This window comes from Streptomyces sp. NPDC060049, from assembly GCF_042736715.1.
GTDB lineage: Bacteria > Actinomycetota > Actinomycetes > Streptomycetales > Streptomycetaceae > Streptomyces.
The window spans coordinates 426657-482885 of sequence record NZ_JBHWVV010000004.1; the positions used below are offsets into that span (position 1 = coordinate 426657).

Below are 56229 nucleotides of genomic sequence, written 5' to 3' on the forward strand. Positions count from 1 at the left end.
TCCCGCGCCCCGATGTGCGGCCGCGTCCCCGCCCGGCCCGCGCACCACGCTCCGCCGCGTCCGCGCCCCGCATGCCCCCCGCCCCTGGAAGCCCCGCCCCCCGCGAGCCCCCAAGCCCCCGCTAGCCCCGTCCCCGCGCGAGCCCCCGAGTCCCCGCTAGCCCTGCTGGTGCGCCTGCGTGATCAGGTCCGTCGCGACCTGCAAGGCGGCTTGGCGGGTCTCCTCCGGGTCGCCCTCGACGTGCTGGAGGAACATCATTCCCGCGTGCAGCGTGAAGAGGGCGCTCACGCAGCGGACCTGGTCGGCCAGGGGGGCGTCCTCCTGGCCCGTTCGGAGCAGCTCCACCAGGGTGAAGAGGCGCTTCTTGACCTTGTCGCCGATGCTCAGGTCCCGCAGCGAGGCCTGGTTCTCCTGCATGAAGCGGTACAGCGAGGCGCCGCCCGTCATGGCCTCGCTGTAGCGCCGCAGGATCTCCCGCTTCGTCTCCAGGGTCCGCGGCTGCTGTTCCGCCCATTCGATCAGCTCGTCGATCGGCCGGCTCTGGTCCTCGAAGAGGCTGATGATGATGTCTTCCTTGGTCTTGAAGTGGTAGTACAGCGCCGCCTTCGTGACCTCCAGCCGCTCCGCGATCTCGCGCAGCGACGTCTTCTCGTACCCCTGCTCGGCGAAGAGCTCCAGCGCGACGTCCTGGATGCGCTGCCGCGTGTTGCCGCGGCGCTGCTGCGGACTGCTGCTGGACATGGCTCTCCCCAATTACTTACTTGACGCCCGGCTAGTTACGGGTCTACCTTCCCCAGTGTAGTGAACTAGCCGGTCGGCAAGTAAGTGCCCAGGACCGGTGCACGTGCACAGGGGAGTGGAACATGGCGGATATGACGAAGAACGCGGGCGCCTCGGAGGAGGTGAAGCCGCGCAGCGTACGGGTCGTCCTGATGGCCCTCATGATCGCGATGCTGCTGGCCATGCTCGACAATATGATCATCGGCACCGCGATGCCCACCATCGTCGGCGAGCTCGGCGGCTTGGAGCACCTGTCATGGGTGGTCACCGCATACACGCTTGCCACCGCGGCCTCGACCCCCATCTGGGGCAAGATCGGCGACATGTACGGGAGGAAGGGCTCCTTCCTCACCTCGATCGTCATCTTCCTCATCGGCTCGGTGCTCAGCGGCATGGCCCAGGACATGGGCCAGCTCATCGGCTTCCGCGCCATCCAGGGCCTCGGCGCCGGCGGCCTCATGGTCGGCGTGATGGCGATCATCGGCGACCTGATCCCGCCCCGCGAGCGCGGCAAGTACCAGGGCATGATGGCCGGCGTGATGGCCCTCGCCATGATCGGCGGACCGCTGGTCGGCGGCACCATCACCGACCACATGGGCTGGCGCTGGTCCTTCTACATCAACCTGCCCCTCGGCGCCGTGGCCCTCGCCATGGTCACCGCGGTACTGCACCTTCCCAAGAAGACGGGGCAAGGGGAGCGTCGAAGCATCGACTACCTCGGCGCGGCACTGCTGACCATCGCGATCACCTCAACCGTCCTCGTCACCACCTGGGGCGGCACCGAGTACGCATGGGGCTCCGCCGAGATCATCGGCCTGATCGCCGTGGGCGTCCTGTCCACCGCCGCGTTCCTCTTCGTCGAGACCAAGGCCGCCGAGCCGATCATGCCGCTGCACATCTTCCGTAGCCGCAACTTCGCGCTCATGTCCGTGATCGGCTTCCTGGTCGGTTTCGCCATGTTCGGCGGCGTGCTCTACCTCCCGCTCTTCCAGCAGTCGGTGCAGGGCGCCTCGGCCACCAACTCCGGCCTGCTGCTCCTGCCGATGCTGCTCTCGATGATGGCCGTCTCGCTGATCGCGGGCCGGATCACCACGAACAGCGGCAAGTACAAGATGTTCCCGATCATCGGCGGCGCGCTCATGGTCGTCGGGCTCTTCCTGCTCGCCACGATGGACACGGGCACCACCCGACTGCTGTCGGGCGTGTACATGGCCATCCTCGGTGCCGGCCTGGGCTTCCTGATGCAGATCACGATGCTGGTCGCGCAGAACAGCGTCGAGATGAAGGACATGGGCGTCGCGTCCTCCTCGGCCACCCTGTTCCGCACGCTCGGCGGCTCCTTCGGCGTGGCGCTGATGGGCTCCCTCTTCACCAGCCAGGTCACCTCCACGATGAGCGAGCGCCTCGGCCCGCAGGCGGCGACGGCAGCGGGCTCCGCCCAGCTCGACGCCGCCAGCCTGGCGAAGCTCCCCGAGGCCGTCCGCGACGCCTACCAGCACGCGGTGGCCGCCGGTACCCACTCGGCGTTCCTGCTCGGCGCGGGCATCGCGGTACTGGGCTTCGCGGCCGCCTGGTTCGTCAAGGAGGTCCCGCTGCGGGGCGCGGGCCCGGCCGGCGCCCCCGGCGGCGACACGGACAAGGAGGCGCCCGCCGCGCAGGCGGCCTCCGTCGCCCACTGAGACGGCGCGGGCGAGGCGCCCGCGGTCGAATCACCCCGACGCGCACGACGGGCCCGGCCCGGTGGATGCACCCATCCACCGGGCCGGGCCCGCGTCGTGCGCGGGCAGGCCCGGCCCGGTCGCGGCGCGGAGCTTGCACCACCCGCCCCTCTCCGCGCCCTGGCTCTGCCCGGAGCTGCGACTCGAGCACCGGCGGCGCCGTGGAGCAGCTCGCCGCCTTCCGGGAGCAGGTCGCGCCGACCGTCCGTTCGCGTGCCGCGGATTGAACTGCCGCGCGGACCCCGTGACTTCGGCCCGGATGTCCGGCAGTTGGTCTCCGGTCGTCCGTGGTTCCAAGCGTGACGGAATTCGGGACGATCAAGGAACAAAGTCATCCAACAAGGAATTTATGGGCCATTCGGCTGGAACTTCTCATCCCCGCCCGACGTCCTGACCAGTGCGAGCTCACAAGGCGGACGTCGGATGGGGAGTTGAGACAACACATGGGGTTCATGGCGCGCGCGCACATGGAGGGCATTCGGGCACGGGTGGCCGTCGGCGGGGCGGCAGTGGCGGTGGCGGCGACGGTGTGGGCGGTGACGGCCATCGCCGACCCGGGCCACGACGCGAAGCAGGGGAACGTCGCCCGGCCGACGGATGACCCCGCGCAGGGAGGCGGCGCCACCGACCCGCGGGCGCCCGGGGATCCGGGGCGTCAGGTCCCGGACGGCATAGCCCACGCGTCGGAGAGCGGCGCGGACGCGGTCAACATCACCATCGACGACGGGCCCGACCCCCAGTGGACCCCGGAGGTGCTGGAGGTCCTCGCGCAGTACGACGTGAAGGCGACCTTCTGCATGATCGGCCCGCAGGCCAAGGCCCACCCCGACCTGGTCAAGAGGGTCGTCGCGGGCGGCCACCGGCTCTGCGACCACGCCATGGACCACGACACGGCGATGGACAAGAAGCCCCTCGACTACCAGCGGCAGCAGATCCTCGACGCGAAGAAGATGATAGAGGACGCGGCGGGCGGCGGGGCCAAGGTGGAGTACTACCGGGCCCCCGGCGGGGCGTTCACCCCCGAGAGCCGGGCTCTGGCCGCCGCCGAGGGCATGCGGCCGCTGGGCTGGAACATCGACAGCAAGGACTTCCAGAAGCCCGGTGCCGCCGCGATCGTCGACACGGTCAAGCGCGAGATGAAGAACGGCCCCACCGTCCTCTTCCACGACGGCGGCGGCAACCGAGCCCAGACCGTCGAGGCCCTCGACCAGGTCCTGGCCTGGCTGAAGGAGCAGGGCCGGCCCACCGGGTTCCCGGTCGTCACCGGCCCCAGCTCCTGAGCCGACGTCAGCACGGGGGAGGTCGGGACGGCGTCCGGGCGTCGGCCGACGCGAGGCCCCGAGCCGGTGTCAGCACAGCCGGCCGGCCGCCCTCGGCCCGGCCACCCTCGGCCCCTGCCCACCCGGCTCCAGCCACTCGGCCCCGGCCCGGCCCGCCCCCCGAGCCCCTGGCCACCCTCAGCCCCTGGCCACCTTCAGGACCGCCGCCGTCAGGGGGTCGTTCTCCGCGGCGCGTCCGCCGGGGAAGGCGAAACGGCGGCGGGTGTAGCCGTACGCGACGCCCGTCACCGGGTCGGCGAAGCCCTGCGCGCCCGCCGCGCCCGAGTGCCCGAAGGCCTCGGGGCCGACCGCCGGCTGGCGCTCGAAGCCCAGGCCGAAGTGGTCGGCCTCACCCGTCACCAGGTCCGGTCCCATTCCCGCCCCGTGCGAGCGGGCCACATCGGCCGCCGTCCGCGGGGTCAGCAGCGCGGGCCGGCCGTCCAGGACGCCGATCGCGGCCGCGTACATCCCCGCGACGGCCCGCGCGGAGCCGATGCCTCCGGTCGAGGCCGGGCCGAGGGCCCGTACCCGCGGGTGGTTGGCGAAGGCGACGAGGTCCGCGGGCGGGTCGCGGTGCAGGTTGAAGGCCACCGGCAGCAGTTCCGAAGCGGCCGCCGCGAGCTCCGCGCCCTCGGCTTCCTGCTCCGGCGTCGGCGCCATCTCCAGGACCGGCCGCCGGCGCGCCTCGTGCTCCTCGGGCAGTCCCATGTACAGGTCCAGCCCGAACGGCGCGCGGATCCGCTCCTCGTACGTCTCCTGGAGCGAGCGTCCCGTCGCCCGGCGCACGACCTCGCCGGTCAGCGCGCCGATGACGTAGGCGTGGTAGCCGTACGCCGTCCCCGGCTCCCAGTACGGCCGTTGTCCGGCCAGCCGCGCCGCGATCAGCGCGTCGTCCGCGAGCTCCTCGTAGTCGAAGCCGTCCGCGGTGTTGACCAGTCCGGACTGGTGCGCGACCAGCTGCCGCACCGTCAGCCGCTCCTTGCCGTGTCCTGTGAACTCCGGCCAGTACGCCGAAACGGGCCGGTCCAGCTCCAGTTCGCCGTCCTGCGCGAGCAGTGCCACCACCAGGTGGGCCGCGCCCTTGGTGATCGAGAAGACACCGCTCAGGGTGTCCGCGCCGGTGTCCTCGCCGGCCCACAGGTCGACCACGCGCCGACCCCGGTGGTGCACCGCGAGCTGGGCCTCCGGGGAGATCCGCTCTGCGGCCACGAAGGCCTCGAACTCCTCGCGCACCGGCTCCCAGCCCGCCGCCACCGTGCCGTTCACATCCGCGGTCATCGTCTGCATCCCCCTGGTCGGGCCGGCGCCGGGACCGGCTCCCGCACACCCCAACACGCGCTCGATCAACGGATATTCCGGCCCGCGCCGCGGTGGCCGCGCCGCGAACCACGTACGGGTGAAAGCGCGCCCGGCGTCGTTCCGGGCCGCCGCAGGGCCCGTTGGTCCGGACATGAAGCGCACCCGCACCGCCGCTCTCGCCCTCGCCACCGCCGCGGCGGCCCTCGCCCCCGCCCTCTGCCAGGGCGCCGCCACGGCCGCCGAGGCCGCGGCGTACCTCCAGGACCCGAGCGGAGGGGAGAAGGCGATGAAGTCGATGTGGACCAAGGACGACATGCACAAGCTGGAGGCGCAGTTCCGCTTCCACCCCGGCATCCGGTACAAGACGGTGACCCGGCCCGGACCCAAGGGCGCCGAGCACTACGAGCGCCAGGTCCCCGACCCGAAGACCCTGGCCTGGGAGCCCGGCTACGAGTTCGCGTGGTCGGTCGCGGACTCGCAGGGGGTGAAGAAGGTGCTCACGACCAAGGACGCCAAGCACCCGATCGTCGTGCGCGCGGTGCTGCGGAGCGCGAACCGCGCCAAGGCCGGCGAGGTGCGCCAGGAGCTGACGGACCGGCCGGCGACGGGCCGTACGAAGGTGCCCGGCGGCAAGCGCATCGCCTGTGACACCGGGAAGTACACGGTGGAGTGGTCGGTGACCCGCACCGGCTACGGCACGCTGACGGGCTCCCTGCCCTGGGACTCCGACTGCGAGCAGTACCGCACCGCCTTCAGCCCGCAGAACCAGGGCGCGAGCTAGGCCGGTGGTGGGCCGGCCGCCCCGCGCGCCTCGTGGGTGCGCGGAGGGCGACGGGTCCGCGGCCTCGGAAGTGGAGGGCAACGGACGGCCCTCGGTGCCGGCTCAGTGCTTCTTGGAGGCCTCGCTCGCCTTCGAGGCGATCTCCTCCAGGACCGCCTTCGGGTCGCCGCCCGGGTCCACGGACCTCCCGATGTTGCGCTTGAGGGTGTCGCTGACCGTCACCCAGGACGGGTCGTTGACCGGGTAGAGCTGGGCGCCGCGCAGCGCCGTCAGGAACTCGGTGTCGGTCTTGTCCATGCCGCCGCTGCCGGCCAGCGTGCGGGAGGCGGAGACGGTCGAGGGCAGCAGGTGGTAGCGGCCCGCGAAGTCCGAGAGGTTCTTGTCCTGGTAGACGAAGTCCAGGAACCTGCCGATCTCGGCGCGGTGGCCGTGCTGCTTGAACGCCATCATCCAGTCGGCCACGCCGACGGTCGGCGTGCTCTCACCGGCGCCGAGCGAGTCCGAGGTGGGCATCGCGACGGGTCGCACCTCGATGCCCTTGGAGCGCGCCTCGTGGGCGAGCGAGGGATAGCCGTTGAGCATGCCGACCTCGCCGCGCGTGAAGGCGGCGAAGGCGTCGGCGCGGTTGAGCTGGGACGGCGGGGTGGGCCCGAGCAGGCCGGGGGCGACCAGGTTCTCCTTGATCCACTTGAAGGTCTGGATGTTCTGGTCGGAGGCCAGGCTGTAGTTCCCGCTGCTGTCGGCGTAGCCGCCGCCATTGCTGAGCTCCCAGATCATCGCCTCGGCATGCGCCTCCTCCGGGCCCAGGGGCATGGCGTACGGGTACTTCACGCCCTTGTCCTTGAGCGCCTTGGCGGCGGTCTTGAGGTCCGACCAGGTCTTGGGGGACTCCTTGAGTCCCGCCTGCTTGAACAGGGCCTCGTTGAGGAAGAGCAGGCGGCTGCTCGCGACGAAGGGCAGGCCGTAGAGGGTGTTGCCGACGGATCCGGCCTCGGCGAGCGGCTGGAGGAAGTTGGCCTCGGCCGTGATCGAGAGGAGTTCGTCGGCGGAATAGAGCTTGCCCTGTGCCGCGAAGTCCGAGTAAGCGCCCATGAGGGCCATGTCCGGTGCGTTGCCGGCCTTGACCATACGGGAGACTTCGCGGTCGATGTCGGCCCAGGGAAGCAGCTGGACCTGGACCTTGATCCCCGGGTTGGCGGCACTGAAATCGGCCGTCACCTTGTCCCAGAACTCCTTGGAACTGTGGGCGGGGCCGTCGCCGTATTCGGCGGCGACGAGGCGGAGCGTACTGCCGTCACCTGCGTCGCTTCCGTCCGAGCCGCATCCGGCCAGCGGCGTCAGCAGACCGAGCACGACCGTCGTGGCGGCCGTGCCGAAGATTCTTCGTCGCACGGGTGTATTCCCCCGATTTTCTTTTGAGGCGCGTTATTACTTATGAGTTACTCCGGGCTGCGGTGTCCCTCCATGGCCCGTTGGCCGGAATTCTCTCCCGGGTCGGGGCGATTGGTTCCATTGGGTGGGAACTTGTGTTCAATGCTCCAAGTTCGGCATTTCCGAATGGTGTTTTCCGATATGAGCTCAATAATTCGGACGCGCGTAGACATGCCGAAACGCCCGTTTCCGGCCGCGGAACGGGTTGAGGGGGGAGTTCTGGGGGAGCGGGGGCGGAGGAGCGGGTGGGTGCGGGCGCGGCCGGCGTCAGTCGGCGAAGTCGCCCGCGTACGGGTCGGGCTCCCCCGTTTCGGGGTTGCGGCCCTCCTGCCAGCGCCGCTGGGCCTTTTGCCAGTGCACGAAGCTGAGGTGGCCGCCGTCCCAGAAGGTGATGCCGACGGGGCTCACGTCGAACTCGTCGGAGCACAGCCGGTAGAGGAACTCGCCCATGCCGTACGGGTACACCGCGAAGGAGTCGGCGGTGTGGCGGCCGACCACCAGGACGGGCCACTTGTCCGGGTCCGGATCGGCCGTCAGCCAGCACAGGATGTCGGAGCCGGCCGTGACGCCCCAGGCGAGGATCGACTCCGGGTCCACGTCGAAGGCGGCCCGGCCGCCCTCGGCCTCCCAGACCTGACGGGCGTTCGCGGTCTCCTCCGCCATCTGCGCCGGGTCCCACTGGAGCCCGGGCTTCGGCAGCGGCAGCAGCACGCTCGCCTCGCCGTTGATCGATCCGGCGCCGAACCGGCCCATGAAGGCGATGAAGTCGGCGGGGAAACGGCTGCCCCAGACGGCCTCCGCCGCCTGCCAGTCGATGTCCTCGTCGGCGCCGTGAGTCGCCGGCATGATCTGCTCCAGCGCCTTGATGTGCGCGTTCTCCGTCATGCCGCTCCCCTGCCACCCCAGCTCAACCGCCCCAACCTACCCCCGGGCCGGAACCCGGCCTAGCGCGCGTCGGGACGGATCCGGAGGGTGGACCCTACGCGCAGCCCCCAGGCGGCCATCGCCCCGGCCTCGGCTTCCAGGACGTGGCGCGAGCGCAGTCGGGGCAGTCCCAGCCGGCCGGGGGGCATGGTGGTCAGCGCGATGACCCTGAGCCGGCGGTCCAGATGGGCCACGTCGATGGCGAAGCGCATCCGGAAGGTGTGCACGCTCGATGCGGGGGTGAGGAGCATCGCCCCCTCTATCCCGTCCCGCCCGAGCAGCCCCCGCGTCCGGGCCGCGTAGGAGGCGGCCACCTCCACGGGCACCTTCATCGGCACTTTCATCGGCACCTCCACGGCAGCCTGCGACGGTGGTCCCGCCACAGCTGGCGCCCCCGGCTCCGGGTCGATGTCGAGCGTGGCCCGGCCGTCGCGCCAGTGCCCCCTGATCCGCATGCGGGTCAGCGTAGGGCGTCAAGCCGGCGCCCGGACCGGGTTCCCCTCACGGGGGACGGCCGCGCGGGGCCCCGTACCGGCTGTGGCCGGGCCCCGCACGCCCCGTGGGGCCCTTCGGGCCCACCGGAGCGCCGCCGGTCGGCTCCGGAGCGTAATCGTGGCGCGGCAATGCACGCAGCGGGCTTTACGAAGGGTTATGGTGGAACCCCCCCCTCGGGCCGGTCCGTATCCCCCCCACGGACCGGCCCGTTTTTTGTGCTCCGGAGCTGACGGGCAAAGCCGCAGGTCAGTCCTGCTGGGCCCAGATGTTGGCGCCGGGGGTCGACACCGCGAAGGAATCGATCTCCTTCAGCTCCTGATCCGACAGCGGTGCGCCGGACAGGGAAGCCACGTTCTCCTCGAGCTGCCGCACGCTCGACGCGCCGATCAGCGCCGACGTCATCCGCTCGTCCCGCAGTACCCAGTTCAGCGCCAGCTGCGCCAGTGTCTGGCCGCGCCGCGCCGCGATGTCGTTCAGCCCGTTCAGCCGGCGCACGACGTCCTGCGACAGCAGGGCCGGGTTCAGGGACTTGCCCTGCGTGGCCCGCGAGCCCTCCGGGATGCCCTTGAGGTACTTGCCGGTCAGCAGGCCCTGCGCGAGCGGCACGAAGGAGATGCAGCCCATGCCGGCCTCCTCCAGGGTGTCCAGCAGGCCGTCCTCCTCCGTCCAGCGGTTGATCATGGAGTAGGAGGGCTGGTGGATGAGGGGGCGGACGCCCATCTCCCGCAGCAGCCGGGCCGCCTGCGCCGTCTGCTCCGCGGTGTACGAGGACACGCCGACGTACAGCGCCTTGCCCTGCTGGACCGCGGACGCGAGAGCGCCCATGGTCTCCTCCAGCGGTGTGTCCGGGTCGAAGCGGTGCGAGTAGAAGACGTCGACGTAGTCGACGCCCATCCGCTTCAGCGACGCGTCCAGCGAACCGAGCAGGTACTTGCGGCTGCCCCACTCGCCGTAGGGCCCCGGGTGCATCAGGTAGCCGGCCTTGGTGGAGAGCACCAGCTCGTCGCGGTGGGACGCGAAGTCCTGCGCGAAGATCTTGCCGAAGTTGAGCTCGGCCGAGCCGGGGGGCGGGCCGTAGTTGTTCGCGAGGTCGAAGTGGGTGATGCCGAGGTCGAAGGCCCGGCGCAGGATCGACCGCTGGGAGGCCAGCGAGGCGTCGTCGCCGAAGTTGTGCCAGAGGCCGAGGGAGATCGCGGGGAGCTTGAGGCCGCTGCGGCCGGTGCGCCGGTACTCCATGGAGTCGTAGCGCGCGGGCTCTGCCCGATAGGGATTGTTTTCAGTCACGTTGTCCTCCCTATCACGGACTTGTGACATGACCGAGTTGGGTACCCGATCCCGCCGCGCAGTAATGTGGCGGACTCGGGGGTACCGCATTTCGCACGGGGGCATTGGCACGGAGGGGCTGGAAGATCGTGAAGCTGCGCGACCTGGTGTACAGGCTCTACGCACGCCGGGTGGAAGGCCGCCTCGACCATGACGCGGCGCCCAAGCACATCGGCGTCATTCTGGACGGGAACCGCCGCTGGGCGAAGGCGTCCGGGGGCACCACGGAACAGGGCCACCAGGCCGGGGCCGACAAGATCTCCGAGATGCTGGGCTGGTGCACCGAGACGGACGTCGAGGTCGTCACCCTGTGGATGCTCTCCACGGACAACCTGGACCGGCCCGAGGTCGAGCTCCGCCCGCTGCTCAACATCATCGAGAACACGGTGCGCGGCCTCGCCGCCGACGGACGCTGGCGCGTCCACCACGTGGGCAACCTCGACATCCTGCCCGCCGGGACGCAGAACGTCCTGAAGGAGGCCGAGGAGGTCACCCGGGGCGTCGACGGGATACTCGTCAACGTCGCCGTGGGCTACGGCGGCCGCCAGGAGATCGCCGACGCGGTCCGCTCGCTCCTGCTGGAGCACGCCTCGAAGGGCACCTCCTTCGAGGAGCTCGCCGAGATCCTCGACATCGACCACATCGCGGAGCACCTCTACACGCGCGGCCAGCCCGACCCGGACCTCGTGATCCGCACCAGCGGCGAACAGCGGCTGTCCGGATTCATGCTGTGGCAGAGCGCGCACTCGGAGTACTACTTCTGCGAAGTCTTCTGGCCCGCCTTCCGCAAGGTCGACTTCCTCCGCGCCCTGCGCGACTACGCCGCCCGCCACCGGCGCTACGGCGCCTGAGTCACCCGCGCGGCCCCTCGTACGACACCTGACCTGCGGGTGTCTGACGCCCCTTCGGCACCTCACGGCGCGCCCGGATCCTTCCGCGGCGCGCCGTCCGCGTGCTCCCGCACGCCCCCCGCCCGCTTTCGGGGCCGCCGCGCGAGGCCTTCACCAGGGATTCACCGAGCGTCCGTCATATGCCATGGCATGGCTGGACCCATACGGGGAATACCCCTTGCAGGTCGACGCCCGATCCACGGGTGTCGAGTCTCAGCGGACGGCATGGGGTCGTCCGCCCGGGAGGCCCTTTGCACCAGGACGCACGTGCGGTTCGCACGGACGGAGTGGAGGGCCGGAAATCGGCCCGCGCATGGGTGCCGATGACCGGTCCGGTCTTCATGGCCCGACCTCTTCCGAGGGGGTACGTCCTTCCGTGGTGACCAGCACAAAGCGCCGCCTGCCCGACAGGCGGACCTACGTCCTCGACACCAGCGTCCTGCTGGCAGACCCCAACGCGATCTCCCGCTTCGACGAGCACGAGGTCGTGCTCCCGATCGTGGTGATCACCGAGCTGGAGGCAAAGAGGCACCATCCCGAACTCGGCTACTTCGCACGTCAGGCCCTGCGCCTGCTCGACGACTTCCGGGTTCGGTACGGTCGCCTCGACGCACCCATCCCGCTGGGCGATCTCGGCGGCACCTTGCGTGTCGAGCTCAACCACTCCGACCCGGGCGTGCTCCCGGCAGGCTTCCGACTGGGGGACAACGACTCGCGCATCCTCGCGGTCGCCCGCAATCTCCAGGCCGAGGGATACGACGTCACGGTCGTCTCGAAGGATCTCCCGCTGCGCATCAAGGCCTCCTCCGTGGGGCTGATCGCCGAGGAGTACCGCGCGGAGCTCGCGATCACCGATGCCGGCTGGACCGGCATGAGCGAGCTGGCGCTCTCCGGCGAACAGGTGGACCTCCTCTACACCGAGGAGCGGCTCCACGTGCCGGAGGCCGCGGAACTTCCCGTGCACACCGGCCTGGTCCTGCAGTCCGAGCGAGGCAAGGCGCTCGGCCGCGTCACCGCCGACGGCAACGTGAAGCTCGTACGGGGCGACCGCGAGGCCTTCGGGCTGCACGGCCGCAGCGCCGAGCAGCGGATCGCGCTCGATCTCCTCCTCGACCCCGAGATCGGGATCATCTCGATGGGCGGCCGGGCCGGCACCGGAAAGTCGGCGCTGGCGCTGTGCGCGGGCCTGGAGGCCGTGCTGGAGCGGAGGCAGCATCAGAAGGTGATGGTCTTCCGGCCGCTGTACGCGGTCGGCGGCCAGGACCTCGGCTACCTGCCCGGGGACGCCGCCGAGAAGATGAGCCCCTGGGCGCAGGCGGTCTTCGACACCCTCTCGGCGGTCGCCGGGCGCGAGGTCATCGAGGAGGTGCTGAACCGCGGGATGCTGGAAGTCCTCCCGCTGACGCACATCCGGGGCCGCTCGCTGCACGACGCCTTCGTGATCGTGGACGAGGCGCAGTCGCTGGAGCGCAATGTCCTGCTGACCGTTCTGTCCCGGATCGGGGCCAATTCGCGGGTCGTTCTGACCCACGACGTGGCCCAGCGGGACAACCTGCGGGTCGGCCGCTACGACGGAGTCGTCGCCGTGGTCGAGAAGTTGAAGGGGCATCCGCTCTTCGCGCACGTCACGCTGACCCGCTCCGAGCGCTCCCCGATCGCCGCACTGGTCACCGAGATGCTGGAGACCCTGTAAGTCGAAACAGGACGAAAACCCCAGTAAGAACCCCATAGCGGGAAGGCGAGTTGGCGCCGTCCGGCAAAGGCCCGAGAGCCTAGCCGGACGGCGCCTTCGTGCACAGGGCTTCGGCGAAAACAATGGCGACGCACCAGGTGTGACCTTTCCCACGCAACGGATAATTGCCCTGCGGTGTCGCGGTCCGGCAGAGTCTGTTTTCCGTCAGGCCCCGCATACGGCACACCTGTATCTCCCGTGAGATGCGCGCAGTACCACTAACTTCACAACCGACCGCCGTATGCCGCCCGGAGCATCACGGGGCACTCCCGCGAGGGAGTTGCCCACGGGCCCGCGTCTCCAGTGACCGCACCACCATGGAGGCCAGTGTCGAGGGGCACTCTTGCGCCCGCGCGGTCACTGCGGACGCTGCTGGAAGGACACCGTGTGAGCCGGATCTCGGTTCGGGGTTTCGCTGTGGCTTCGGCCACGGCGGTCACCACCGTCGGCGCAGTCGTGGGCGTTGCCACCGGCGACCCCGCCTCGAACGATCTCGAGACGACCGCGTCCGGGACGACTCTCCTCACCGACATCCCTGTCGGCGAGCAGGCTCAGGTCCAGAACGCCTCCCTGACCCAGCAGGCCGACGCCATCGCGCTCGCCGCCGACTCCGACGCCAAGCGCTCGGCCGAGGAGGCGGCCCGCATCCAGGCGGCCCAGGACGCCAAGTCCAAGAAGGCCGACGCCCAGAAGGCCGCGGACGAGAAGGCGAAGAAGGAGCGCGACGAGAAGGAGCAGGCTGCCAGCCGTTCCGCCTCCCGCGACGGAGCCGACTTCGCGCTCCAGCCCTCCTACACCGTCGCGCAGGTCAAGGCGATCGCCCAGCAGATGGTCCCGTCGGGGCAGTTCCAGTGCTTCTCCAAGATCATCAACCAGGAATCCACCTGGAACTACCTGGCCGTGAACAAGTCCTCGGGCGCCTACGGTCTCGTCCAGGCCCTGCCCGGTTCGAAGATGGCCTCGGCCGGCGCCGACTGGCGCACCAACCCCGCCACCCAGATCGAGTGGGGTCTGAACTACATGAACGTCCGCTACGGGAGCCCGTGCGCGGCCTGGAACTTCCACCAGGCCAACGGCTGGTACTAGTCCACCGGGCACCAGAGGCGCCCCCGCCTCAACCTCGAGGAGCCCCGCACCGTCCTACGGTGCGGGGCTCCTCGCGTGTACGGTCTTCGAGGTGTGTCCGGGCATACGGGTGCGGAGCGGGGGGAAGGGAACGACATGGCGAAGACGGCAGGCTGGCTCGGCCGGCTCGGGAGCAAGCTGAGCCGCGTGGAGGCGCGGCTCGCGGAGCGGCGCGCCGAAGTCGAGGCCGAGACCTCCGGTGATCTGCTGCTGCGTCCCCCCGGCCACGTGCCCGTCGGGACCGCCGCGTCCGCCGGGGCGCCCGGCGGGGCCACGGCCTCCGCCGCGTCCGCGCCCCCCGGCGCCGAGCACCCCGCCGGGGGCTTCGCCGTCCCGCAGCGCCCCGACCCGGTGAGCGTCATCCCGTGGGGCGTGCGCGTCGCCGCCGAGGCCAGCTGGCGGCTGCTGCTCCTCGCCGGGATGCTCTGGGTCGTGATGAGGGTGATCAGCGAAGTCCGCCTGGTCGTCCTCGCCTTCGCCGCCGCCCTCCTGGTCACCGCCCTGCTCCAGCCCTTCGTGGTGAGGCTTCGCCGGCTCGGCATGCCGCGGGGGCCGGCCACCGCCGTCACCGCGATCCTCGGCTTCGTGGTCATCGGGCTGGTCGGCTGGTTCGTGGTCTGGCAGGTCATGGACAACCTGGACCAGCTCTCCGACCGCGTCCGGGACGGCATCAACGAGCTCAAACTCTGGGCACTGGACAGTCCGTTCCACGTGACCGAGAAGCAGATCAACGACATCGCGAAGAACCTCAGCGAGACGATCGGCACCAACACCGAGCAGATCACCTCCGCCGGCCTGCAAGGCGTCACGGTCCTCGTCGAAGTGCTGACCGGCATGCTGCTCGCGATGTTCTCCACGCTCTTCCTGCTCTACGACGGCAAGCGCATCTGGATCTGGACGATGGGCCTGCTCCCGGCGGCCGCCCGCCCCGGCGTGGCCGGCGCCGGCCCGCGCGCCTGGCGCACCCTGACCGCGTACGTGCGCGGTACCGTCCTCGTCGCCCTCATCGACGCCATCTTCATCGGCCTCGGGCTCTACTTCCTCGACGTGACGATGGCCGTGCCCCTCGCCGTCTTCATCTTCCTGTTCGCGTTCATCCCGCTCGTCGGCGCCGTGGTCTCCGGAGCCCTCGCGGTGGTCGTCGCGCTGGTGACCCAGGGGCCGTTCACCGCCCTGATGGTGCTGCTGGTGGTCCTGGCGGTGCAGCAGATCGAGGGCCACGTGCTCCAGCCCTTCATCCTGGGACGGGCCGTACGGGTCCACCCGCTCGCGGTGGTGCTGTCGGTGGCGGCGGGCGGCATGATCGCGGGCATCGGCGGAGCGGTGGTCGCCGTCCCGCTGGTGGCCGTCACCAACACCGTCGTCGTCTACCTGCGGGCCTACTCCCGCGACCAGTTGCACCCCGGATCCGCCCCGGTCGGCCCCGGGCCGCACGGGGCGACGGCCCTGGGCCTGGCACCCGGTGCGGAGGAGACGCGGAAGGGCGACGACCGGGCCTGAGTTCGACGGCGGGAGCCGCGTCGTCGTGACCGCGCGCCGGGACCGGCAAAGGCGCAGAAGTCCGAACCCGGCGCGATGCCGACTGCGATGATCGTCGACACGCAGGCCCTCACGGAGGCGCTGCGCACGGAGTCGCGGGAGGGGCGGGGAATGATCGGCGAGCCCGAGATCGACGGGGACTGGGACACTGCGGGGCCGGCCGGTGTGCCGGAGGCGGCGCCGGACCCTTCGCGCGAGCGGGTGCGGGGCCCGCGCGCCCCGTGGCTGTGGGCGCTGGGCGGGGTCGTGGTGGCCTCGGCGGTGTGGGCGGGCGCGCTGGCCGCGCAGGATCGTTTCTCCAGCGCTCCGCGCATCGACTACCGGCACTCCGGCGACCTGTGCAAGGAGGCCGACTTGAAGGCGCTCGACCAGACCATCGGCCGGACGTTCGAAGGGCGGACGAGCGGCGAGGGCGTGGACCGCGCGCAGGACTGGTCCTACTGCCAGGCCGGCACGCAGTACGAGAAGGGGGCCGTCCTGTACTTGACCCGGGTGCTGGTCGAGCTGCACAAGAAGGGCGACCCCGCCGAGGAGTTCGCCACCGGCCCGGGAACGACGCCGGGGTTCCGGCTGGACCTCGGGGATCGCCGGGAGGTGCCGGGGCTCGGAGACCGGGCGGTGCTCGACCCGTACTACGCGGACAGCGGGAAGCGGCTCATGGTGCTCGACGGAGGAGCCGTCTTCACGCTGACCGTGGAGTGGTACCAGCAGACGGAGGACGAGGGCGGAGCGGTGCCGGGCGCCACCGGAGTCGACGAGGACGCGATCGAGGCGGCGATGATCGAGGACGCGCGGGCACTGATGGCGAAGCTGCGGCGCTAGGCCTTCCGTCGTGGACACGTGAAGGGGCCCCACGACCGGAGTCGTGGGGCCCCTTCCTCCGTACGGGGTGTCACTCGCCCGCGAGGGCGGCCTCGGAGTCGAGGGTGACGGCGACGGCCTGGATCACGGAGGCGATCTTGAAGGCTTCCTGGACCGTTTCGCGGTCGACGCCGGCCTTGCGCAGGACCTGCTCGTGGGAGTCCAGGCACTGGCCGCAGCCGTTGATCGCCGAGACGGCGAGCGACCACAGCTCGAAGTCGACCTTCTCCACGCCCGGGTTGCCGATGACGTTCATCCGCAGGCCCGCGCGCAGGGTGCCGTACTCCGGGTCGGAGAGCAGGTGGCGCGTGCGGTAGAAGACGTTGTTCATCGCCATGACCGCGGCGGCGGACTTGGCGGCGGTGTACGCCTCCGGCGACAGGGCCGCCTTCGCCTCCGGCTCCAGCTCACGCAGGACGCGCGGGGAGCGGGCGGCGATCGCGCAGGACAGGACCGTGCCCCACAGCTGCTGCCGGGTGAGGGTGTCCTGGTTGCCGATGACCGAGCCGAGGTTCAGCTTCAGGTCCTTGGCGTAGTCCGGAACGGCCGACTTGAGGGAGTCGAGGGACACGGGTCACTCACCGGCCAGCAGCGCACCGGCGTCGATGGTGCTGTCGCCCTTGGTCCAGTTGCAGGGGCACAGCTCGTCGGTCTGCAGGGCGTCGAGGACCCGCAGGACCTCCTTGGGGTTACGGCCCACGGAACCGGCGGTCACCATGGAGAACTGGATCTCGTTGTTCGGGTCCACGATGAAGACGGCGCGCATCGGGAGGCCGTCCGTGCCGAGGATGCCGAGGTCGGCGCAGAGCTCGCGCTTGATGTCGGACATCATCGGGAAGGGCAGGTCACGCAGGTCGGCGTGGTCCTTGCGCCAGGCGTGGTGCACGTACTCGGAGTCGAGGGAGAAGCCGAGGATCTGGGCGTCGCGGTCGGCGAACTCGTCGTTCAGCTTGCCGAAGGCGGCGATCTCGGTCGGGCACACGAAGGTGAAGTCGAGCGGCCAGGAGAACATGATCTTCCACTTGCCCTCGTAGGTCTTGTGGTCGATCTGAGCGAACTCGCCGCCGGCCTCGAGCGAGACGCAAGCGGTCAGGTCGTAGGTGGGGAACTGGTCGCCGACAGTGAGCACGTGCTCTCCTTGCGGAAAGGAAAGTGACCTTTTTGGGGGCTTTCCGAGGGGGTTGGACTGATCTCACATGCTGACACACCTGCATTGATTGTGGAAATAGCTAGTCTAGAGACGAGTGATCGGAGGTGCCTATCAGTGGCTGTGGGTCATAGGGGAGCGAAGCAGGCGACGCTCGCGCAGTTGCGGGCCTTCGCCGCCGTCGCCGAACACCTGCACTTCAGGGACGCGGCCGCCGCCATCGGCATGAGCCAGCCCGCCCTGTCCGGAGCCGTGTCGGCGCTGGAAGAGGCGCTCGGGGTGCGGTTGCTGGAGCGGACCACGCGCAAGGTGCTGCTCTCACCCGCCGGGGAGCGGATCGCCGTCCGCGCGCGGTCCGTGCTCGACGCCATGGGCGGGCTGCTGGAGGAGGCCGAGGCGGTGCGCGCCCCCTTCACCGGCGCACTGCGGCTCGGGGTGATCCCCACGGTGGCCCCGTACCTGCTGCCGACCGTGCTCGGGCTCTTCCACCGCCGCTACCCCCGCCTCGACCTCCAGGTGCACGAGGAGCAGACGGCCTCGCTGCTGGAGGGGCTGGCGGGCGGACGGCTCGACCTGCTGCTGCTCGCCGTACCCCTCGGCGTTCCCGGGATCACCGAACTGCCGCTCTTCGACGAGGACTTCGTCCTGCTGGTGCCGCGCGAGCATCCGCTCGCCGGACGAGGGGACATCCCGCGCGAGGAACTGCGCGGCCTGCACCTGCTCCTGCTCGACGAGGGCCACTGCCTGCGCGACCAGGCCCTCGACATCTGCCGGGACGCGGGGCGCACCACCGGGGCGGACGTCACCACCACCGCGGCCGGGCTGTCCACCCTCGTGCAACTGGTCGCCGGCGGGCTGGGCGTCACCCTGCTGCCCCGCACGGCGCTCCGCCTGGAGACCACCCGCAACGAGCAGCTGGCCACCGGGTACTTCGCCGAGCCCGCGCCCTCGCGCAGGATCGCCCTGGCCATGCGCACGGGAACGGCCCGGCAGGAGGAGTTCCGGGCCGTCGCCGACGCCCTGCGCGAGGCCGTACGCCCGCTCCCCGTCTGGCTGACGGACTAGGGAACGGGCGTACGGGAGCGCGTGCGCGGGCCGACGGCCGGCTCATTCTCGATGCATACACGCCGGGGAGGGCCGGCCTCCCGACAGTCTTGCGCCCATTCGTAGGGACTGGCGGCCGTACGGAGCGCGGCTCGGGACCGGGACCCCGGGCGGCTGGCACGTTGATGGCATGCACGCACCCTCCACCGACATCACCGCCGCGCTCCCACCTCAGCAGTCGGGCGCCGCCGGGCGGCCGGAGGCGGAGCCGTCCGGGAAACTGCCGCACGCGATCCCGTGGTGGATGTGGACCATGGCCGGCGGGCTCTTCCTCGTCTACGCGGCGCTGTCGCTGCGCACCCACGAGCGGCTCCACTCCCACAGCTTCGACCTGGCGATCTTCGAGCAGGCCGTCCGCTCCTACGCGGCCGGCCACTTGCCGGTCTCGGAGGTCAAGGGCCCGGGCTTCCCCGTCCTGGGCGACCACTTCTCACCGGTCCTGGCCGTCCTGGCACCCCTGTACCGGATCTGGCCGTCGGCGCGGACCCTGCTCCTGGCGCAGGCCGCCCTCATCGCCCTGAGCGTGCTGCCGCTCACCCTCTGGGCGCGCCGGACGCTGGGCGCGACCGCCGCCGTGGTGATCGGGCTCTGCTACGGGCTCTCCTGGGGCGTCGCCAACGCGATCGGGTTCGACTTCCACGAATGGGCCTTCGCCGTCCCGCTCCTCGCCTGCTCGCTGTCCGCGCTCGGCAGCGGACGCCTGCGCGCCGCCGCGTGCTGGGCCCTGCCGCTCGTGCTGGTGAAGGAGGACCTCGGGCTGACGGTGGCCGCGATCGGGCTGATCGTCGCCTGGCGCGGCGGCCGGGGCGGGCGCCGGCTGGGGATCGCCACCGCCGCGGCGGGCGCGGCGTGCACGCTGCTGGCCGTACTGGTGGTGCTGCCGGCCCTGAACCCGAGCGGCTCCTACTTCTACGCGTCGTTCCTGGGCGGCGGCACGGACGCCGCAGGAGGCGGGGGCGGCGGGTTCACGGCTCTGCTGGCCAAGGCGACGATCGGCCTCGTGACGCCCGAGGCCAAGGTGTCCACGCTGATGATGATCCTGGCGCCGACCCTGTTCCTGGCCCTGCGCTCCCCGCTGGTGCTGGTCGCCGTACCGGGCCTGCTGTGGCGGGGCGTCTCGGACTACCCGGCCCACTGGGGGACCGGATACCACTACTCCCTCACGGTGATGCCGATCGTCTTCGCCGCCTTCGTCGACGCCCTGGGGCGGCGCGGCACCACCACCGCCGGGCTGCGCCGCCATCTCGTGGGCGCCGCCGGGGTCTGCGTCCTCCTGCTGCCCGTGCACTCGCTGGGGCAGCTGTTCCAGCCGGCCTTCTGGCGGACCGACCCGCGGGTCGCCGTGGCGCAGCGGCTGATGGACCGGATCCCGGACGGGGCCACGGTCCAGGCATCGGACGGGCTGGTCCCGCACCTGGCCGACCGGACGAGCGTCAGCCTGTTCGGCTGGCAGGCGAGCAGGCCCGACCCCCAGTGGATCCTCGTGGACACGGGGGTGGCGCCGCGGCTGCGCTGGCCGCTGTCGGTGACGGACGAGTCCGTCGCCCTCTACCGGGCGCGGAGCCAGGGGTACCGCGTCGAGGTCAAGGAGGACGGCTTCGTCCTGCTGCACCGCCGGTCCTGAACCGCCGGGTCCGAACCGCGGTCCTGAGCCGCCGGTCCTCAAACGCCGGTCCCGAACCGCGGTCCTGAACCACCGGATCCGAACCGCCGGTCGACCGGGGCGGCTTCAGGAATCCGGAGTGGCGCGCGGGCGGCCGCGGGGCGGGATGGGGCCCGCCCCGCCCGGGAGGCGGCCGGCCTCGGCCAGGGCCCGGCGGAGCAGGAACTCGATCTGCGCGTTGGCGCTGCGCAGTTCCTCGCCCGCCCACCGCGCGAGCGCGTCGTGCACCTGCGGATCGAGCCGTAGGAGCACCTGCTTGCGGGCTTGGCGCCCGGCCTTCGCGGCCGGCGCCGGCCGCCGGGCCGCGCCGTCCCCGTCCCCGTCGGCGGCGGAGGGGTCCGGGCCGTCGCGGGGCTCCCGGGCGCCGTCGGCGGGACTCACTGGTAGAGGGTGCCCGCGTTGACGACCGGCTGGGCCGCGCGATCACCGCACAGGACCACCATCAGGTTGGAGACCATCGCTGCCTTCCGTTCCGGGTCGAGGTCCACGATGTCCTGCTCCGCGAGGCGGGTGAGGGCGAGTTCGACCATACCGACCGCGCCCTCGACGATCTGCGTGCGGGCCGCGACGATCGCGCCGGCCTGCTGGCGCTGGAGCATCGCGGAGGCGATCTCCGGAGCGTACGCGAGGTGGGTGAAGCGGGACTCTATGATCTGGACGCCTGCCGCCTCGACGCGGGCGGACAGTTCGACGGCGAGCTTCTCGGTGATCTCCGCGGCGTTGCCGCGGAGCGAGAGGCCGCCGGCCTCGTGGGCGTCGTAGGGGTACTCGATGGCGATGTGCCGCACGGCCGCCTCGGTCTGGGTCTCGACGAACTCGGTGAAGTCCTCGACCTCGAAGACGGCGCGCGCGGTGTCCTCGACCCGCCACACGACGACGGCGGCCAGCTCGATCGGGTTGCCGTAGGCGTCGTTGACCTTCATGACGGCCGTCTCGTGGTTGCGCACCCGGGTGGACAGCCGCCGGCGGGAGGTCAGCGGGTTGACCCAGCGCAGACCGTCGGTGCGGACCGTGCCGCGGTAGCGGCCGAAGAGCTGCACCACGCGGGCCTCGCCCGGCGCGACCGTGTTCAGCCCGCACATGGCGACGAACGCGGCGACGGCCAGGAGGATCCCCGCCGCGATCAGGCCCCCCTTGGCGCCGGAGCTCCCGGCCACCGAGCCGAGGGCGATCAGGCCCGCCCCGCCGGCCACGCCCGCCAGGCCGAGCAGCAGCGCGAGCCCGCCGCCCACGCTGCGTGCGGGGAACTCTCGTACGCCGGTCTCGGTGACGCCTGTCGTGCTGGTCATCTTCTGCCCCGTCTCCCTCGGTGACGGCCGATCGGGCCGCCTAGCAAAGTGATATCACTTTTTCGGGGAGTTGGCAGCTCCGGCAACCCCGGAAGGTGCTCGCGCGTCGGTTCCATCGGGACGGGTGCTGATTCTCACGTCCGGATTGACCGGTATTGATCCCGGTTGGCCAGTCTTTGTCACAGCCTGCGGTGTTAGCTTTCTGAGCTGACGTCGGGGGGTAATCGAGCGGAGCGGGAACGATGGGCCGAGCAGAAGCGCGAAAGGCGCAGCAGCAGCGCGGTGCGCGACGAGCGCCGCGCGGGCGCGTCAAGGGCAAGGGCGGCGGGAAGGCCGGCAAACGGACCGGCATACGCCGCTTCTTCACCTGGAAGAAGATCCTCGGAACGTTCTTCGGTCTGGTGCTGCTCGGGATGGCCGGGCTGATCGGCCTCTACTTCGCCGTGAACCCGCCGGACCCCAACGCCGACGCGCTGAAGCAGAACAACGTCTACAAGCTGGCCGACGGCACGGTCCTTGCCCAGGTCGGCGGGATGAACCGGCAGATCGTTCAGATCGACAAGATCCCGAAGGACGTGCAGACGGCCTTCATCGCGATCGAGAACAAGTCCTTCGAGAAGGACCGGGGCGTCGACCTCAAGGGCATGGCCCGCGGCCTGTTCAACACGGTCACCGGCAAGGGCGCGGCCGGCGGTTCGACGATCACCCAGCAGTACGTCAAGAACTTCTACCTGACCCAGGACCAGACGGCGACCCGCAAGCTGAAGGAGATGGTCATCTCCCTCAAGGTCGACCAGAAGATGAAGAAGCCCGAAATCCTCGCGGGCTACCTGAACACCAACTTCTACGGGCGCAACGCCTACGGCATCCAGGCCGCGGCCCAGGCCTACTACGGGGTCGACGCCGACAAGCTGACCCTGGAGCAGGGCGCCTACCTCGCCGCCCTCCTCCAGGCCCCCAGCCAGTACGACTGGGCGACCGCCGGCCCGAACGGCAAGCGCCTGGTCATGGTCCGCTTCAACGCGGTCCTCGACAACATGGTCGAGATGGGCCGGCTGGACCCGGCCAAACGCAAGGCCATGGCGTTCCAGGAGCCGATCAAGCCCAAGGCCGCCCCTGGCATGGACGGCCAGAAGGGCTACTGGGTCCAGGCCGCCGACGAGGAGCTCAAGCGGCAGACCGGCATGACCGACGGCCAGCTCAAGGCCGGCGGCTGGGAGATCACCCTCACCATCGACCCGAAGAAGCAGGCCGCCCTGGAGGCCGCCGTACAGGACGAGCTGGAGTCCAAGCTCGACCGCAAGGGCCGCGCCGTCGACGCCGCCGTCCAGGCGGGTGCCACCTCCGTGGACCCCAAGACCGGCGCGATCGTCGCGATGTACGGCGGTACGGGCCTGACCGACCAGTACGCGAGCAACGCCCTGCGCAAGGACTACCAGCCGGGCTCGACCTTCAAGCCGCTCGTACTGGCCTCCGCCATGGAGAACAAGGCGACCACGCAGGACGGCAAGCCGATCAAGCCCAACACCCTCTACGACGGCACCAGCAAGCGCCCCGTGGTCGGCAGCAGCACCCCGTTCAACCCGCAGAACCAGGACGACATCGACTACGGCAACCCGATGATGACGGTCCAGGACGCCACCAATTCCTCGGTGAACTCCGTCTACGCGCAGATGATCGTGGACGTCTCCCCGAAGGCGACGAAGACCACCGCCCTGGCCCTCGGCATGCACGACCGCGACGGCTGGCCCGAGGACAGGCCGGCCATGACGCTCGGCACCATGAGCGCCGACACCCTGGAGATGGCCGGCGTCTACGCCACCTTCGGCAACCACGGCAAGAAGGTCACCCCGAGCATCATCAAGTCCGCCGAGAACAAGGACCGCACCTACAAGCCGATCCGCGCCATCGGCGACCAGGCCATCAGCCGCAAGACCGCCGACACCGTCACCAAGGTGCTCACGGGCGTCGTCCAGGACGGATCCGGCAAGGCCGTCCGGAGCTCGGCCTACGAGGCGGCCGGCAAGACCGGCACCACCGAGAAGAACGTGGCCGCCTGGTTCACCGGCTTCACCCCCGACCTCGTCACCGTCGTCGCGATGTTCGGCGAGGAGCCGGGCACCCACACCCAGGTCAGCCTGACCGGCACCGCCGGAGGCGGCCGCGCGGGCGGCTCCAGCTTCCCGGCCGCGATCTGGAAGCACTACACGCTTGCCGCCCTCAAGGGCGAGGACAGCGGCTCCTTCGACCTGGAGGAGGCGGACATGGGCAAGCCGCAGACGCCGAGCACCAGCATCACTCCGTCGATGCCGCCGAGCCAGTCCACGCCCTCGCCGCCGTCCGAGAGCACGGCGTCGGCGCCCGGCCCGACCCGGACGCCGGTGACGCCGACCCCGACGCCGACGCCCACCCCCACACCGACGCCGTCGAAGCCGACGCCCACCGCGTCGAAGCCGACCACGACGCCGGACCCCCAGCCGCCCCGCCCGTAGGCACCGGACCCCACCGGACCGCCGTCACCCGACACGCCACCGCCCCGCAGGCACGCAGCCGCGGGGCGGTGGCCGTTGCCGCAGCGCGCCTCAGTGCCGGTCGGGAGCTCCCGGCAGGGCCAGCTCGAACCAGACCACCTTGCCGCTGCTCAGCCGGGTGGCACCCCAGCGGCGGGCCATCCGGTTGACCAGGAACAGGCCGCGGCCGCCCTCGTCGGTGTCCCGCGCCCGGCGCTGGCGCGGCAGCTGCGGGGAATCGTCACCGACCTCGCAGCGCAGTACGTCCGTCCGCAGGAGACGGAGCGTCACCGGCCGCTCGGCGTACCGCACGGCATTCGTCACGACCTCGCTGACCAGGAGCTCCAGCGAGTCCTGGAGCTCCTCCAGACCCCAACGGGACAGCGCGCGGCGGGCGAACCTGCGGGCCCGGCCCGGAGCGGTCTCCTCCGGGTCCAGGAACCAGTACGCCACGTCACTGGGCGCGATGCCGTCGAACCGGGCCGCGAGCAGCGCGATGTCGTCGTCCCGGTCACCCGGGCCCAGCATGTCCAGGATGTCGTCGCACAGAGCCTCCAGCGGCGGCGGGTGGTCCAGGCCCGTCAGCTGAGCGGTGGTGGCGAGGCGCTCGCGGAGCTGCTCGATGCCGGTCCACACGTCCCGCAGCCGCGACTCGACCAGTCCGTCGGTGTACAGCACGAGGGTGGCGCCCGCGGGGGCGTCCAGCTCCACGGCCTCGAAGTCCACGCCGCCGACGCCGATGGGCGCGCCGGGGGGTACGCGCAGCACCTCGGCGCGGCCGCCCAGGTGCAGCAGGACGGGCGGCGGATGGCCGGCGTTGGCGATGGTGATCCGGTGCGCGACCGGGTCGTAGACGGCGTAGAGGCAGGTGGCCATCCGGTCGGAGCCCAGGCGCTGGGCCTGCTCGTCCAGGTGGTGCAGGACCTCGGCGGGCGGCAGGTCGAGCTGCGCCAGCGTCTGGGCCGTCGTACGGAGCTGGCCCATGATCGCGGCGGAGGTCATGGAGTGGCCCATGACGTCACCGACGACGAGCGCGACCCGGCTGCCGGGCAGAGGTATGGCGTCGTACCAGTCGCCGCCGACCCGGGCCGTCTCGGCGGCGGGCAGGTAGCGGCTGGCGAGACGGACCCCGGTCGGCTGGGGCAGGCTGTCGGGCAGCATCGTGCGCTGGAGCTCGTCGGCGATGTACGCCTCGCGCCCGTAGAGCACCGCCTTGTCGATGCCCAGCGCGGTGTGCGTGGCCAGCTGGGCGGCGACCAGCAGGTCGTTCGTCTCGAAGGCCGGCCGCTCCGGGGTGCGCAGGAACACGGCCGCGCCGATGACGCGGCGACGGCCCCGCAGCGGAGCGAGGATGGCCCGCTGCCCGCGCGGTACGGGGTGGTCCGCGCCCAGCAGCTCCGGCAGCGCGGCGCGGGCGGCGGCGGAGGACCCGAAGACGGGCCGTACGCCGCGCAGCACCTCCGCCAGCGCCCCGCCGGGGCGGATCTCGCACAGCTCGGACGCGGGCAGGTCGCCCTGCGGGCCGACCAGGGCCAGCTGGCTGAAGTCGAGTTCGCCGTCCGCGGTCGTCGCGCCGGCGGCGCCGGAACCGGTGAACTCGTCGATCGGCCGGAGCCGGTCGGTGCGCCGGAGCCTTAAGACGACCGGTCCCACCGGCCGCTCGTCGCCCACGGGCAGCGGGTCGCGCAGGTACACGAGGATGGCGTCGGAGAAGGTCGGCACGGTGGCCCGGCACAGCCCGAGCACGATCTCGTCGAGGTCGATCCCGCGCGCGATCCGCCGCGTGGCCGCGCCGACGAACCGCAGCCGGTCGCCCTCGCGTCGCGCGACGGCCTCCGGCGCGTTGCCCTGCGCGGGCGCGGAGCCGGGCGCGGTGCCCGTCGCACCGCCGGCCGCGGCGCCGGAGCCGCCGACGTCCTGGCGGGCCGGCGCGGCCGCGGCGCGTGCCGCCTCGGCGTCGCGGGAGCCGCTGTTCGCGGCCGAGGACTCGCGGGGTCGGGGCAGGCCGGAGCCGGGCTGGTCGGGCCCCTGGATCTGCGCATGCGTGCGTACGGCCTCGGCGGCCGGGACCGGGGCCTTGCCGTGGCCCAGCTCATCCGTACGGCCGCCGGCGCCACCGGCAGCCGGCTGCGAGCCCTCCTGAGAGGTGGGGTACTCCGTCACGCGTGGCATTCCGTCCGTTTGCGCTCGATGTGCGCTGCACTCAACTCGGTCAGTCGCGGTATACCCGCTCAGCGGCGGGGACACCATCACCCCGCGGTTCCGCGTCCCGCTCGTTACCTCTCGTCGTGCGTCGACCTCCGGTCAAGTACCGCGTGGGACACGAGATTTACGGGTGGACGATCGCGCGGCGACACCGTGGGCGGCCGCGGAGGACGATCCTACGTTTGCCCCCCGGGGGCGCATCAAGGGTCTCATGACGTCATATGCGCCGGGGTGCGGTCCCAGTCCTCCGGCAGCGCCGGCACTTCCCAGGACGGATCCGGGCGCCAATCCTGCCAGTCCTCGGAGAACGGCGGCCCCCAGGCCTTGATCACGTCCACCGCCGCCCGCCCGGCGGCCCGCACCCGGCCCGCCTGCTGCGGGTCCATCAGCCCGGACCGCTGCGCCTGCGCGAACTCGTCCTCGTCCCGCCACGTCCACGTGCGGTCCGGGTAGACGGAGATGTCGAGGTAGTGGTCCTCGGAGTCGATCCCCCCGGACCACCGCGTGCGGGGCTCCTCGAGGTTCACGTACCAGCTCTTGAAGTGCCAGCCGTGCTCCCAGAACAGCCACACCGACCACGGGTCCCCGGGCCGCGCCAGCTTCAGCACGCCCGCCCCGAACCAGCGCGACCGCACGGTGGTCCGCGCCGCGGTGTACCGGGTGGCGAGCGGCTCCTCGTGGACCGGGGTCCCGTCGGCGAGCACCGGCTTGACGCACTCGGTCCCGGGGGCCATCCACACGGCGAGGAGCTCGTCGGTGTCCGTCACCACGGTCACGGGCCGGCAGATGTGCACGGCGCCCTTCAGGCCGGGCGCGTGGTCACGGTAGCGCCAGAGGATCTGCTCCCCGGGCGCCCAGTGGCCGCCCCGTTCCGGGCCCCGCTCCGGCCCCCGTTCCGAGCCCCGCGCGGCACTGCGCGCGCTGCCGCCCCCGCGGCCTCCGGTACCTGTCATGCGCAGATCTTAGGGCGGGGGCCCGGAGGATGGCCGCGGTGCAGGTCACCGAGGTGTTCGGGGACGGGAAACGACCGGATCCGGACCCCGTCGCGGGCCGGGGAGCGCCGGTTCAGGGCCGGGTCATCCGCAGGACGTCCAGCGCCTCGTCGAGTTGTTCGAGGGTGAGGTCGCCGCGGTCGACGTAGCCCTCCTCCAGGACGACCTCGCGGATCGTCTTGCGCTCCGCGAGGGACTTCTTGGCGACCTTGGCGGCGTTCTCGTAGCCGATGTATCGGTTCAGCGGGGTCACCACGGAGGGCGACGACTCGGCGTACTCCCTGGCCCGGGCCGTGTTGGCGGTGATTCCGTCGACGGTGCGGTCGGCCAGCAGGCGGCTCACGCTGCCGAGGAGGCGGATGGATTCCAGGAGGTTGCGGGCCATCACGGGGAGCATCACGTTGAGTTCGAAGTTGCCCGCCGCGCCCGCCACCGCGACCGCCGTGTCGTTCCCCATCACCTGGGCGGCGACCATCAGCGCGGCCTCCGGGACGACCGGGTTGACCTTCCCGGGCATGATCGAGGAACCCGGCTGGAGATCCGGGAGATTGATTTCGGCCAATCCCGTGCGGGGACCCGACGCCATCCAGCGGAGGTCGTTGCAGATCTTGGTGAGCGAGACGGCGACCGTACGGAGCATCCCCGAGGTCTCCACCAGCGCGTCCCGTGCCCCCTGGGCCTCGAAGTGGTCCCGCGCCTCGGTCAGCGGCAGTCCCGTGGCCGCGGCCACCTCGGCGATGACGGCCGCGGAGAACCCGGGCGGGGTGTTGATCCCGGTGCCCACGGCCGTCCCGCCCAGCGGCAGTTCGGCCAGTCGGGGCAGCGCCGCGCGCAGCCGCTCGACGCCGTAGCGGAGCTGGACCGCGTACCCGCCGAACTCCTGGCCCAGGGTGACCGGGGTCGCGTCCATCAGGTGCGTCCGCCCGGCCTTGACCACCTCGGAGAACTCGGCGGACTTGCGCTCCATCGCGCCGGCCAGGTGCTCCAGGGCGGGGATCAGCTCGCCGGTGACGGCGGCGGTGGCGGCGATGTGGATGGAGGACGGGAAGACGTCGTTGGAGCTCTGCGAGGCGTTGACGTGGTCGTTGGGGTGGACGGCGCGGCCGAGCCGCTCGGTGGCCAGGGTGGCGATCACCTCGTTGGCGTTCATGTTGGACGAGGTGCCGGAACCCGTCTGGAACACGTCGACGGGGAAGTGCTCGTCCCAGCGGCCCTCCGCGACCTCGGTGGCCGCCGAGACGATGGCGGCGGCGATGTCCTCGCCGACGACGCCGAGCCGGGAGTTGACGGTGGCGGCCGCGGCCTTGATCCGGGCCAGCGCCTCGATGTGGGCGCGCTCCAGACGTTGTCCCGAGATGGGGAAGTTCTCCACCGCGCGCTGGGTCTGAGCTCGCCATTTGGCGTGCGCCGGCACGAGTACGTCGCCCATGGAGTCGTGCTCCACGCGGAACCCGTCGGGGCCCTCGGCGGTCTTGTGATCGTCAGTCATCTGTAGTGCCTCCTCAAAAAGTTGAGCAATTGTCTTGTTCGAACTGTTCCCAACTCACCTACTGACCAGTAAATACCGTGGGTAACACCGAGATAGGGGAGGCGTTCATGGCACGTGTCCGTACACAATCCAGGCTCAGATCTACCTTCGCCGCCATCGCGGCGGTCGCGGCCGCCCTCGGGGGCGTCACCGCCATCACCCCGATGGCTCACGCGGCGACCGCCGCCGGGCCCTCCGCGACACCCCTCACGCCCGAACTGGAGGCCCTCCGGGCCGCCGAGGCCGTGAAGATCTACGGCGACTCCGCGATCCGCCCGCTCGCGGAGCGCAAGACCGGCCTCATCTCGCTCGGCGACAGCGAGATCTCGGGCGAGGGCGTCGGCACCTACGACCCCGCGACCAACACCTCGGCCAACCAGTGCCACCGCTCGCCGGACACGGCGATCCACCGTACCGGCATCGCCGCCGACTACACCTTCAACGTGGCCTGCTCCGGCGGCTACACCGGCAACATCAAGATCGGCGGCAGCAAGCAGTACGCCGACGAGCTCGTGCAGAGCGACAGCCTCGCCATCAAGGCCCGCAACACCAGGATCAAGATGGTGGTGCTGGTCGCCGGGGCCAACGACGACCTCCAGTTCGGCCCGGTCATGACCGACTGCGTCACGCGCTGGGTGCTCAGCCAGGGCACCTGCGAGCCGAAGTACGGCCCGGGCTGGCAGGCGCGCGTCGACGGCCTGAAGCCCAAGGTCGAGTCGACGATCGGCGACCTCAAGACGGTCATGCGCGACGCCGGTTACGCCGACACCGACTACAAGCTGGTCGTCATGGGCTACCCCAGCCCGATCGGCCCCGACTTCAACGACAACCCCGACTTCCCCGGCAAGCTCCCCGGAGGCTGCGCCGGCTACGACTCCGACGCCGCCTGGGGCCGCAACTACGCGGTGCCCACCTTCGAGAAGGGCATGCGCGCCGCCGCCCTCGCCGCGGGCGCGACCTACCTCGACAACTCGCGGCTCTTCCAGGGCCACGAGGTCTGCATGGAGGACACCTGGGCCCGCGGCCTCTACCTCGACCTCGGGGACCACTTCCCGTGGGACGAGAACACCGCCCGGCAGTCCTTCCACCCCAACTACCGCGGCCACGGCGCCTTCGCGTCCTGCCTGACCCAGCTCTACGCCTCCGGCCTGCGCGAGGCCTCCTGCGCCGACCCGGCCAGCACCGGGACCCCCGTCCTGCAGGCCGGAGCCTGGGACGACCTGTACAAGCCGCTGAGGAACGAGGCGACGGGCAACTGCGTCGACTCCAACGGCGGTTCCAGCGCCAACAACACCAAGGTCCTCGGCTGGGACTGCCACGGCGGCCGCAACCAGGGCTGGTGGTACGACTCCGCCAAGAAGTCCCTGCACATCGAACTCACCCATGACCGCTGCCTCGACGCCCCCGGCGCCAACTACGGCAACGGCACCGCGATGATCATCTGGAACTGCCACGGCGGCGCCAACCAGCAGTTCGTCCGCGACGGAGCCACCCTCCGGCCCGCAGCCGCCCCGGGCATGTGCCTGACGGTGGCGGCGTCCCACGAGCCGCTGCGCCTGCAGACCTGCAACGGCTCGGCGAACCAGCGCTTCGTGTAACCCCCGCCAGACCTGTACCACCGCCGAACCCGCACTCCCGTCAGACCCGCACCCCCGTCAGATCCGACCCCCCACACCCGGCCGGCGAACCCGGCCGGGTGTTCACATGTCCAGCAGCAGCTTGCGCACGTCCCGGGGCCGGTTGGTGATGATCGTGTCCACACCCAGGCGCACGCAGAGCTCCACGTCCTCGGTCTCGTCGACGGTCCACACGCGCACCTGGAGCCCCTTCGCTTTCAGCCGGCCCACCAGCCCCGGATCCTGCCGGACCAGGTCGATCCCCGGGCCCGCGTGGGTGGCGTACGGGGGACGCACCGGCCGGACCCTGCGCTCGATCAGGTACACGGCGGGCAGCCCGGGCGCGAGCCGGTGCAGCCGGGTCAGGGCGTTGCGGGAGAAACTCATCACCTCGACGCGCCCGGAGGAGCCGTCGGCCAGCCCGTGCGCGCGGAGCGTGCGGACCAGTTCGGCCTCCAGCCGCCCGCCCGCCCGCGCGGGGTGCTTGGTCTCGACGGCGAGCCCGACGGGGTACGGCGCGGCCAGCGCCTCCCGGAGCAGGTCCTCGAAGAGCAGCACCCGCGCCCCGGTGTGACCGGGCCCCTTCCACGCGCCGAAGTCGAGCGCGCGCAGCTCCTCGTACGTCATCTCGGAGACGACCCCGCGCCCGTCGGAGGTCCGCTCGACGCGGCGGTCGTGCACGCAGACGAGCCGGTGGTCGGCGGTGAGCCGCACGTCGCACTCCAGCGCGTCGGCGCCGTCCGCGATGGCCTGCCGGTAGGCCTCGATGGTGTGCTCGGGATGCTCGTGGGATGCCCCGCGATGAGCGATGACCCGCGTGTCGCGGGCCGCGGTGAGGGAGGGCTCAGTCATACCGCAGACGTTATCCGGATGCGCCGAGCGCTCCTGTGCAGGATGCTGCACCGATGGCTGAACAGTTCGTGACGCTGCATTGCGAGCCCTGCGCCTCGTGCCGGTCCGAGCCGTGGCAGTGCGTCGTAGAGGGCCGCCTGCGCTGGGAGACCAGTACTACTGCGCCTTGGACGGACTGCAGGTGTGCGACTGGGGCTGGGGGGTCCCCCCGCCGACGATCCGCGAGCGGATCGTCGCCGTGGAGGGCACCGTACACCTCGCCGTAGGCGGCCCCGACGGTGTGCCGCTGAAGGCCGTCCGCGAGGTGTACCGGCTCACGATCCCGGAGTTGGGCGAGGTGCGATCGCACGGCCTGCGCGCGACCCCGGTCGAGGCGGAAGTGCTGCGCGGGACGCGGAGCGGGCCCCGGAGGTGATCCCCCGGGGCCCGTCGCGGAGGGCGGTCGCCGCCCCGCCGGCTAGGCCAGGCCAGGGCCGCGGACCGGGATGTGGGTGAACGTCGGTTCCGGGGCCGGGTTTTGGAAGAAGTCGTTGCCCTTGTCGTCGACGACGATGAAGGCCGGGAAGTCCTCGACCTCGATCTTCCAGACCGCCTCCATGCCGAGCTCCTCGTATTCCAGGACCTCGACCTTCTTGATGCAGTCCTGGGCCAGGCGCGCGGCCGGGCCGCCGATGGAGCCGAGGTAGAAGCCGCCGTGCGTGCCGCACGCGTCCGTCACCTGCTGGGAGCGGTTGCCCTTGGCGAGCATGACCTTGGAGCCGCCCGCCGCCTGGAACTGCTCGACGTAGGAGTCCATGCGGCCGGCCGTGGTCGGGCCGAAGGAGCCGGAGGCGTAGCCCTCGGGGGTCTTCGCGGGGCCCGCGTAGTAGACCGGGTGGTCCTTGAGGTACTGCGGCATCGGCGCTCCCGAGTCCAGCAGCTCCTTGATCTTGGCGTGCGCGATGTCGCGCGCAACGACCAGCGGGCCGGTGAGGGAGAGGCGGGTCTTGACCGGGTGCTTGGTCAGGGTGGCCAGGATCTCGTCCATCGGCTGGTTCAGGTCGATCGAGACGACGTCCGCCGACTCGGCCAGGTGCGCGTCTGTGGTCTCCGGGAGGAAGCGCGCGGGGTCCGTCTCCAGCTGCTCCAGGAAGACGCCCTCGGCGGTGATCTTCGCGGTGGCCTGGCGGTCCGCCGAGCAGGACACGGCGATCGCGACGGGCAGCGAGGCGCCGTGGCGCGGCAGGCGTACGACGCGGACGTCGTGGCAGAAGTACTTGCCGCCGAACTGCGCGCCGATGCCGATCTTCTGGGTGAGTTCGAAGACCTGCTGCTCGAGGGCCTCGTCGCGGAAGCCGTGGCCCAGGGGGGAGCCCTCGCGCGGCAGCTCGTCCAGGTAGTGCGCGGAGGCGTACTTCGCGGTCTTGAGCGCGTGCTCGGCCGAGGTGCCGCCGACGACGATCGCCAGGTGGTACGGCGGGCAGGCCGCGGTGCCCAGCGAGCGGATCTTCTCCTCCAGGAACTTCATCATGGAGGCCTCGTTGAGGACCGCCTTGGTCTCCTGGTAGAGGAAGGACTTGTTGGCGGAGCCGCCGCCCTTGGCCATGAAGAGGAACTTGTACGCGCCGCCGTCGGTCGCGTACAGCTCGATCTGCGCGGGCAGGTTCGAGCCGGTGTTCTTCTCCTCCCACATGGTGATCGGGGCCATCTGCGAGTAGCGCAGGTTCAGGCGGGTGTAGGCGTCGTAGATGCCGCGGGACAGGGCCGCTTCGTCGGCGCCCTGCGTCAGCACGTTCTGGCCGCGCTTGCCCATCACGATGGCCGTGCCCGTGTCCTGACACATCGGCAGGACGCCGGCCGCCGCGATGTTCGCGTTCTTGAGGAGGTCCAGCGCGACGAACTTGTCGTTCGCGCTGGCCTCGGGGTCGTCGATGATCCGGCGCAGCTGCGCGAGGTGCGCGGGGCGCAGGAAGTGCTGGATGTCGTGGATCGCCTCTTCGGCGAGCTTGCGCAGCGCCTCCGGCTCCACCTTGAGGAACGTACGGCCGTCGGCCTCGAAGGTCGAGACGCCTTCGGAGGTCACCAGGCGGTACGGGGTGGTGTCCTCGCCCAGGGGCAGCAGGTCGGTGTACGCAAACTCTGGCATGACGGCAGTCATTCCCTCACTCGGCAGACGGCGCTGGCGACCAATTGGCAGCGCGGTAACCAGCGTAGGACCTCCGCCGGGGCGTTTGGTTGTGAGGTAAGGCTCACTGGGCAGTATCGCGATCTATCGTGTCTCGCTATGCTGGGTGGCGTGGACCTGGAAAAGCACCCCTCCGCCCCCGCCCCAGCCGCCGAGCTGCGCGCCTCCGACGCCGACCGGGACCGGATCGCGCAGATCCTCGCCGACGCCGTCGCCGAGGGCCGGCTGACCGCGCAGGAGCACTCCGAGCGCCTCGACTCGCTGTACGCCCTCAAGACGGTCGGCGAGCTGGACGTGCTCGTACGGGACCTGCCCGCGCCCGGCGGCGCCCCGCGGCAGGAGCCCGCGTACGCCGCCGGGGCCGCCCCGGGCGCACCGGCGGGCGCGCCGGGCGAGAGCGTCGTCGCCGTGTGCAGCAGCTCCTCCCGCAAGGGGCGCTGGCGCCCGGGCGCGAACACCCGCGCGGTGTCCGTTATGGGCGACATCACCATCGACCTCACGCAGGCCGTCTTCGAGCAGCAGGTCACGGAGATCAACGTGACGTGCGTGCTGGGCAACGTGGAGATCCTGGTCCCGGAGAACGTCACGCTGCGCGGCTACGGCAGCGGGGTCCTCGGCAACGTCGAGGTGCACGGCGAAGGGCGCGGGGAGAGCGATCCGCACGCACCGGTCGTGATCGTCCGAGGTTTCGCGCTGCTCGGCAACATCGAGGCCAGGCGGAAGTCCGGCGCCCGCCTGGTGGACCTGGCCCGGGGGCCGCACGAGCGCCTCGGAGGCTGAGGCCGAAGCCGAGGCTGCGGCCGAGCACGCCGACGCGCACGCGACCGGCCGCCGCGCCGACGGGACGCCGCTCGGGGTGCGACGGCGCGAGGGTGTGCGGGGCGGCATCGCCTTTCGGTCGAACCGTCCGGATCGGCGGCACTCGGTGCATAGGGGCGCGCACAGCGGGTAGGGACAGGTGCATCGTCTCTCGCTCGCGTATACGTCGTCAGGAGTAGACCGTGCCGCATCCGCCGCGCCAGTCCCTGCAGGTAGCCGCCGTCCAGAGTCTTCAGGGGCGCCCGGCGGCGGCCGTGCCGAAGCCGCGGGTGCCGGCCAGGGAAGAGGACGGTCCATGGCACGCGGACGCGGCGTGCCGACGCGACGAGGCCGGGCTGTTCTTCGCCCCCTCCAAGGAGCCGACCGCCGCCCGGTTGTCCCGTGAGGAGGCCGCCAAGCGCGTCTGCGCCCGCTGCCCCGTCATGGTCGCCTGCCGGGAGCACGCGCTGCTCCAGCCGGAGCCCTACGGCGTCTGGGGCGGCCTCACGGCCGCCGAGCGCCGCGTGGTGCTGGCCCGGCGCCGGCGCAGGGCGGTCGAGCTGCGCGAAGCCTCGTAGGCCCGCTCCCTGTCCCGGACACACGGAAGGGGCGTTCCCGCCGCACGCGGGAACGCCCCTCTTTCCATGTGGCCTGGGCCTACTGGGCGCGGTCGAAGTCGATCGCGCTGTACGCGCGGAGCTTCGAGAGCCGGTGCGTCGAGTCGATCTGCCGGATCGTGCCCGACTTCGAGCGCATGACCAGCGAGGAGGTCGTCGCGGTCTCCGAGCGGTAGTGGACGCCGCGCAGCAGCTCGCCGTCCGTGATGCCGGTGGCGACGAAGAAGACGTTGTCGCCGGAGACCAGGTCGTTGGTGTGGAGAACCCGGTCCAGGTCGTGGCCCGCGTCGATCGCCTTCTGACGCTCGGCGTCGTCCTTCGGCCACAGCTTGCCCTGGATGGTGCCGCCGAGGCACTTGATGGCGCACGCCGAGATGATGCCCTCGGGGGTGCCGCCGATGCCCAGGAGCAGGTCCACGCCCGTGCCCTCGCGCACGGCCATGACCGAGCCGGCGACGTCGCCGTCGGAGATGAACCGGATGCGGGCGCCGGTCTCGCGGATCTCCTTGACGATGCCCTCGTGGCGGGGGCGGTCGAGGATGATCACGGTGACGTCTTCCACGGCCATGTTCTTGGCCTTGGCGACGCGGCGGATGTTCACGGAGACCGGGGCGTTGATGTCGACGAAGTCGGCGGCCTCGGGACCGGTGACCAGCTTCTCCATGTAGAAGACCGCGGACGGGTCGAACATGGTGCCGCGGTCGGCGGCGGCCAGGACGGCGATGGCGTTCGGCATGCCCTTGGCGTTCAGGGTGGTGCCGTCGATCGGGTCCACGGCGATGTCGACCTCGGCACCGGTGCCGTCGCCGACCCGCTCGCCGTTGAAGAGCATCGGGGCTTCGTCCTTCTCGCCCTCGCCGATGACGACGACGCCGTTCATCGAGACGGTGGAGATCAGGGTCCGCATCGCGTTGACCGCGGCGCCGTCGGCGCCGAGCTTGTCGCCGCGCCCGACCCACCGGCCCGCGGCCATGGCGGCGGCCTCGGTGACCCGGACGAGTTCCAGGGCGAGGTTGCGGTCGGGGGCCTCCGGAGAGACTTCGAGCTGGGGCGGCAGGTTGTGCTCGGTCATCGGAGCGCACCTTTCTGTACGGCGACGGCCGGGAGTGAGGGTCCCTCGACTCTATCGGTACGTCGACAAATTGAGCAGACCGGGTCACGTATGAGCGGCATATCGGTCAGCTGTTTGTCCTGAGCGGACATCTTGCGGGTGGTGGCGCACGCCACGCCGACCCCGGCGACGACCGCCGCGGGCGATGCGGGACGATGGTCCCGTGGCAGGTATGAGAGGCAAGCAGACGGTCCGGGACATGGTCCTATCGCTGGCGGTGCTCGGAATCATCGTGGGCGGGATCTACATCTTCATCCCACATGACGAGAATGCCGACCCGACGAGAGTGGTCGACTACCGCGTCGAAACGCTCACGGCCCGGCGCGCGGCCCCGTATCCGCTGGCCGCCCCGGTCGGGCTGCCGGACCAGTGGCGGGCGACCTCGGTCTCCTTCGAGCGGAAGAACGCCCACGGCTGGCACCTGGGCTTCCTGGACCCGAAGAACCAGTACGTGGCGGTCGAGCAGTCCTCGGACGCCACCGACTCCTACATCGGCAGGGTCACCCGGAAGGCGAAGGCCACCGGGCAGACGCAGCAGGTCGGGGAGCAGGCCTGGGAGCGCTGGGACGGCGAGAAGTACGACGCCCTCGTGCGGCAGGAGCAGGGTCACGTCACGGTGGTGACCGGGACGGCGTCCTTCGAGGAGCTCGGGGCGATGGCCGCGGCGCTGGAGTTCAAGCAGGGCGCGCAGCAGTAGGGGCCGCGTGCGCGTGACGCGTGCGGCGGCGCGAGTGCGCGACGCGAGCGCGCGACACGATGACGTGAAAAGGCCGCGCGCCCCGGCAAATCGGGGCGCGCGGCCTTTTCATGCGCTGTCGAACCGCCGAGGCGGACCTCAGACGGTGGTGACGACCTGGTCGAACTCCAGGCGCGGGGAGCGCGCGAACCAGGCGTCCTCGCCCGGCTTGCCGATGTTGACGACCATCAGCGGGGTGTGGTCGCCGTCCAGGAACTCCTTCTGGAGGCCGGCGAAGTCCAGACCGGTCATCGGTCCGGCGGCCAGGCCGGCGGCGCGGACGCCCACGATGAAGTAGGCGGCCTGCAGGGAGGCGTTGACCAGCGCGGACTGCTCGCGGACCGGGCGCTCGGAGAAGAAGGCGTCCTTGGCCTGCGGGAAGTGCGGGAGCAGCTGCGGGAGCTCCTCGTGGAACTCGTTGTCCGCGGACAGGATCGCGACCAGCGGGGCGGCGGCGGTCTTGGCCTGGTTGCCCTCGGCCATGTGCTTCACCAGGCGCTCGCGGGCCTCGGGGGAGCGGACCAGGGTGATGCGCAGCGGCGTCTGGTTGAAGGCGGTCGGGCCGAACTTCACCAGGTCGTAGATCGCCTGGATCTGCTCCTCGGTCACCGGCTCGTCGGAGAACGTGTTGGCGGTACGCGCATCACGGAAGAGGAGGTCCTGAGCAGCGGCGTCGAGAACGAGAGACATCGGAAAGCCTTCTTCTGTACGGGACTGAAGCGATGACTCGACTCTACGACCAGATAGGTGAAAGTTCAACTAAATCTCGGGGTGGTGACCCAGGTCACTCGGCGCCGCCCTCCCCGCCGCCCCCGGACCCGTCCTCCCCGGCCCCGCGCGCCGCGATCGCCGAGTCCAGGCGCGCGCGGGCACCCTCCAGCCAGTGCCCGCACACCTTCGCGAGCTCCTCACCCCGCTCCCAGAGCGCGAGGGAGTCCTCCAGCGACGTGCCGCCGGCCTCCAGCTTGCGGACGACCTCGATCAGTTCGTCGCGCGCCTGCTCGTACCCCAGCGCCGTATCGGTCCCGGACATTCCCGCTCCCACCTCACCTGTGTAAAGACAACGATTCCTGTCGCGGCGGTGCGCCGCCGTGCCGCTACGACCTAGACGGGGTCCTCGGCGGCCCGCACCGGCTCCTGCGCTACCGGCTCCGCCTCCTGCGCGGCGCCCGCGGGCTCCTGAGCGACCCGCACCGAGAACTCGCCCTCCGCCACCCGCGCCCGCAGCACGTCTCCCGCCGACACCTCCCGCGCGGAGCGCACCACGTGCCCGTCGGCCCGCTGCAGCACCGCGTACCCGCGCTCCAGCGTGGCCGCCGGGGACAGCGCCACCACCCGGGCGAGCGTGTGCGCCAGCTCCGAATCGGCCCGGTCCAGCAGGTGCCCCAGCGTCCTGCGGCCGCGGGCCAGCAGCGCCTCCACCTCGGCCTCCCGGGTCTCCACCATCCGCTGGGGGTGGACGAAGACCGGCCGCGCGAGGGCGTGCGCGAGGCCCCGCTCCTCCCGGTCGAGCAGCGCCCGCACGGCGCGCAGCCCACGGCCCTGCAACTGGCGCACCCGCTCCAGCTCCTCGCCGACGTCCGGGACCACCTTCTTCGCCGCGTCCGTGGGCGTGGAGGCCCGCAGGTCCGCGACCAGGTCCAGCAGCGGGGAGTCCGGCTCGTGCCCGATCGCCGAGACCACCGGGGTGCGGGCCGCCGCCACGGTCCGTACGACCTCCTCGTCGGAGAAGGGCAGCAGGTCCTCCACGCTGCCGCCGCCGCGCGCCACGATGATCACATCGACCCCGGGCAGCGCGTCGAGCTCCTTGACCGCCCGGACGACCTGGGGCACCGCGTGCACGCCCTGGACGGCGACGTTGCGCACCTCGAAGCGAACCGCCGGCCACCTGCGCCGCGCGTTCTCCAGCACGTCGCGCTCGGCCGCCGATGCCCGCCCCACCACCAGCCCGATCAGCTGCGGCAGGAACGGCAGCGGCTTCTTGCGGTCCAGCGCGAAGAGCCCCTCGGAGGCGAGCGAGCGCTTGAGCTTCTCCAGCCGGGCGAGGAGCTCGCCGATGCCGACGGGCCGTATCTCGGTCGCCCGCAAGGACAACTGCCCCCGCGGGGCGTACCACTCCGGCTTGGCGAGCACGACGACGCGCGAGCCCTCCGTCACGGAGTCCGCGACCTCGTCGAAGACCTGGCGGAAGCAGGTCACGCTCAGGGAGATGTCGTGCGAGGGATCGCGCAGCGTCAGGAAGACCACCCCCGCTCCCGGCCGCCGCGAGAGCTGCGTGATCTGACCTTCCACCCACACCTGGCCGAGCTTGTCGATCCAGCCCCCGATGAGCCGGGACACCCGGCCGACCGGCAGCGGCGCGTCAGCCGACGTATTCAGACCCATGCACGCAGGCTAGCCGCCGCCGCCGACACCGGCGGCGGGCCCGGACCCCCGAGCGCCCGCGCGTCGCCCGCGCTGGGCCACCAGTACCCCCAGGCCCACCGCCAGCCACACCGCGCCCACGACCTGCGCCGTCCACGAGGCCTCGACGATCACCGCGATCGTCACGGCGGCGCCGAGAACCGGCACCACCAGGTGCTTGATCCAGTTCGGAGGGCCCTCGCGCCGCTTGACCACGAACCAGCCGACCACCGAGGCGTGCAGCAGCGTGAACGCCGTCAGCGCCCCGATGTCGACCACCGAGACGAGATGGTCCAGGCCGTCGTCGCGGCGGGCCGCCCACACCGCGGCGACCAGCGTGACCGTCGCCGCCACGAGCAGGGCCGGGCGCGGCGTGCCGTGCGAGGTCCGGGCGAGGGCGCGCGGCAAGCGCCCCTCACGGGCCATCGCGAAGAGCAGCCGGCCGGCGGCCGCCTGCCCGGCCAGCGCCGCGAAGGCGGCACCGATCGCCTTGCTGACGGCGACCAGGTCGTGCAGCCAGTGGCCAACGGAGGCTTCCACCGTGTTGTAGAAGGCCGGCCCCTGCGCCGCCGGATCGGCGGCCAGCTCCGCCGACGAGACCGGTGTGAGCAGGGCCGCCAAATAGGTCTGGGCGAGGAACAGCACCCCGGTCAGCGCCAGGCAGAACAGCACCGCCCTGGCCACCTTCGCGCTCCCGCCCGTGACCTCCTCGGCGAAGGAGGCGATGGCGTCGAAGCCCAGGTAGGACAGGACCGCGACCGAGACCGCGCCGAGCACGGCGGCCGTCGAGAAGCCGAGCGATCCGTCTCCGGTGAGCGGCGAGAGCCAGCCGCGCCGCGCCCCGTCGCGGACCAGTACCGTCACCGCCGCGACCAGGAAGACCAGCAGGACCACGATCTCCATGGCCAGCACCGCGAAGCCCACCCGCGCGGCGGCCCGTACGCCCCACAGGTTGAGCAGGGTGGTCACGACCACGGCCAGGGCCGTCCACACCCATCGGGAGACCTCGGGGACCAGGGCGTTCATGGCGATCCCGGAGAAGAGGTAGGCGACCGCCGGGATCAGCAGGTAGTCGAGCATCGCCATCCAGCCGGCGATCAGGCCGGGACCCTCGCCCAGGCCCTTGCGGGCGTAGGTGAAGACGGAGCCCGCCTGCGGGGCGACGCGCACCATCTGCGCGTACGAGAAGGCCGTGAAGGCCATCGCCACCGTCGCGACGAGGTAGACGAGGGCGACGGCGCCGTGCGACTTGGCGTCGAGGGTCCCGAAGACGCCGACCGGGGCCATGGGGGCGATGAAGAGCAGCCCGTAGACGACGAGGTCCCGGAATCCGAGGCTCCGCCGCAGTCCGGTGCCGGGAGCCGACGGCGTGCCCGGCGGGCCGGGCGGCGTACTGGAATCCATCGCGGACACCATCGTTCCTCCGGGGTAAGGCCGGTACGGACGTTCGGCCCAGTCTGTGCCGGGCGGGCGACGTCCGGCCTCCTGGAGACCCCCGTACGATGGAGCGCATGACTGCTGCCGCCCCCGCTCCCGCATCCCGCCGCGTCCTGCTCGCCGCCCCGCGCGGCTACTGCGCGGGCGTGGACCGAGCCGTGATCGCCGTCGAGAAGGCCCTCGAGCAGTACGGTGCGCCGGTCTACGTCCGTCACGAGATCGTGCACAACAAGTACGTCGTCAAGACCCTGGAGAAGAAGGGCGCCATCTTCGTCGAGCGGACGGAGGAGGTCCCCGAGGGCTCCATCGTGATGTTCTCCGCGCACGGCGTGGCCCCCGTGGTGCACGAGGAGGCGGCGCGCGGCAAGCTCGCGACGATCGACGCGACCTGCCCGCTCGTCACCAAGGTGCACAAGGAAGCCATCCGCTACGCGAACGAGGACTTCGACATCCTCCTCATCGGCCACGAGGGCCACGAGGAGGTCATCGGCACCTCCGGCGAGGCGCCGGACCACATCACCATCGTGGACGGCCCCCAGGACGTGGCGAACGTGCAGGTCAGGGACGAGTCGAAGGTCGTCTGGCTGTCGCAGACCACGCTCTCGGTCGACGAGACGATGGAGACGGTCGACGCGCTGAAGACCAAGTTCCCGCTGCTCCTCTCGCCGCCCAGCGACGACATCTGCTACGCCACCTCGAACCGCCAGGAGGCGGTCAAGGTGATGGGCGCGGATTCCGACCTGGTCATCGTCGTCGGCTCCAAAAACTCCTCGAACTCCATCCGGCTCGTCGAGGTCGCCCTCGACGCGGGCGCGCGGGCCGCGCACCTCGTGGACTTCGCGACCGAGATCGACGAGGCCTGGCTCGAAGGCGTCACCACCGTCGGCCTGACCTCGGGCGCCTCGGTGCCGGAGGTCCTCGTCGAGCAGGTGCTGGAGTGGCTCGCCGAGCGCGGTTACGCGGACGTGGAACTGGTCAAGACGGCCGAGGAGTCGATCGTCTTCTCGCTGCCCAAGGAGCTGCGCCGCGACCTGCGCGCGGAGGCCGCGGAGCTCGCCGCGCGCAAGTAGGCCCGTTCGGGGCGAGGCGGGCCGCCGTGTCGTTTCGTACGGTGTGTGCATGCAGATCTTCGGCGTGGACATCGGCGGTTCCGGGATCAAGGGCGCTCCCGTGGACCTGGACCGTGGCGACCTGGCGCAGGAGCGCCACAAAGTACTGACACCGCAGCCGGCCACCCCCGACGGGGTGGCCGGCTGCGTCGTCGAGGTGGTCCGCCACTTCGACTGGGACGGCCCGCTGGGGGTGACCTTCCCCGGGGTGGTCACGGGCGGGGTGACCCGGTCGGCGGCCAACATGGACAAGGCCTGGATCGGCGTCGACACGGCGGCGCTGATCTCGTCCCGGCTCGGCGGCCGGCCCGTCACGGTCCTCAACGACGCGGACGCGGCGGGCGTCGCGGAGATGACCTACGGGGCGGGGCGCGGGGTGGGCGGCACCGTCATCCTGCTCACGCTGGGCACCGGGATCGGCAGCGCCCTCTTCACGGACGGGCAGCTCGTGGCCAACACGGAACTGGGCCACCTGGAGCTCAAGGGCCACGACGCGGAGACGCGGGCCTCGGTGAAGGCGAAGGAGGACGAGGACCTGACCTGGGAGCACTGGGCGCACCGGGTGGGGAAGTACCTGGCACACGTGGAGATGCTGTTCTCGCCGGACCTGTTCATCATCGGCGGCGGCGTGAGCCGCAAGCCGGAGAAGTTCCTGCCGCTCATCGAGGGCGTCCGGGCACGGATCGTACCGGCGGAGCTGCGCAACAACGCGGGGATCGTGGGAGCGGCGATGGCCGCGCGGACGGCGTCGCCGTAGCGGTGGCCCTGCCCGGTGCCCTCACACGGCGCCGGCGACGCCTCAGGCGGCGCGGCGGGGGACGCGCCGCCTGCCGATGAGGACGGCCTTGCGCACGATCACGATCAGGGCGGCGACGAGCGTCCCGGCGTACAGCCAGCCGGCGTGCAGGGACAGCGCGGACACCAGCCCCATCACCTCGCCCGCGAAGCCGCCGGAGCCGCCCGACACGGGCCACACCCCGGCGGCGAAGGCGATGGGGGCGGTGACCGGCGCGGTGATCAGGTCGGCGGGCCGCACCCACAGGGCGGTGGCGGCCGCGACGGGCAGGAAGAGCAGCCCGTAGGCGAAGAGCGAGGCGTCGAAGAGCAGCCAGTCGACACCGCCGGCCAGGAACATCGAGGCGCACGCGAAGAGCCCGCCGCCGAGTCCGGTCAGCCGGGGCCGCGGCATGCGGCGTACCGGCGCCCGCCCGGGGGCCGGCGCGGCGGCCGAGGCCATGGCGGTCCGCTCCGCCGGGTGACGTGCCGTACGCGCCTCGTATCGCTCCACCCTCCAAAACTAGGCGGGGCACCGCCGATCGCGTGCCCGGACACGCGTACATCCGTGCCCCCTCATCGGAAAGTAAACTGTCCGACGGCCCACTCCCGGGCCGCCGCCCCCTCCAGCTACGGGAAGTCCCAACGTGTCGCTCACGATCGGAATCGTCGGCCTGCCGAATGTCGGCAAGTCGACCCTGTTCAACGCCCTGACCAAGAACGACGTGCTGGCGGCCAACTACCCGTTCGCCACGATCGAGCCGAACGTCGGCGTCGTCGGCGTACCGGACGCGCGCCTGGCCGTCCTGGCCGGCATCTTCGGCTCGCAGAAGGTCCTCCCGGCGACCGTCGACTTCGTCGACATCGCGGGCATCGTGCGCGGCGCCTCGGAGGGCGAGGGCCTCGGCAACAAGTTCCTCGCGAACATCCGCGAGTCGGACGCGATCTGCCAGGTCATCCGCGCCTTCAAGGACGAGAACGTCGTCCACGTCGACGGCAAGGTCTCGCCGAAGGACGACATCGAGACGATCAACACCGAGCTGATCCTCGCGGACCTCCAGTCCATCGAGAAGGCGGTGCCGCGCCTGACCAAGGAGTCCCGTCTCCAGAAGGAGAAGGTCGCCGTCCTCGCGGCCGTCGAGAAGGCCCAGAAGATCCTCGAAGAGGGGACGACCCTCTTCTCCGCGGGCATCAGCAAGGGCACGGAGCAGGGCGACCTCCTCCACGAGCTCCACCTCCTCACGGTCAAGCCCTTCCTCTACGTCTTCAACGTGGACGAGGACGAGCTGACGGACGAGGCCTTCAAGGCGGAGCAGAGCGCGCTGGTGGCCCCGGCCGAGGCGATCTTCCTGAACGCCAAGCTGGAGGCGGAGCTCATCGAGCTCGACGACGACGAGGCCCTCGAACTCCTCCAGTCCGTCGGCCAGGAGGAGCCCGGCATGGCCACCCTCGGCCGCGTCGGCTTCGCGACCCTGGGCCTGCAGACGTACCTGACGGCCGGCCCGAAGGAAACCCGCGCCTGGACCATCAAGAAGGGCGCCACCGCCCCCGAGGCCGCCGGCGTGATCCACACCGACTTCCAGCGCGGCTTCATCAAGGCCGAGGTCATCTCCTTCGAGGACCTGGTCGCTTGCGGCTCGGTCGCCGAGGCCCGTTCGAAGGGCAAGGCGCGCATGGAGGGCAAGGACTACGTCATGCAGGACGGCGACGTGGTCGAGTTCCGCTTCAACGTCTGATTGGACGTGAATAACGGCCTGACCTGCGAGAAGGCAGGTCAGGCCGTTGTGCTGTCCGCAGCAGTCCGCAGAACCTGGAGCGGCTACGTGTCGTAGACCGTGGAACGGTGTCCGACGTGTACGACCCACACCACTAGTTCCCCGTTGTCGATGGTGTAGACGACGCGATAGTCGCCGACTCGTAGGCGGCGGCGCTCAGGCTGGGATACGAGTGCGGTGGTGTTGCAGCCGAAAGGGTCGCTCTCCAGCTCTGTCAGTTTGGCCAGGATGCGAAGTGCCATGTCGCACGGGATCTTGCGAAGCTCGGCCTGGGCCTCGGGCCGGAACACCGTGCGGTAGTCACTCACTGCGTGCCAGCGTCTCCCTCATCACGTCCTCGATCGGGACGCCGGCGGCCGGGCTCGCCATGCGCTCGTCGATGATGCGGTTGATCTCGCGCTCTTCCCACTCTTGATACTTGCGCAGCACCTCGATCGAGACCACGGCGGCGACCTGCTTGCCGCGACGGGTGATGACAGTAGGCATGTCGTCGCGGTCGGCCCGTTCGACGACTTCGGCCAAGTGAGCGCGTACGTCGCGGATGGACTCTATGGGCAGCGGCTGAGTCATGCCTCAAGGGTACCGAGTGTGCCATGTGTACACATCTGGGTTGCAGGCACTCGTTGGGATGAGCCGCCGATTGGGTGGCTAATTCCGGGGATAGAGATCCCGCGGCCCCGCGGCCCTGCGGCCCTGCGGCCCCCGCAGGGGCCCCCGCGTACGACGCCACGCCCCCGGCAGATGGACTAATTTTCGCAAGCATGCAGGTCAGAAGGGGGCGACTCCTCCCGGAGCCGGCCCCTTCGTCATCACCGTGCTGGATGGGTGCCGGATACGATCTCCGAGGAGCGCGTTTTCGCAGGTGTGTTTGGTTTGGTCAAACGTGCATGCGGAAGGGGCCGACTCGTCGAGTTCGACCCCTTCCGCATGCTCATGCTGACTTCGTGCTGGCTCGCGATCGCAGAACCGGAGGCAGGGTCAGGCGTGGGGTACCGCCATGGCGAGGATCACCTCGAATTCCTCGAGGCTGCGGGTGGTTGCGCGAGCCTTCGCCGTGGCCTCTCCGCGGACCGCCGCGACGGCGCCACGGGATGCCACGAGTGCGTCGCGGTCGGCGTAGAGCGCGCCGACAGCGGCTCTGCCCCGGTCGCGATCAATGAGCAGGGAGATGCCGGCCAGTCCGGGGACCTTCTGGACCTTGGGCAGTGAGGTGTCGCGGAACGTGTCCACCAGCAGGTCGATGTCGGCCGGCTCGACGTCCATGTGGACCAGTCGGAACCCCGCGCCCGGCCCGAGTTCCTCTGCGCGCCGGGCGACCGCCGCTTCCCAGTTGTCGACCGTCATGGTCTGCGCGAAGGGCGCCATCATCTCGGCCCGCCGCTTGCTCAGGTTCTCGTAGCTGGCCTGCCGGGAGGCCTCGTCCTCCCACCACGATCCCACCAGGAGCTTGCCGAGCTCGCGGTCGGCGAACAGCCCCATCCCGCGAAAGCCCGGTTGCGCCGACAGCAGCGCACGCCCGTCGGTCCGGAGCGCCTCGGCGACCCCGTCGAGCTCGGCCGGATCACCCGTTGCATAGATGCTGCGAACGTACATGGCGCCCTTTCCTGCCTTCCGGTGGCCCCGCGCGGGCTCGTGTTCCCACTCCATGCGATGACCGGGGCGGATGGGGGGCAACGCGGCAGGGGCATTCAGGTGACGAGGTGAGCCGTTGGCCCCTGCTGTTTCCGTGCTGGGATGGCGCTGGGGCATCTGATCATCATCAGCCGTTCGGCCCGCCTGAAGGGCGCCGGTGCGCGGTCCAGCGGGGCGAGGAGACCGCGACGCTTCACGGTGCTGAGCCTGGCGCGCTACGGCCGAGTCCCTGGAGAGGGCTCTGAGGGAGACATTCCCGAGCCCACGTTGCGCGGTGGCTCCGGGACTCGTTCGTGCCTGCACCTCACCTCGTCTGGTTCGCGAGCAGCCTCGCTGTGGCGAACGGCCACCAGGACCCGTGGCCGCTGCCGGCCGAGGGTGGCGACGAGCATCGCCGCGGAACTGCGCAGGCACCTCGACTCCGTCGAACCACGTAGCCAGTCCGCAGGGCACCCGTAAGCGACCATCGGGACCCGGCGCACGCCAACGGGGAATTGCCTGGTCAGGACGGTGCGTGCGGCTCCGCCGCAGGTCAGGATCGGGCGGCAGGCATTCCGCTTCAACGTCTGAGCGGATGAAACAACGCCACGTCCTTGACGCGGCAACAGGCAGGTCAGAGGGGGTCGGGCTCTGTTGAGTCCGGCCCCTTCGTCGTCACCGCGCTGGAGGGGCGCTGGAAACTCTGGCGTGGGGTCGGCGGCGGTCAGGTCTCGTAAACAGTGGACCGGTGTCCCACATGCACGACCCAGACCACCAGCTGCCCGTTGTCGATCGTGTAGGCGACGCGGTAGTCCGCCGACGCGCAGGCGGCGACGTTCGGGCTGGGACACCAGTGCAGTGGTGTTGAAGCCGAGTGGGTCGCTCTCCAGCTCGGTCGGCTTGGCCAGGATGCGCAGCGCCATGTCGCGAGGGATCTGGGGTGGTCCATCACTGCGCTCGTGTGGGATAGGCACACGCAGGTAAGAAGGGGTCGGACCCTGGCGGGTCCGACCCCTTCCGCATGCCCGTGTCGACTCTCAGCCGCTCCGGGGCGGCGTGAGCTTGTCGAGGTCCAGGCTGACCTCGAAGGGGACCGGGCGCTGGAGGGTGCCCCGGAAGATGCCGGCGGGCGCGTAGGCGCCGGTGGGTTCGTCGAGCTCGTAGACGTGGACGACGGGAGCGCCGTCCTCGTCCTCGATACACCAGTAGTGCGGGATGCCGGCCTCGGCGTACTTGCGGAGTTTTACGGTGCGATCGCGGTGGGCGGACTCGGGAGATACGGCCTCCACGACGAGTTTCACGTCTTCCGGGGCGTACCAGGTGCGGTCGGGGTCATAGGGCAGGTCTGTCAGCAGAAGGTCCGGCTCGGGGCGGTTGCGGGCATCCAAGCGGATCGTCATTTCGCGCTCGACCTCGAAGCCGGCCGGTGCCTGCGCCATGAGCGTGGTGGTCAGGGCGGTGACGAGGCGGCCATGCCAGGACCTTTGGGGCGACATCATGAAGACGAGGGCTCCGTCGATCAGCTCGGTGTGGCGGGGTGCTTCCGGGAGGCGGTCCAAATCCTCCGCGAACCAGCCTTCCGCGCGCGGCGGGCGCATCCAGTCGGGCAGTGCGGTCATGGCTTCACGGTAGCGGTCCGCAGCTCGGGCCGGAGGGCCGACGACCCCGGTCGGAGGCTATTCGGCGACCTGCCGCGCGGTGCCGGGGCGCCGCGTCGCCCGGCGCGGTCCTCCAGGGCGCTCCTATGCTGGTGGAAGGGGCGCGAAGGGAGTCGCGCGTGGGTGAGTCGAGCAGCTTCGCGCTCGTCCGGGCCAGGGAGGCCGTCTCCCGGAAGGCTTGGGCAGACGCCTATCGGGCCCTGGACGCCCTCGACGACGACCGGCTGGACGCCGACGACCACGCCGCGCTCGCCGACGCCGCCTGGTGGACCAGCCGCATCGATGAGTCCGTCACCGCCCGGACCAAGGCGTACGCGGGCTACGCGGCCAGGGGCGATGCGCGGCGGGCCGGATACCACTCGTGGATGCTGTGTTACGAGCACCGGCTGGCCGGGCGTACCGCCACGGCCGCGGGCTGGCTGCGCCGGGCCCGGGAGCAGCTCGGCGGCGAGCCGGAGTGCGTCGAGCAGTGCTACATCGCCTGGGCCGACGCCGACGAAGCGCAGGCGCGCGGGGACTTCGGGGCGGCGGCGGACCACGCGCGCGCGATGGCCGAGATCGCGGAGCGCTGCGGCAGCGCCGATCTGCTGGCCCTGAGCAGAGTGGTCAGGGCGGGCGTACTGGTGGCCGAGGGCCGGGTCGCCGAAGGGCTCGAACTGCTCGACGAGGCGATCTGCGCGGCCACCGCGGGTGAGCTCAGCGCCTTCTTCACCGGCTGGACCTACTGCCTCGGCCTGATGAGGTGCATGGCCTGCGCCGACTTCGCGCGGGCCGCCGAATGGACCGACGCGGCCATGGAGTGGTGCGCCGCGATGCCGCAGGAGAACAACTTCCGGGGACTGTGCCGCGTCCACCGGGTGGAAGTGTTGGAGCTGCGCGGCGGGTGGGCGCGGGCCGCCGCCGAGGCCGTCCGGACCTGCGAGGAGCTGCTGCCGCAGGACGCGCCGATCGCGGCGGGGGCGGTTTACCTGGTGGGGGAGATCCAGCGCAGGCGCGGAGAGTTCGAGGCCGCCGAGGCCTCCTATGCCCGGGCCCACGGGCTCGGCCTCGATCCGCAGCCGGGCCGCGCGCTGCTCCTGCTGGCCCGGGGCAGGGCCGCAGCCGCGGAGGCAGCGGCGGAGGTCGCCCTGGCATCGGGCCCGGAGGGGCAGGGCGTCCTCGGCCGGGTACGGCTGCTCGCGGCGCACGCCGAGATCTCCCTCGCCCTGGGACGGCTCGACCGGGCCCGGTCGGCGGCGGACGAGCTGACGGGCCTCGCGGACGACTGGCGGCGGCGCCGTCGGTCCGACCGCACCCCGGTGCACGCGGCCGCGGCCGCCGCGGCCGGGGCGGTCGCCTTCGCCCGGGGCGAAACGCGGCGGGCGCTGCCGCTGCTCCACCGCGCGCTCGACCTCTGGCTGGAGCTCGGGGTCCCGTACGAGGTCGCGCAGGTCCGCATGACCCTGGCCGCCGCCGAGCGGGCGGCCGGCGACGAGGAGAGCGCCCGGCTGGAGCTGCGGGCCGCCCACGCGGCGTTCGAGCGGCTGGGCGCGGTGCCCGACGCCCGCAGGGCGGCGGCTCTGCTCCGGCTTCCGGGGCAGCTCACCGCCCGGGAGATCGACGTGCTGCGCCTGGTCGCGGCGGGACGGAGCAACCGGGCCATCGCCGCCGAGCTCACCATCAGCGAGCACACCGTGGGTCGCCACGTGAACAACATCTTCGCCAAGATCGACGTGTCGTCCCGGGCCGCCGCCACGGCGTACGCGTACACCCACGGCCTGCTGTGAGGGGAGGGCGGACGGGCCGGCAGGAGGACGGATGGGCCGTTCGACCCATCCGGCATGCGACGCAATGGGTCCTTCAGGCGATGAGGGGCCACCTCGCCCCCGCCTACAAAGGGATGAGGCACGCAGGGAAGGCGGTGGGAGCCATGAAGACCTTCACACCCACCTTGGACGGAACGCGCGTACGGGAGCTGCGCGGGGCCGTGCACGGAGAGATCCTCCAGCCCGACGACGCCGGCTACGACGAGGCGCGCCGGGTGTACAACGCGATGCACGACAGGAGGCCCGCGGCCGTGGTCCGGGCCGCCGACGCCGGCGACGTCGTCGCCACCGTGAACCTCGCCCGCGAGCAGGGCCTGCTCCTGGCGGTCCGTGGCGGCGGCCACAGCGTCCCCGGCTACGGCACCTGCGACGACGGGGTCGTCCTGGACCTCTCGCGGATGCGCGGGGTCCGCGTCGATCCCGAAACCCGGACCGCGCAGGCCGAGGGCGGCTGCACCTGGGCCGATGTCAACCACGCCACGCACGCCTTCGGCCTGGCCACCACAGGGGGAGTGGTGTCGAGCACCGGCATCGGCGGGCTCACCACCGGCGGCGGCCTCGGCCACCTGGCCCGCCGTTGCGGACTGGCCTGCGACAACCTGCTCTCGGCCGATGTCGTCACGGCCGACGGAACCTTCCTGACCTGTACGGAGGACCAGAACGCGGACCTCTTCTGGGCGCTGCGCGGCGGCGGAGGCAACTTCGGCGTCGTCACCTCCTTCTCCTACCGGCTGCACCCCGTGGCCGACATCCTGGGCGGGCCCACGTTCTACCCGCTCGACGGCGAGGTCCTGCGCCGCTACCGGGACCTGGTCGCCGAGTCCGGGGAACGGCTCGGCCTGCTGGGCGTCGTGGGGCTGGGTCCGCCGGTCCCGTTCCTGCCGGAACGCTGGCACGGGCGGCCCCTGTTCGGCGTGGCCACCTGCTGGACCGGCCCCGAGGCCGAGGACGACGCGGTGCGCGCCCGCCTCGACCGCCTGGGCCCGGTCGTCGGCCAGTACGTGGGGCGCATGCCCTACCCCGTGATCAACACCCTCTTCGACGAACTGCTGCCGGCGGGCCTCTTCCACTACTGGAAGGGCACGTTCAGCAAGGGACTGTCGGACGGGGCCATCGACGCGTACGTCGAGTACGGTGCCGCGACCCCCTCCATCCAGAGCGCGACCGTGATCTTCCCGATCGACGGCGCCTGCCACCGGGTGGCACCGGAGGCGACCGCGTTCGCCTACCGCGACGCCGATTTCGCGACCGCCCTCAGCCCGACCCTCACCACGCGTGCCGAGTGCGAGGCGAACAAGGACTGGGTACGCCGGTTCGTCGCGGCGCTGGAACCCCATTCCCTGGCGGGCGGCTACGTCAACTTCATGGACCACGACGACCAGGGCCAGGACCGGGTCCGGGTCAACTACCGGCAGAACTACGACCGTCTGGCGGCGGTCAAGCGGCTCTACGACCCGGGCAATCTGTTCCGCCTCAACCACAACATCCCCCCGGGCCCGGACCGATCGGCGGGACGGGCCGAGCCCTAGATCGAGGATTTCCGCGTCAGGGAGTCAGCGCCGTAGTGGGACGGCGCAGGGCGTGGGCTGCCGGGAGGAGGGTGCAGAGGACGGCCAGGGTCGTGCAGACGGCGGCCACCGCCGCCATCGGGAGCCAGGGGACCGCGATCGGCGAGTCGACGCCGAGGACGGCCAGGGCGGCGCGCATGCCGGCCAGGTTGAGCGCGGTGACGGCCGCGCCGAGCAGGGCGCCGACCGCGACCGTCAGGAGGGACTCGGCCGTCGTCATGGTGAGCACCTGGGAGCGGGTGGCGCCCGCCAGGCGGAGCAGGCGCAGTTCGCCGGCCCGGTCGGAGGTCGCCATCAGCAGGGTGTTGGCCAGTGCGATGGCCGTGTAGACCAGCGCGATGCCGAGAACCAGCTCGACCTGCCCCCGGCGCAGGAGTCCCACCGCAGGGTCCTCGCGGTCCTGGCCCATCTGCGGGGCTGACCCGGGGGCCGCCCCCCGCGCCGGGCCCGGTCGGGATCAGAGGCCGCGGACCGAGGCGACCGTGAACTCGTCCGGGGCGCCGGTGGAGGGCATGGGGCCGCCGTCCTTGTCGAACTGGGAGCGGACCACCAGGGTGCGGCCCGGGACCTGGACCAGGGTGGTCGGGATCTGGAGCGAGGCGTCGGTGACCGTGCGGACCAGGCGGGCCCGGGTGCCGTCCGCCGAGACCTGCCAGCGGCTCAGGGTGTTGCGCGTGTTCTGAGCCGCGCGCAGGACGCCGCCGGGGGCCAGGTCGAGGCCGTCGGCGGTCTTCAGGTCGCCGCCGCTGAGGACGGTGCGGGAGACCTCGCCCGAGCGGAGGTCGATGCGGTACAGATCGCCCGCCGTCATGTCGACGGTGAGGAGGAAGCGGCCGGCCGGGTCCGCGGTGATGCCGTTGAGGCTGAAGCTGCCCGCCGGGGACGGGGTGAGCCGCCCGCTCAGGTCGTACGCGGGCAGCAGCGGGCCGGACCCGGCGGCGAGCTGGGTCGGCGTCACCCGGTACACCACCGCGCGGACGCTGTCGGTGAGGTACGCGGTGCCGTCCGGGGTGATGGTCAGGTCGTTGAGGAAGCGCGGGTCGCTCCCGGGGATCTCGAAGTGGGCCAGGCGGGCTCCCGAGCGGGTGTCGTACACGGAGACGCCCGAGGTGGAGTCGGTCACCCAGAGCCTGCCCCGCGCGTCGACCCGCAGCCCGTTCGCGGTGTGGCGGCCGTCGGTGCCCGAGGGCAGGAAGACCTCCGCCGCGCGCTCGCCGGAGCGGGCCCGGTAGACGGTGCCGTCCGTGTACGAGCCGACGTAGACCGTGCCGGTACGGGGGTCGGCGGCTATGCCCTCCGGGAAGACCTTGGCGCCGGGGAGGGAGAACGCCGTGGAGATCCGGGCGCGCGGGCCCCGGTGGTCCGGTGCGGCGTGATCGGCCGGGATGCTCGCGATCCGGCCGGCCGATCCGGCCGGGGCTCGGGTGGCGGAGGGGGCTTGGGCGGCGGCCGGGGCCGCACCGAGGGCGACAGTCGTGGCGAGGGTGAGCAGGGCCGCGGGCAGGAGCTTCTTCATCATCGGATGTCCTCTTCTGTGTGGATGAGCACGAAGATAAGTTAGAGCTCTAATGTCTGCAAGGGCTTTATGATGCGGGGATGACCTCCATGCCCGCCGAGGAGCGCATCGGCTCCCACATCAAGCGCGCCGAGCAAGCGCTCCTCGGGGCCAAGAACATGGCACTGAAGCCGGCGGCAGTAACGGTTCCGCAGTACGCCGCGCTGCTCTGGCTCGCGCTGAAGCCCGGGATCTCCGCCGCCGAGCTCGCCCGTCTGTGCGGGGTGACGCCGCCGACGATGAACACCGTGCTGAAGAACCTCCAGGAGCGCGGGCTGATCGAGCGGACCCCGCATGAACTGCACCGCAACGTCCTGGAGACCCGGCTCACCGATGAGGGACGCGCCGTGATGGAGGTGGCCGACGCGGGGGCGGTGGCGGTGGAGCGGGCGCTCGCCGCCGAGTTCACCGGGGAGGAACGGGAGGCGCTGATCGCGCTCCTCGGGCGGTGCGCGCGGGCCCTGGACGGCTTGAGGTGATCGGGCCCTGCGCGGCCTGAGGTGATGGCGGGAGCCCTGATCGCGGACGTCTGAGGCCGGGGCATTTTTGCGGCTTTTGGAACTCTTCCGAGGGTTCACGCATCAGGACTAGGGGGATCCCAGTCCGTTCTGTCCCACCGGGGGGCAGTCATGACCGTACGGAGCGAAGTTCGTGCACCAGAACAGGCAGCGGCCGCGGCCCGATGACGAGCCGTACATATCCGGACCCCCCGCCCACCCGGGCCCCCGGCGATCGCGCCGCACGGTGTGGGCCGGCGCGGCCGTCGCCTTCGCGCTCCTCCTCGGCGGCGGCGGGTTCGCCGCCTGGAAGCTGGACTGGTTCTCCGGCAACGGCTCCGCCGTGAGCTTCGGCAAGAACCCGCCCGCCGCCGTCGCGGACACCGGGGGGACGAAGGCCCCGCAGGAAGCACCGAAGAGCTCGCCCACACCGACCGGCGACCCCGACGTACAGCTGGAGACCGGCCCGAAGGCCGAGTTCAAGCAGACCGCCAAGCTGGACGACGGCACGGTCATCGCCAAGACCCGCCTCGCGGGCGCCAAGTCCGGCTTCGAGGGCGACGTATGGGTGTGGACGCCCAAGGAGTACGGCGACCCGAAGTACGCCAAGAGCGGCTTCCCGGTCCTCATCGCGCTCCCCGGCGGCAACGGCTACCCGTCCAACTACTGGTCCGACCGCAGCCTCGGCCTCCAGAAGGCCGTCAGCGAGGGCGTCCAGGCCGGCACGAGCCTGCCCTTCATCCTGATCATGCCGGTGCTGAACCCGGACGCGAAGTACTACTACGACGGCTCCGACATCCCCGGCCGGCCGAAGATGGGCACCTGGATCGCCGAGGACGTCCCCGATTTCACCCGCGCCAACTTCCGTACCTACAAGTCCCGCGACGGCTGGGCCTTCATGGGCTCCTCCTCCGGCGCCTTCGTCGGGATGAAGCAGGTCCTGCAGCACCCGGACAAGTTCAAGGCCGTGATCGCCAGCGGTGGCGAGATCGTTCCCGACTCCCCGTTCTGGAGCGGCCACCAGGCGGAGATGGACGCGAACAACCCCGAGAACCTGGCCCAGAAGTTGATCGACTCGGGCGGTCCCGAGGTCTACATCAACTTCCAGATCGGGACCAAGGAGAGCGGCAAGCAGCGGATGACGCAGTTCCAGGAGAAGTACGCCAAGGGTCCGGTCAAGATGACCATCCGCGACATCCAGAACGGCGAGCACAACGGCTGGCACTACGTGCGCGGCATGAAGGAGGGCTCGCTGGAGTGGATCAGCAAGGTCCTGAAGGGGCCCAAGCCCGAAGCCGGCTGACCGGTCCGCTCCGGCGGGCTCGGCGCGTCACCCACGTGGCCCCCGCCACGTCCGCCCGTCCCAGGCAACCCGGCCGGTCGTTCATACCTCTGTTAAGGATGTAAGGGCGACCGATCGGTCCAACCCGCGTTCGCGCGGGGGCGCCGGAGAAGGAACGGGAACATTCCGTGCACCAAGACCAGCAGGGTGACGGCAGCGCCGCGAACGGGGACGGCAGCGCGACCCAGGGCGGCGGCAGCGCCACCCACGGCGGCGGCAGCGCCGCGACCGGGAGCGGCGGCGCCACCGGCGGCCACCGCCGCCGCGGGCGCCGCCTGCGCCTGATCCTGATCAGCGGGGGGCTCGGCCTCACCCTCGTGGCCGGCGGCGGGGCGGCCGCGTACCGCTACGGCCTCTTCTCGGACATAGGGGACCCCGTCTCCTTCGGGAAGTCCCGGACCGCGGCCGCCACCGCCTCCGACGTCCGGCCCGGCGTGAGCATGCCGACCGGGCCGAAGGCCGACTTCGTCCGCACCTACCGGCTGGAAGACGGCACGCAGATCGCCCGGACCACCCTGACCGGCGCGAAGTCCGGCTTCACGGGTGACGTGTGGGTGTGGGTGCCGAAGGAGTACGACGACCCGGCCTACGCCGAGAGCGCCTTCCCGGTGCTGATCTCGCTCCCCGGCGGCCGCGGCTACCCCACGAACTATTGGGGGACGGGCCCCGGCCTCGGCCTCCAGACCGCCGTGAGCGACGGGGTGAAGGCCGGTACGAGCCTTCCCTTCATCTTGGTCATGCCGGTGCACAACGCCGACACCAAGCACCATTTCGACGCCTCGGACATCCCCGGAGAGCCCAAGATGGGCACCTGGATGGTCGAAGACGTCCCGGATTTCACGAAGGCCAATTTCCGGACCTTCACCTCCCGCGACGGGTGGGCCTACATGGGTTCCTCGGCGGGCGGATTCGGCGCCTTCAAGCACGTCCTGAAGCACCCCGACCGCTTCAAGGCGGCCATCGCGAGCGGGGCCGACATCGTCCCCGATTCCCCGCTGTGGAAGGGGAACACGCAGGCCATGGACGAGAACAACCCGGAGAAGCTCGCCGCGGAGCTGATCAAGGCGGGTGGCCCGGACGTCTACATCAACTTCCAGATCGGCACCAAGGAGGGCGGCCGGGACAAGGCCGAGCAGTTCATGAGGGACTACGGCAGGGGTCCCGTGCACACCCGGCTGCAGGTGATCCAGGATGGTGAGCACAACGGAAAGTCGTACGTACGCGGGATGCGGGAGGGCACACTGGAGTGGATCAGCAAAGTGATGTCCGCGCCGACGCCGAAGCAGCGGCCGGCCGCAGGCGCAAGCGCGAGCGGGGCCGCCCCGCGATGAGCGCGGGGGCCAAGGGGATCGCCTCGGCCTCCGCCGCCGCGGTCGCCGCAGTGGTCGCCCTGGTGTTCGGCGAGAACTCCGGCGGCTACGAGGACCGGCACGCGCTCCCCTTCCCCACCGTCGGCGTGCTCATGGCCAACGGCGAACACTGGTGCACCGCCAGCGTCGTCGACAGCCCGCAGGGCAACGTCGTCGCCACGGCCGCGCACTGCGTGGCCCCCGCCGGCGAGGACGGGCAGCCGGGCGGGGCCGCGCACGACGGGCTGGCCATCGGCGAGCTCGCCTTCGCCCCCGCCTTCTCCGGGGAGGGCTCCGGCAAGCAGCCGCTCGGGGTGTGGAAGGTGCGCTCCATCCAGGTCGACGAGCGCTGGACGAAGTGGGGCGAGGACACCGCCGACTTCGCCTTCCTCGCCGTCGAACCGGACGCGGACGGGCGCAGCCTGCAGGACGTCGTCGGACGCGACGAGGCCGCCAAGCCCGCCTGGACCTCCGGCTACGACCGCGAGGTGACCGTCGTCGGCTACCCCGAATCGCAGCACAACCCCGAGAACAAGCCCGTCGCCTGTACGACGCAGAGCAGGCACGACGAGAACGACCCCGCCATGCTCTACATCAACTGCTCCGGCTTCTGGACGGGGACCAGCGGCAGCCCGTGGATCGCCGACCGGGGCGGGCCGGGACGGCCGGGGCAGCTGATCGGGGTGCTCAGCGGCGGGGACACGGACGTGGACTCGACGGCCGCACTGTTCGACGGGCGCGCCAAAGCGTTGTACGAGCGGGCCGCGAAGAGCTGAGGGCCGGGATCCGCAGTCCGG

At 71.2% G+C, this 56229-nt stretch carries 52 protein-coding genes and 1 pseudogene; 25 read left to right on the forward strand and 28 right to left on the reverse strand.

What is annotated here, in order from left to right; translation table 11 throughout:
* Positions 1 to 156: 156 nt before the first annotated feature.
* A complete protein-coding gene (locus ACFWBY_RS09700) occupies positions 157 to 741 on the reverse strand; it encodes a TetR/AcrR family transcriptional regulator (protein ID WP_385337063.1) in 585 nt (194 codons plus the stop codon).
* A gap of 122 nt (positions 742 to 863) precedes the next feature.
* Between ACFWBY_RS09700 and ACFWBY_RS09705 the strand changes: the two genes are divergently transcribed.
* Together ACFWBY_RS09705 and ACFWBY_RS09710 are read left to right on the forward strand one after the other, a co-directional pair.
* Positions 864 to 2459 carry an MDR family MFS transporter gene (locus ACFWBY_RS09705; RefSeq protein WP_385337066.1) on the forward strand — a complete coding sequence of 532 codons (1596 nt, stop codon included), beginning with the start codon at positions 864 to 866 and terminating at the stop codon, positions 2457 to 2459.
* A 491-nt stretch (positions 2460 to 2950) separates the two neighbouring features.
* Positions 2951 to 3778: a polysaccharide deacetylase family protein gene (locus ACFWBY_RS09710; RefSeq protein WP_385341989.1), complete on the forward strand. Its 828-nt coding sequence runs from the start codon at positions 2951 to 2953 to the stop codon at positions 3776 to 3778.
* 177 nt (positions 3779 to 3955) lie between these two features.
* Here ACFWBY_RS09710 and ACFWBY_RS09715 read toward each other — a convergent pair whose 3' ends face one another.
* Positions 3956 to 5095, reverse strand: a complete 1140-nt coding sequence (locus tag ACFWBY_RS09715; RefSeq protein WP_385341940.1) for a serine hydrolase domain-containing protein — start codon at positions 5093 to 5095, stop codon at positions 3956 to 3958.
* A gap of 172 nt (positions 5096 to 5267) precedes the next feature.
* On the opposite strand from ACFWBY_RS09715, the gene ACFWBY_RS09720 reads away from it, so the two are divergent.
* Complete coding sequence (locus ACFWBY_RS09720) at positions 5268 to 5897, forward strand: hypothetical protein (protein WP_385341941.1); 630 nt, start codon at positions 5268 to 5270, stop codon at positions 5895 to 5897.
* A 102-nt stretch (positions 5898 to 5999) separates the two neighbouring features.
* On the opposite strand, the gene ACFWBY_RS09725 is transcribed toward ACFWBY_RS09720, so the two are convergent.
* From ACFWBY_RS09725 to mgrA, 4 genes are all read right to left on the reverse strand, one after another.
* Positions 6000 to 7289, reverse strand: coding sequence for an extracellular solute-binding protein (locus tag ACFWBY_RS09725; RefSeq protein WP_385341943.1), 1290 nt, complete (start codon positions 7287 to 7289; stop codon positions 6000 to 6002).
* A 306-nt stretch (positions 7290 to 7595) separates the two neighbouring features.
* Positions 7596 to 8213 carry an SMI1/KNR4 family protein gene (locus ACFWBY_RS09730; protein WP_385341945.1) on the reverse strand — a complete coding sequence of 206 codons (618 nt, stop codon included), beginning with the start codon at positions 8211 to 8213 and terminating at the stop codon, positions 7596 to 7598.
* A 59-nt stretch (positions 8214 to 8272) separates the two neighbouring features.
* Positions 8273 to 8707 (reverse strand): DUF192 domain-containing protein, encoded by a 435-nt coding sequence (locus ACFWBY_RS09735; protein ID WP_385341946.1) that lies wholly within the window; start codon positions 8705 to 8707, stop codon positions 8273 to 8275.
* Between the two features lie 286 nt (positions 8708 to 8993).
* Positions 8994 to 10031 carry an L-glyceraldehyde 3-phosphate reductase gene (gene mgrA, locus ACFWBY_RS09740; RefSeq protein ID WP_385341948.1) on the reverse strand — a complete coding sequence of 346 codons (1038 nt, stop codon included), beginning with the start codon at positions 10029 to 10031 and terminating at the stop codon, positions 8994 to 8996.
* A gap of 128 nt (positions 10032 to 10159) precedes the next feature.
* Between mgrA and ACFWBY_RS09745 the strand changes: the two genes are divergently transcribed.
* The 5 genes from ACFWBY_RS09745 (at position 10160) to ACFWBY_RS09765 (ending at position 16178) form a co-directional block, all read left to right on the forward strand.
* A complete protein-coding gene (locus tag ACFWBY_RS09745; RefSeq protein ID WP_385341950.1) occupies positions 10160 to 10921 on the forward strand; it encodes an isoprenyl transferase in 762 nt (253 codons plus the stop codon).
* A 415-nt stretch (positions 10922 to 11336) separates the two neighbouring features.
* Positions 11337 to 12653, forward strand: a complete 1317-nt coding sequence (locus ACFWBY_RS09750) for a PhoH family protein (RefSeq protein WP_385341952.1) — start codon at positions 11337 to 11339, stop codon at positions 12651 to 12653.
* A 408-nt stretch (positions 12654 to 13061) separates the two neighbouring features.
* Positions 13062 to 13778 carry a transglycosylase SLT domain-containing protein gene (locus ACFWBY_RS09755; protein WP_385341990.1) on the forward strand — a complete coding sequence of 239 codons (717 nt, stop codon included), beginning with the start codon at positions 13062 to 13064 and terminating at the stop codon, positions 13776 to 13778.
* Between the two features lie 135 nt (positions 13779 to 13913).
* A complete protein-coding gene (locus ACFWBY_RS09760) occupies positions 13914 to 15317 on the forward strand; it encodes an AI-2E family transporter (protein ID WP_385341954.1) in 1404 nt (467 codons plus the stop codon).
* 75 nt (positions 15318 to 15392) lie between these two features.
* Positions 15393 to 16178: a hypothetical protein gene (locus ACFWBY_RS09765; protein ID WP_385341956.1), complete on the forward strand. Its 786-nt coding sequence runs from the start codon at positions 15393 to 15395 to the stop codon at positions 16176 to 16178.
* A gap of 70 nt (positions 16179 to 16248) precedes the next feature.
* Here the strand turns inward: ACFWBY_RS09765 and ACFWBY_RS09770 are convergent, their stop codons facing one another.
* Positions 16249 to 16788, reverse strand: coding sequence for an alkyl hydroperoxide reductase (locus ACFWBY_RS09770; protein ID WP_385341957.1), 540 nt, complete (start codon positions 16786 to 16788; stop codon positions 16249 to 16251).
* Positions 16789 to 16791: 3 nt separating this feature from the next.
* Entirely contained in the window at positions 16792 to 17346 is a 555-nt protein-coding gene (locus tag ACFWBY_RS09775; protein WP_385341959.1) for a peroxiredoxin, read from the reverse strand.
* A gap of 135 nt (positions 17347 to 17481) precedes the next feature.
* On the opposite strand from ACFWBY_RS09775, the gene ACFWBY_RS09780 reads away from it, so the two are divergent.
* Complete coding sequence (locus ACFWBY_RS09780) at positions 17482 to 18429, forward strand: hydrogen peroxide-inducible genes activator (protein ID WP_385341960.1); 948 nt, start codon at positions 17482 to 17484, stop codon at positions 18427 to 18429.
* A gap of 169 nt (positions 18430 to 18598) precedes the next feature.
* On the forward strand, positions 18599 to 20092 hold the full coding sequence (locus ACFWBY_RS09785) for a DUF2079 domain-containing protein (RefSeq protein ID WP_385341962.1): 1494 nt from the start codon (positions 18599 to 18601) through the stop codon (positions 20090 to 20092).
* Positions 20093 to 20197: 105 nt separating this feature from the next.
* Here ACFWBY_RS09785 and ACFWBY_RS09790 read toward each other — a convergent pair whose 3' ends face one another.
* Both ACFWBY_RS09790 and ACFWBY_RS09795 read right to left on the reverse strand, forming a co-directional pair.
* Positions 20198 to 20512 carry a hypothetical protein gene (locus tag ACFWBY_RS09790; protein WP_385341964.1) on the reverse strand — a complete coding sequence of 105 codons (315 nt, stop codon included), beginning with the start codon at positions 20510 to 20512 and terminating at the stop codon, positions 20198 to 20200.
* Positions 20509 to 21420, reverse strand: a complete 912-nt coding sequence (locus tag ACFWBY_RS09795; protein ID WP_385341966.1) for an SPFH domain-containing protein — start codon at positions 21418 to 21420, stop codon at positions 20509 to 20511. The genes ACFWBY_RS09790 and ACFWBY_RS09795 overlap by 4 nt, the downstream gene beginning before the upstream one ends.
* Before the next feature lie 242 nt (positions 21421 to 21662).
* Between ACFWBY_RS09795 and ACFWBY_RS09800 the strand changes: the two genes are divergently transcribed.
* Positions 21663 to 23912 carry a transglycosylase domain-containing protein gene (locus ACFWBY_RS09800; RefSeq protein WP_385341968.1) on the forward strand — a complete coding sequence of 750 codons (2250 nt, stop codon included), beginning with the start codon at positions 21663 to 21665 and terminating at the stop codon, positions 23910 to 23912.
* A 90-nt stretch (positions 23913 to 24002) separates the two neighbouring features.
* On the opposite strand, the gene ACFWBY_RS09805 is transcribed toward ACFWBY_RS09800, so the two are convergent.
* The 3 genes from ACFWBY_RS09805 to ACFWBY_RS09815 form a co-directional block, all read right to left on the reverse strand.
* On the reverse strand, positions 24003 to 26093 hold the full coding sequence (locus tag ACFWBY_RS09805; protein WP_385341970.1) for a SpoIIE family protein phosphatase: 2091 nt from the start codon (positions 26091 to 26093) through the stop codon (positions 24003 to 24005).
* A gap of 251 nt (positions 26094 to 26344) precedes the next feature.
* A complete protein-coding gene (locus ACFWBY_RS09810) occupies positions 26345 to 27088 on the reverse strand; it encodes a DUF402 domain-containing protein (RefSeq protein WP_385341972.1) in 744 nt (247 codons plus the stop codon).
* A 112-nt stretch (positions 27089 to 27200) separates the two neighbouring features.
* Entirely contained in the window at positions 27201 to 28616 is a 1416-nt protein-coding gene (locus tag ACFWBY_RS09815) for a class II fumarate hydratase (RefSeq protein WP_385341973.1), read from the reverse strand.
* Positions 28617 to 28723: 107 nt separating this feature from the next.
* On the opposite strand from ACFWBY_RS09815, the gene ACFWBY_RS09820 reads away from it, so the two are divergent.
* Entirely contained in the window at positions 28724 to 30253 is a 1530-nt protein-coding gene (locus ACFWBY_RS09820; protein WP_385341975.1) for a ricin-type beta-trefoil lectin domain protein, read from the forward strand.
* Positions 30254 to 30355: 102 nt separating this feature from the next.
* Here the strand turns inward: ACFWBY_RS09820 and ACFWBY_RS09825 are convergent, their stop codons facing one another.
* The gene (locus ACFWBY_RS09825) at positions 30356 to 31123 is read right to left on the reverse strand and encodes a glycerophosphodiester phosphodiesterase (protein ID WP_385341977.1); all 768 of its coding nucleotides are present in this window, start codon (positions 31121 to 31123) and stop codon (positions 30356 to 30358) included.
* Between the two features lie 166 nt (positions 31124 to 31289).
* Here ACFWBY_RS09825 and ACFWBY_RS09830 point away from each other — a divergent pair, with 166 nt between their 5' ends.
* A complete protein-coding gene (locus tag ACFWBY_RS09830; RefSeq protein ID WP_385341979.1) occupies positions 31290 to 31538 on the forward strand; it encodes a hypothetical protein in 249 nt (82 codons plus the stop codon).
* A gap of 42 nt (positions 31539 to 31580) precedes the next feature.
* On the opposite strand, the gene ACFWBY_RS09835 is transcribed toward ACFWBY_RS09830, so the two are convergent.
* Positions 31581 to 33248: a fumarate hydratase gene (locus tag ACFWBY_RS09835; protein ID WP_385341981.1), complete on the reverse strand. Its 1668-nt coding sequence runs from the start codon at positions 33246 to 33248 to the stop codon at positions 31581 to 31583.
* A gap of 150 nt (positions 33249 to 33398) precedes the next feature.
* Between ACFWBY_RS09835 and ACFWBY_RS09840 the strand changes: the two genes are divergently transcribed.
* Positions 33399 to 34067 carry a DUF1707 domain-containing protein gene (locus ACFWBY_RS09840; protein WP_385341983.1) on the forward strand — a complete coding sequence of 223 codons (669 nt, stop codon included), beginning with the start codon at positions 33399 to 33401 and terminating at the stop codon, positions 34065 to 34067.
* 221 nt (positions 34068 to 34288) lie between these two features.
* Positions 34289 to 34663, forward strand: a complete 375-nt coding sequence (locus tag ACFWBY_RS09845; RefSeq protein ID WP_385341985.1) for a WhiB family transcriptional regulator — start codon at positions 34289 to 34291, stop codon at positions 34661 to 34663.
* Positions 34664 to 34742: 79 nt separating this feature from the next.
* Here the strand turns inward: ACFWBY_RS09845 and glpX are convergent, their stop codons facing one another.
* Positions 34743 to 35774 (reverse strand): class II fructose-bisphosphatase, encoded by a 1032-nt coding sequence (glpX, locus tag ACFWBY_RS09850; protein ID WP_385341987.1) that lies wholly within the window; start codon positions 35772 to 35774, stop codon positions 34743 to 34745.
* Between the two features lie 211 nt (positions 35775 to 35985).
* Between glpX and ACFWBY_RS09855 the strand changes: the two genes are divergently transcribed.
* The gene (locus ACFWBY_RS09855; protein WP_385341992.1) at positions 35986 to 36510 is read left to right on the forward strand and encodes a DUF4245 domain-containing protein; all 525 of its coding nucleotides are present in this window, start codon (positions 35986 to 35988) and stop codon (positions 36508 to 36510) included.
* A gap of 138 nt (positions 36511 to 36648) precedes the next feature.
* On the opposite strand, the gene ACFWBY_RS09860 is transcribed toward ACFWBY_RS09855, so the two are convergent.
* The 4 genes from ACFWBY_RS09860 to ACFWBY_RS09875 form a co-directional block, all read right to left on the reverse strand.
* Positions 36649 to 37239 carry a malonic semialdehyde reductase gene (locus ACFWBY_RS09860; RefSeq protein ID WP_385340136.1) on the reverse strand — a complete coding sequence of 197 codons (591 nt, stop codon included), beginning with the start codon at positions 37237 to 37239 and terminating at the stop codon, positions 36649 to 36651.
* A 94-nt stretch (positions 37240 to 37333) separates the two neighbouring features.
* On the reverse strand, positions 37334 to 37582 hold the full coding sequence (locus tag ACFWBY_RS09865) for an exodeoxyribonuclease VII small subunit (RefSeq protein ID WP_385340135.1): 249 nt from the start codon (positions 37580 to 37582) through the stop codon (positions 37334 to 37336).
* A gap of 71 nt (positions 37583 to 37653) precedes the next feature.
* Entirely contained in the window at positions 37654 to 38934 is a 1281-nt protein-coding gene (gene xseA, locus ACFWBY_RS09870) for an exodeoxyribonuclease VII large subunit (RefSeq protein ID WP_385340133.1), read from the reverse strand.
* Between the two features lie 9 nt (positions 38935 to 38943).
* On the reverse strand, positions 38944 to 40356 hold the full coding sequence (locus ACFWBY_RS09875; RefSeq protein ID WP_385340132.1) for an APC family permease: 1413 nt from the start codon (positions 40354 to 40356) through the stop codon (positions 38944 to 38946).
* A 98-nt stretch (positions 40357 to 40454) separates the two neighbouring features.
* Between ACFWBY_RS09875 and ACFWBY_RS09880 the strand changes: the two genes are divergently transcribed.
* On the forward strand, positions 40455 to 41459 hold the full coding sequence (locus tag ACFWBY_RS09880; RefSeq protein WP_385340130.1) for a 4-hydroxy-3-methylbut-2-enyl diphosphate reductase: 1005 nt from the start codon (positions 40455 to 40457) through the stop codon (positions 41457 to 41459).
* 49 nt (positions 41460 to 41508) lie between these two features.
* Positions 41509 to 42255, forward strand: coding sequence for a polyphosphate--glucose phosphotransferase (gene ppgK, locus ACFWBY_RS09885; protein WP_385340129.1), 747 nt, complete (start codon positions 41509 to 41511; stop codon positions 42253 to 42255).
* A gap of 42 nt (positions 42256 to 42297) precedes the next feature.
* Here ppgK and ACFWBY_RS09890 read toward each other — a convergent pair whose 3' ends face one another.
* Positions 42298 to 42786 carry a DUF6542 domain-containing protein gene (locus ACFWBY_RS09890; RefSeq protein ID WP_385340127.1) on the reverse strand — a complete coding sequence of 163 codons (489 nt, stop codon included), beginning with the start codon at positions 42784 to 42786 and terminating at the stop codon, positions 42298 to 42300.
* Positions 42787 to 42919: 133 nt separating this feature from the next.
* Here ACFWBY_RS09890 and ychF point away from each other — a divergent pair, with 133 nt between their 5' ends.
* Complete coding sequence (gene ychF, locus ACFWBY_RS09895) at positions 42920 to 44008, forward strand: redox-regulated ATPase YchF (protein WP_385340125.1); 1089 nt, start codon at positions 42920 to 42922, stop codon at positions 44006 to 44008.
* Positions 44009 to 44091: 83 nt separating this feature from the next.
* Here ychF and ACFWBY_RS09900 read toward each other — a convergent pair whose 3' ends face one another.
* The 5 genes and pseudogenes from ACFWBY_RS09900 to ACFWBY_RS09920 form a co-directional block, all read right to left on the reverse strand.
* The gene (locus ACFWBY_RS09900) at positions 44092 to 44355 is read right to left on the reverse strand and encodes a type II toxin-antitoxin system RelE/ParE family toxin (protein ID WP_385340123.1); all 264 of its coding nucleotides are present in this window, start codon (positions 44353 to 44355) and stop codon (positions 44092 to 44094) included.
* Positions 44348 to 44617 carry a type II toxin-antitoxin system Phd/YefM family antitoxin gene (locus ACFWBY_RS09905; RefSeq protein ID WP_072483971.1) on the reverse strand — a complete coding sequence of 90 codons (270 nt, stop codon included), beginning with the start codon at positions 44615 to 44617 and terminating at the stop codon, positions 44348 to 44350. The genes ACFWBY_RS09900 and ACFWBY_RS09905 overlap by 8 nt, the downstream gene beginning before the upstream one ends.
* Before the next feature lie 408 nt (positions 44618 to 45025).
* The gene (locus ACFWBY_RS09910) at positions 45026 to 45640 is read right to left on the reverse strand and encodes an antibiotic biosynthesis monooxygenase (RefSeq protein ID WP_385340121.1); all 615 of its coding nucleotides are present in this window, start codon (positions 45638 to 45640) and stop codon (positions 45026 to 45028) included.
* 742 nt (positions 45641 to 46382) lie between these two features.
* Positions 46383 to 46638 (reverse strand): annotated as a pseudogene (locus ACFWBY_RS09915) (type II toxin-antitoxin system RelE/ParE family toxin).
* 57 nt (positions 46639 to 46695) lie between these two features.
* Positions 46696 to 47277, reverse strand: a complete 582-nt coding sequence (locus tag ACFWBY_RS09920) for a Uma2 family endonuclease (protein ID WP_385340119.1) — start codon at positions 47275 to 47277, stop codon at positions 46696 to 46698.
* Positions 47278 to 47435: 158 nt separating this feature from the next.
* Between ACFWBY_RS09920 and ACFWBY_RS09925 the strand changes: the two genes are divergently transcribed.
* Both ACFWBY_RS09925 and ACFWBY_RS09930 read left to right on the forward strand, forming a co-directional pair.
* Positions 47436 to 49082, forward strand: a complete 1647-nt coding sequence (locus ACFWBY_RS09925) for a LuxR C-terminal-related transcriptional regulator (RefSeq protein ID WP_385340117.1) — start codon at positions 47436 to 47438, stop codon at positions 49080 to 49082.
* A gap of 143 nt (positions 49083 to 49225) precedes the next feature.
* Positions 49226 to 50650, forward strand: coding sequence for an FAD-binding oxidoreductase (locus tag ACFWBY_RS09930; RefSeq protein WP_385340116.1), 1425 nt, complete (start codon positions 49226 to 49228; stop codon positions 50648 to 50650).
* Between the two features lie 16 nt (positions 50651 to 50666).
* On the opposite strand, the gene ACFWBY_RS09935 is transcribed toward ACFWBY_RS09930, so the two are convergent.
* Together ACFWBY_RS09935 and ACFWBY_RS09940 are read right to left on the reverse strand one after the other, a co-directional pair.
* Positions 50667 to 51071: an FtsX-like permease family protein gene (locus ACFWBY_RS09935; RefSeq protein ID WP_385340114.1), complete on the reverse strand. Its 405-nt coding sequence runs from the start codon at positions 51069 to 51071 to the stop codon at positions 50667 to 50669.
* A 75-nt stretch (positions 51072 to 51146) separates the two neighbouring features.
* Positions 51147 to 52208: an SMP-30/gluconolactonase/LRE family protein gene (locus tag ACFWBY_RS09940; protein WP_385340112.1), complete on the reverse strand. Its 1062-nt coding sequence runs from the start codon at positions 52206 to 52208 to the stop codon at positions 51147 to 51149.
* A gap of 77 nt (positions 52209 to 52285) precedes the next feature.
* Here ACFWBY_RS09940 and ACFWBY_RS09945 point away from each other — a divergent pair, with 77 nt between their 5' ends.
* From ACFWBY_RS09945 to ACFWBY_RS09960, 4 genes are all read left to right on the forward strand, one after another.
* Positions 52286 to 52723: a MarR family winged helix-turn-helix transcriptional regulator gene (locus tag ACFWBY_RS09945; protein WP_385340110.1), complete on the forward strand. Its 438-nt coding sequence runs from the start codon at positions 52286 to 52288 to the stop codon at positions 52721 to 52723.
* A gap of 172 nt (positions 52724 to 52895) precedes the next feature.
* Positions 52896 to 54044 (forward strand): alpha/beta hydrolase-fold protein, encoded by a 1149-nt coding sequence (locus ACFWBY_RS09950; protein WP_385340108.1) that lies wholly within the window; start codon positions 52896 to 52898, stop codon positions 54042 to 54044.
* A gap of 167 nt (positions 54045 to 54211) precedes the next feature.
* The gene (locus ACFWBY_RS09955; RefSeq protein WP_385340106.1) at positions 54212 to 55414 is read left to right on the forward strand and encodes an alpha/beta hydrolase; all 1203 of its coding nucleotides are present in this window, start codon (positions 54212 to 54214) and stop codon (positions 55412 to 55414) included.
* Complete coding sequence (locus ACFWBY_RS09960) at positions 55411 to 56208, forward strand: trypsin-like serine peptidase (RefSeq protein ID WP_385340104.1); 798 nt, start codon at positions 55411 to 55413, stop codon at positions 56206 to 56208. The genes ACFWBY_RS09955 and ACFWBY_RS09960 overlap by 4 nt, the downstream gene beginning before the upstream one ends.
* The last annotated feature ends 21 nt before the right edge of the window (positions 56209 to 56229 follow it).

Bases quoted from the DNA above. Each gene is read 5' to 3' on its own strand.
- ACFWBY_RS09700 (WP_385337063.1), bottom strand. From the start codon at position 741: ATGTCCAGCAGCAGTCCGCAGCAGCGCCGCGGCAACACGCGGCAGCGC.
- ACFWBY_RS09705 (WP_385337066.1), top strand. From the start codon at position 864: ATGGCGGATATGACGAAGAACGCGGGCGCCTCGGAGGAGGTGAAGCCG.
- ACFWBY_RS09710 (WP_385341989.1), top strand. From the start codon at position 2,951: ATGGCGCGCGCGCACATGGAGGGCATTCGGGCACGGGTGGCCGTCGGC.
- ACFWBY_RS09715 (WP_385341940.1), bottom strand. From the start codon at position 5,095: ATGACCGCGGATGTGAACGGCACGGTGGCGGCGGGCTGGGAGCCGGTG.
- ACFWBY_RS09720 (WP_385341941.1), top strand. From the start codon at position 5,268: ATGAAGCGCACCCGCACCGCCGCTCTCGCCCTCGCCACCGCCGCGGCG.
- ACFWBY_RS09730 (WP_385341945.1), bottom strand. From the start codon at position 8,213: ATGACGGAGAACGCGCACATCAAGGCGCTGGAGCAGATCATGCCGGCG.
- ACFWBY_RS09735 (WP_385341946.1), bottom strand. From the start codon at position 8,707: ATGCGGATCAGGGGGCACTGGCGCGACGGCCGGGCCACGCTCGACATC.
- ACFWBY_RS09760 (WP_385341954.1), top strand. From the start codon at position 13,914: ATGGCGAAGACGGCAGGCTGGCTCGGCCGGCTCGGGAGCAAGCTGAGC.
- ACFWBY_RS09765 (WP_385341956.1), top strand. From the start codon at position 15,393: ATGCCGACTGCGATGATCGTCGACACGCAGGCCCTCACGGAGGCGCTG.
- ACFWBY_RS09785 (WP_385341962.1), top strand. From the start codon at position 18,599: ATGCACGCACCCTCCACCGACATCACCGCCGCGCTCCCACCTCAGCAG.
- ACFWBY_RS09795 (WP_385341966.1), bottom strand. From the start codon at position 21,420: ATGACCAGCACGACAGGCGTCACCGAGACCGGCGTACGAGAGTTCCCC.
- ACFWBY_RS09800 (WP_385341968.1), top strand. From the start codon at position 21,663: ATGGGCCGAGCAGAAGCGCGAAAGGCGCAGCAGCAGCGCGGTGCGCGA.
- ACFWBY_RS09810 (WP_385341972.1), bottom strand. From the start codon at position 27,088: ATGACAGGTACCGGAGGCCGCGGGGGCGGCAGCGCGCGCAGTGCCGCG.
- ACFWBY_RS09815 (WP_385341973.1), bottom strand. From the start codon at position 28,616: ATGACTGACGATCACAAGACCGCCGAGGGCCCCGACGGGTTCCGCGTG.
- ACFWBY_RS09820 (WP_385341975.1), top strand. From the start codon at position 28,724: ATGGCACGTGTCCGTACACAATCCAGGCTCAGATCTACCTTCGCCGCC.
- ACFWBY_RS09825 (WP_385341977.1), bottom strand. From the start codon at position 31,123: ATGACTGAGCCCTCCCTCACCGCGGCCCGCGACACGCGGGTCATCGCT.
- ACFWBY_RS09835 (WP_385341981.1), bottom strand. From the start codon at position 33,248: ATGCCAGAGTTTGCGTACACCGACCTGCTGCCCCTGGGCGAGGACACC.
- glpX (WP_385341987.1), bottom strand. From the start codon at position 35,774: ATGACCGAGCACAACCTGCCGCCCCAGCTCGAAGTCTCTCCGGAGGCC.
- ACFWBY_RS09855 (WP_385341992.1), top strand. From the start codon at position 35,986: ATGAGAGGCAAGCAGACGGTCCGGGACATGGTCCTATCGCTGGCGGTG.
- ACFWBY_RS09860 (WP_385340136.1), bottom strand. From the start codon at position 37,239: ATGTCTCTCGTTCTCGACGCCGCTGCTCAGGACCTCCTCTTCCGTGAT.
- ACFWBY_RS09865 (WP_385340135.1), bottom strand. From the start codon at position 37,582: ATGTCCGGGACCGATACGGCGCTGGGGTACGAGCAGGCGCGCGACGAA.
- xseA (WP_385340133.1), bottom strand. From the start codon at position 38,934: ATGGGTCTGAATACGTCGGCTGACGCGCCGCTGCCGGTCGGCCGGGTG.
- ACFWBY_RS09875 (WP_385340132.1), bottom strand. From the start codon at position 40,356: ATGGATTCCAGTACGCCGCCCGGCCCGCCGGGCACGCCGTCGGCTCCC.
- ACFWBY_RS09880 (WP_385340130.1), top strand. From the start codon at position 40,455: ATGGAGCGCATGACTGCTGCCGCCCCCGCTCCCGCATCCCGCCGCGTC.
- ppgK (WP_385340129.1), top strand. From the start codon at position 41,509: ATGCAGATCTTCGGCGTGGACATCGGCGGTTCCGGGATCAAGGGCGCT.
- ACFWBY_RS09905 (WP_072483971.1), bottom strand. From the start codon at position 44,617: ATGACTCAGCCGCTGCCCATAGAGTCCATCCGCGACGTACGCGCTCAC.
- ACFWBY_RS09910 (WP_385340121.1), bottom strand. From the start codon at position 45,640: ATGTACGTTCGCAGCATCTATGCAACGGGTGATCCGGCCGAGCTCGAC.
- ACFWBY_RS09920 (WP_385340119.1), bottom strand. From the start codon at position 47,277: ATGACCGCACTGCCCGACTGGATGCGCCCGCCGCGCGCGGAAGGCTGG.
- ACFWBY_RS09930 (WP_385340116.1), top strand. From the start codon at position 49,226: ATGAAGACCTTCACACCCACCTTGGACGGAACGCGCGTACGGGAGCTG.
- ACFWBY_RS09940 (WP_385340112.1), bottom strand. From the start codon at position 52,208: ATGATGAAGAAGCTCCTGCCCGCGGCCCTGCTCACCCTCGCCACGACT.
- ACFWBY_RS09945 (WP_385340110.1), top strand. From the start codon at position 52,286: ATGACCTCCATGCCCGCCGAGGAGCGCATCGGCTCCCACATCAAGCGC.
- ACFWBY_RS09960 (WP_385340104.1), top strand. From the start codon at position 55,411: ATGAGCGCGGGGGCCAAGGGGATCGCCTCGGCCTCCGCCGCCGCGGTC.